Here is a 56,514-nt window from a genome sequence, read left to right on the forward strand (position 1 = left end):
ACCACCGCCCTGCGCTATGCCGGCCATCCCGGTCTTCGCCGCGCGGGTCTGTCCGTCACGGATTGGCTGACCCTCTATCGAGCCAATATCGAGGTTGAGAGCGCCTACCGGCAGGATGCGATTTCAAGTGCAGGTGCCATTGGCCTTGCCATCCAGAAACCCGCTACTGTCCACGATATGGGTGGACTTGGTGGTGAGGTAATCGAGCTGGTTTGCGAGCTGCAATTTGGTATGCGTGCCCCCGCCCCGGATCGCCTTGAAGACCGCCGGACGGTGCCCGGCTGCCGCGCGCATGAGCTGGGTCTGCTTGGCCGCGTGCAGCCCCTGCATCGAGCCCCGGACGCGGCTCCAGCCATCCCGAAAGACCTCGCCCGTGACGGCATGGACGGCATCATTCAGCCGCATGGGCAAACTCCCTCAGCGCGGCCGTGGCCTGCAGCTGCATTGCGTCGCGACGGCGGCGCAGGAGCAAATCGATCTCGTCAGCAGAATCCAGGATGAACCGCGCCAGCCCGCGCATCTGCGCAAGGCGCAATTCGGTGAACTCGGCACTCGTGCCCCCCGCGGCCCCCTGCCCCCGCCGGTTGGCCTGCGTCATCTGCTTGGCGATCTGCGCGACCCCATTGCCGACCTCGTGCAGAGAGGCGCGGTAGCGCGCCATCTCTGCTGCCATCTGCGCGTCCGGAACGAACACCCCGCCTGCCGCCTGAATGAGCCGCCGCAACCCCTCGGCACGGCTCTCGATCCCCGCCTTCGCCAGCACCGCGTCGAGCGCCGCCAACTCCGCAGCCGTGACCTTCACACTGACCGCTGAGACCGGAATTGCGGCATCCGTCTGGCGCTCGGCATCGGCTTTGAGCGTGTACTGGATCGCCCGCACCGACACGCCAAACCGTTCCGCCAGCATTGAAGTGGAAACGCCTTCTGCGGCTTCGCGAACGATCTCCATGCGGTCTGCATCTGTGAGACGTTTTGAGCGCGACATGCGAAGAAAGACCCCCTATTTCCTGCCACCTTCCACCAAGGCTGCCCCCGCCTTACGATATTATACCGAGCTGTCAATTATATACTTACGTCGCATTCAGGTTCAGGCAGCCTTGGTGTCCGCTTCACGCCGCGGCCCGCAGGGACGCGGCTCTGCCGCCCTCACCACCGGGCGACACCTGTCCTAGGGGCCCCGTCCGCCAGCCCCGCCCGAGGCTCTGGCCGAACACGCATGTGTTCGGACGGAACCGCGGGCGGGCGCAAACCCCACCGACAGGGCGGACAGGCAGGGTCAAGGAGGGCCAGATTTGGGTCCCCAAATCTCTGCCGCAAAAACCGGGAGGCCCTAGCCGATAGGTTTTTGTGGATGGCCCCCTTGAGGCTGACTGGCCGGTTTGTCGCGGACTGGTCATTCCGGGCGGAGTGCGTCCGTTGAACGCGCAAGGACCAGCATCCCTGGAACAGGGATCGGGCCGCCCCAAGATCGTCCTGGGGCGGCCCATCCTCGTCAGAGGATTCAGTCCTGGGGATCTTTCGCGCTCGGTGGGAACATCACCAGCTCCGAGACCGCGACCGGGAAGTCGAGCTTGAGGCTGAAGAACTCCGAGCCGTCCCCGTTGCGAGTGTTGCGGAACATCGCACCCACGCGCTGAAAACGGGTGCGCTCCTGGCCATCGGTATCGGTGAACTTGACGGGGACGGTGGCGACGTAGTGGTTGGTCATTTGGGTCTCTCCTTGTTGCGATGGGGATCACCCGGCACGGGGGCAAGAGGGCTGGTCGCAAGCGCAAATGCGGAGGGTCCGCGGCTAGCCGTGGAAGCCGTATTTGTGCTTGCCGAAGCGTGAGCTGAGGGCACGATTGGGCCGACCCCGTGCGATCCACATCTATGAGCAAAAAGGAGAGACCCGGATGACCCTTGCTATCACGCAGCCGCCACCATCCGCGTCCGCGTCCCACCGAGCCTGACCGGGGTGCTGACGGAGCCCGCCCGCGTGGATGCGATGTTCCGAAACACGCCCCGAAGGACGTGCAGGTCTTCAGCCTCATGTGCGACGTCTCGACCCCTCGCGTCTTGCGCTGCTGACGATGTGCGTGATGGGCTCACCATCCCCATCCCGTACCGATGCGGATGGGCCGCACTCTGACGGACTGGGTAGAGGGATAACGGTGCTGGACGCCGCAGACTGCCGATCGCGCATGACCGATCGCACGCGCCATGAGACATGACGAAAGGGCCGCGCCAAGCGCGACCCGCTCTCTTCAATCCTGCGCGGTCTTCTTCGCCGGGTCAGCAACCCGCATGACCGTCAGACCTTTCGCTTCCGCCTTCTGTCCGAGGTTCAGTGCAACCCCGTTGCCGCCGAAGAGTACAACCCCCGTCGCCGCGAACTTGTCGTCCAGCATTTCGTCGTTGCACTTGAACGTTGCCGCGCGCCCGTGTGCAGACCAGCGCGGATCGAACCGCGCCTGCGCGACCCCGCGCGCCCGCGCGCACCGGGCCGCGATCATCTCCGCCCCGTGCTTGCCACCCTTGTGGCAGAGGAAAATCTCCTGGTTGCGGTTCTGTTTGATCCGTTCGCGAACCTTGTCGAGCGTGTTGAAGATCACATCGACATCTGTCCAGTCGGTGGCTCCTGAGACGATCAGGGGCACCCCTGAGACTTTCGATTTCTCGGCAGTCTCGCGGTCGTGCTGCTCCAGCAGTTGCCGCGCCTCGAAGACCGCCCCGGTCTCTTGCGCCCGGACGCTTGCGCGCGACCCGGCTGCCGGGATGAAGGCGTGGCCCGTCTCGATCTCATAACATTCCGCCGCTGCCTCGCTCATCACCTCGATGGCGCTCACAATCTCGCGCAGCTGCAGAAAGCGCGCCTGCGCCTCTTCGAGCGCGGTCTCGGCGATCTCCGATCCGTCATGGGATTTCGCCAGCGCGCCGATCTTGTCAGCGGTGCGGTCGACCTCCTTGCCGAGTGCCACCTTGCGGCGCTGCAGGATCGTCGCGAGCCCATGGGCCAGCGGTTCGATTTCCGCTTCAAGCCCGGTCCCGCGCAGCTGCCCGAGCAATGCCTCGAAGCTCTCGCGGATGATGCGGTCGGTCAGGATGTGATCCTCGGGGATCGGCAGCTGCGCGTCCTTCTCGGTCAGTCCGAAAAGCTCGATGGTCTCGTAGGCGTTTGCGGTGTCGTAAGCCATGTCTGGTCTCCAGTGTTCGGTTGCAAGGCCACCACGTGAGTGTGGGGGCATGGCCGAATGCCTGGTTTCCGAATCTGCCCGGGTCAGGGACGGCGCAGCCGCCGGCTTGCCGGGCGCAAAAGTTTTCCGAGCGCGGCACCCGACACATGCGCGCCCTCACGCACGGGACCGCCCCAAGCCACAGGCCCCGTCCTCGCCGAAAAGTTTTGCGATCCTTGACGCGGGCTGATTTGGGGGCCATCCGGAGGATATGCTTCCGCACTCATGTGTGTGTGTTTTGACGGTAGGTTTGACCGACCCGAGCAGGCAAACGGCCCGATCGGACGCGGGAGACGGATGGAGCGGCGGGATCGTTTTGCCACGCAAAACAGACCAGAGCGCAATCCGGCGGAGCGGCCGGGGAGGGACGTGCTCGCGAGGCGGGCAAACCGGGATGCCAGGCGCGACGCCGCGGTGAGGCCGCATGGCCGAATGCGCGACGGACCGAAGGGCCGTTCTCCCCTGCGACACGCGAAGCCGAGCGGGGGAGGCCGCAAGGCAAGCATCCAAGTCGATGCTCGAGAGCACAAAACCGACACACTCTGCTTCCAAACAGCGCAAATTGTCTGGTCTGCTGAGGAGTTCGAATGTAGAAAAGACCTTAGTATCATTGAAAATGATCATTCAGAAAGAGCAACTCGACCTTGGCTTCCGCCCAACAACTCATCGGTCTCGTCAAGAGCCACGCAGAAGGGGACGCTGATCGTTTTTACGATCTGGCGATGCAACTCTCTGCGGCTGAAGAGCAGAAGGGACATACCCGTCTGGCTGAACAGTTGCGACAATGGGCCGAAGCGGGACAGAAGCCGCCTTCGAAGCGAACCCCTGCGATCACTCCTATCGCAACACCCCGCGGTGATCTGGCGGAGTTCCTTGCCGCGTCCTATCCGACCGAGCGCCTCGTCGATGTCATCTTGCCAGACAGGATTGAGAGCGAACTCGCGCATCTCGTTGTAGAGACACGAATGCGCGAAAAGCTCGAGGCGAAAGGGTTGAAGCCACGGCGGCGCGTTCTCCTCTCCGGTCCTCCCGGAACCGGCAAGACCCTGAGTGCTTCAGCGCTTGCCGGTGAGCTGCAGTACCCTCTCTTTTCGGTCATGCTCCACGGACTGATCACAAAATTCATGGGTGAAACAGCGCAGAAGCTGAAGATGATATTCGATGCCGTCAAGACGACGCGCGGTATCTATCTCTTCGACGAAATCGACGCTTTGGCCGCGGCCCGGGGCGGTGAGAACGATGTCGGTGAGGCCCGGCGGGTTCTGAACTCGTTCCTGCAATTCCTGGATGAGGATACCGGGCCTTCGATCGTCATTGCCACTACAAACCTGCCGGGAATTCTTGACCGCGCTGTGCTGCGCCGCTTTGATCTTGTTTTGCCATATGTCATGCCCGATGGCCCTGCCATTCGGCAGGCGCTCGAACGCCGTTTGATCGGCTTCTCACTCGCTCGCATGGGATGGAAACGGGTTATAGACGTTGCCACAGGCCTCTCAACGGCCGATGTTGTGGCAGCGGCGGAAGATGCCGCTCGACGTGCTGTTCTGAATGATACCGACAAGATTGCGACACAGGATTTGCTTGATGCCCTCGAACGCCGACGGTCGCTCCAAGAACTAGGGACCGATGACAATGGCACGAGACCTTCGGCACTTCCACCTTCGCAATCTCGGACAACCTCGCCCGTTCCAAGCAAAGGGCGGGGGCGGGTCCAAAAGACCAAGTGATGTCCCCAATCGCGCGGCGCACGCCCAAGCATTGCTTCAGGCCATCGACGCGCTGCCAGATATTCCAGCAGCCGAACTTCCCGGCGTCTATCTGGAAGTACGCTCGCGTATCGACGAGCGCCTGAAGAAAGGCAGCCTCGACGCTAGTGGCCTGACTCTCCTTCGCGTCGCCGAGACCCCTGATCCCGGTGGCACCGAAGAGCGCGCGACGGTGTTTGCGACAGCCAAGGGTATTGAAAAGCTGCGCAAGAAGGTCGAGCAGTTTCGGACGGAAGACACACCCGACCGGGAAAAGGATGGTGAATTCATCCCAGGCCGTCCGAAGAACGCGGATCTGGTGCAGAGCGTCGCTGCCATCACGGAAGCGGGATTGCGTGCCCTCTGGCGCAGCCCTTCAGCCAAATTTCCAGCAGCGGATGTTGCGACCATCTGGGAGGTTTGGCTCGAGCCTCAAATGACCGAAGGTTTCGTCGCGGCCGCACCAAACTATGGCGTTACCGTGGGAGCAGATCGGCTGGAGTTTCCCGAAGATATCGTTGTGATCGTAGAGGCCGATCGCAATCAGCTCGCCCAAGCCGTCCGCCGACTAGGCGGCGTGCGCGCCCTTGCTGCTCCCACCATCACAGCGGATTTCTTCGACGGCTTGCCGGTGGCAGAACAGGCGCAGTGGGTCGACGAACTCGCGGGTCGTACGACCTACACTGACAATCCCGATCCTAGCTACGTCACGCTTTTGGATACCGGTGTCAGTCGCGCGCATCCTCTCATTCAGCCGGCGCTCAGCGTGGATGACCGACATGCCGCCAACCCGGCCTGGGGGCTGGAGGATGTGAAGGGCCATGGCACGCAGATGGGAGGACTGGCGCTCTTTGGAGACCTGACGCCGAAACTGCACCAGGCGAATCCGGTTTCTGTCGTGAACCGTCTGGAATCCGTGAAGCTGCTGCCTGATGCAGGGATGAACCCGCATTATCTCCTCGGCGCGGTTACCAGGCAGGCGATCAATACAGTAGAACAGGTCGGCCCCCGGCGCCGGACCTTCACCATGACCACGACGACGGGTGAGGACACCCCGCATGACGGCGCGCCGACGTCCTGGTCGACGGAGGTCGATCAGCTCGCCGCCGGTGTTTCAGGTGAGGTGAAACAACAACGCTTGGTGCTTGTCTCCGCAGGGAATACCGACAACTTCACCTTTGGTGCCGGAAACTACCTGGACCGATGCGATCACGAAGACAACGAAATCGAGTCGCCTGCCCAAGCGTGGAATGTTCTGTCTGTTGGGGCCTTTACAGAGAAGACCGTACTGCCAGACGGAGAGCCGGCCCAGGCGCTTGCACCATTCGGCGATCTATCGCCAGCTTCGAGAACTGCATCGTGGTCGTCCCATTGGCCGAACAAGCCGGACGTCGTCCTTGAGGGTGGAAACTGGGCGCTAAGTGCCATGCCACCGCCAATGCGGCATGGATGGTTATCGCTGCTTTCGACTCACCACAATTACCCAGTCCGATCCTTCACATTCACCTTCGATACCAGCGCGGCGACCGCGCTTGCCGCGAAGGATGTAACGGAACTCTGGTCGGACTATCCGACGCTTTGGCCCGAGACAGTGCGTGGTCTCTACGTGTCGTCAGCGCGGTGGACGCAGCAGATGCGTGCGCATCTGCCGGCCCAGCCAAACAAGGGTCACTTCACGCCCCTTTTTCAGCGCTATGGGTATGGTGTGCCGGACATGGCGCGTGCCCGCCGCAGCGCGTCGAACGCGCTGACCCTCATCGTGGAAGATACGATTACGCCGTACGGGATTTCAGAGAAGACCGGCGGTGATGTCCACAATGAAATGAAGCTGTTCGCCCTTCCCTGGCCCGTTGAGGCTTTGCGCGCGCTCGGCAATGCCGATGTGACCTTGCGGGTGGCACTCAGTAGCTTTATCGCTCCGAACCCGTCCGAAGCCTCGCGCGGCGTTCGGTATCGCTACGCGTCCCACAACTTACGTTTCCAACTCAATCGCGCTGGCGAGAACGAAGCCCAATTTCTGGCCCGGATCAGCAAGGCGGCCGAACAGCCCGATGGTCCTGCAAGCGACGAAGATGATCTTTGGGACTTCGGTAGCAATCGGCGCCATGTCGGGTCGCTCCATATAGATCAGCTGACATGCAGGGCTTCAGATCTGGCGCGGCGCAACTTGCTGGCTGTTCACCCAGTCACCGGTTGGTGGAAGTCGAAAAAGCTTCTCGCTGAGAGTTTGCCTTCCGTACGCTACGCACTGATTGTGGAAATCGACGCAGCAGAGTTGGACACCGAGCTCTACGCCGAGGTTCAAGTTGCTGTTGACGCATTGATTGCCGCTCAAACAGTTGTACAAGTCTGACTTTAATCGAAACTCCGCGCGGCACTTCCGATCTAGCAGTCTCATCTACACCGGAACGCCATATGAAGTGGCAGTTCGATCGCTCTATTGAAGCAAGCACAGCAAAAGGGGAACCGTGAACCCACGGCTCCCCTTGCAGTTCAGATGTTCAAGCCTCGTACCAAGGTCACGCGACCAGCGAGAGCCCCGTGCCCGCGTCCTGCGGTTGCTCACCGCTGTCGATGAACGGGATGATCGAGAAAGTCTGGCCACCGCGCTGTTCTTCGTTCTGGACGGCGTTGACACGCAGGTCGCCATCGGGCGTGTTGATCAGCAGCGAAAGGTAGTCATTGCCCGTGCGGCTGCTCTTGGCCATCCACGCCGAGCCAACGCGGATCGGTGTGCCCCGGGGCGAGCTGACCTCGATGCGGTAGTCAGGGTGGGTCTCCTCGGTCTTGTAGCTGTTCTCGATCAGCATGAACTCCAGATCGAACATCATATTGGCGATGTAGCCGGTGAAGGCGTTGTCAGCGTCCATGGCGGTGAGCTCGCCCGAGATCGAGCCGGATTTCATCAGGCCGTTCGAGACCAGCGGGATGATCTCGAATTCGCCGCTCTGGGCCGCGCGCGCCTCTTTCGTCTGCACCGCGTTGACCCGGAACGGGCCGAGGCCGACATCGATCTGCATGGAGATGTAGGGGTTACCGCTGGTATTGCCGGTCTCGTTCCAGGCTGTGCCGATGCGCACCTTGCGGCCCGACTTGTTGACCGCGGTTACATCAAAATCCGGGCTGCGTTCGGACATCTTGGCCCGTGCCTCGAGCTGGATGGCAATGTCAAAGCGCGTCGAATGGATCATGCCGGTGTATTCGGCGGCTGCGGTCTCGACGTTGCGGGTGAGGGTTCCTGCGAACATGGGATGGTGCCTTTTGGATTGGCCGGTGCCTGACGTCCTTGCCAACGCATCCGGGATTGCTTTCTCGACCCCTTGAGGGATCACAAATCAGAAAGCCTGCTTTCCTTTCAGCCCCGCCCACGGGTCAAAGCTGCCGTCCGAGTGGGAATGCCCCCGCGCCTCCGGGTGCTACGCCCCTCCCCTGCCCGTCTGGTCTTGATTGGTTGCCCGGATTTTCTGCGGCGTCCTTCGATTGCGCGACGAAAAACTCCGTTTCTTTTCCGTTCAACCGGTGCCCGCCCCGGTCGGTCAGACCGATGCAGCTACCATTCGGCACATAGGTGATGAGGTACTGACCGAGCCGGTCCTTGTGGACGACGTAGCCGGTATTGGCCCAATGCACGGTCTGGCCCGCATCGACGGCCGCCTTGATATCATTGAGTGTCATGCGATCCTCCTCAAGAAGAATGGTGGGGAAACGACGCAAGAAGCCCGATCTTCCAACCGGGCTTCCATACAGTATTCGTTTGGCAAACGGCCGAGAGCTGTCAGGCGCTTTGCGTGGCCCGCGTCGCGCGCGCCGCCATCCAATCTTTCAGGCCAAGAACCGTTCGTCCGGCGGCGACCTCGGAGGCCCAGGCAACCCTTGGGTCGCCGCAGGGCTCATCGCCGGAATGCCGGTCGATGTGGCCATTGGCCATCCATGGCTCAGGCTGTATCCGTCGCAGCCAGTCCGCCATGCTCGGGATGCGGCCCTGGCAATCTTCACGGACATGCTGCTCACCGATCCAGCGCACGGGAATGTCCCGACCCGCGCTATTGGTCAGGGTCAGGCCGAAGACACGTTCGGATTCGAACAGGCCTTGGGAATGATGACGCAAGGCGCGGTGCGTGAAGAGCGCGAGGTGCTCTTTCGAGGCGTCGAACCAGTCGTGCACGGCCTGATAGTCAGACGGCACCCCGCCGAATTTCCGGGCAGAGCTTTCGGCATGATGAAGCGGATGGGCCATCTCACAGCCCCTCGTCATAGCTGTGCGAGCATTCGACATAGCGGTCCGCGTGATCGAGCGTGATGCTGTCTAGTGCTATGTCCCAGGTCAGCGTGCCGTAGCCGCCCTCGTTGTTTTCGAACCCCGGGTGATGGTGATAGGCGAGCGACCAGGCGAAGTCGCCAACCTCTGTGGCAAGCGGCTCAGGCAGTTGGACCTCTGCAGGCTGCACCGTCACATCCTCGACATTGCCGGAGTCGCCATAGCCTTCGTATTCGGCAGTGACCCCGCTGATGCCAAGCGCACGTAGTTGCGCGAGCAGCTCCGTGCGGGATGCCTTCAAGGTGGTTTCACGCTCTGCGCGCCACTGAGCCGCCATTGCGGCATAGTCGATCTGGGGATTGGTCATGGGTCTGTCCTCTCATCTGAAGTTGGGGGGCTGAGCGTGGCATTGGTCTGCCCGCGCCCCGAAAGCGCAGACCGGTGAAATCCAGATCCGCGACGCCCGACCGGAAGCCCGCTTTGACTTTTCAGGCGGCTTGTTCTGCCGCTCTAGCGGCTCGCTGGTCCACGATCCGGGCCAGAATGCTTCCCGTGTCGATCCCGTCCCCATGCGGCAGGAACACCCGCAGCTGGAAGGAGATGATCTCCGTGAAACACCCCATTGCCTTGAGGCCATCAATCATGCCCCGATCCGCACCACCCAGCTCGAGACGCATCTCGCCTGCGACCCGGCGACGGGTCAGGGTGAGACCCCGGCCCAGATCGACAGGCGCGGTGGTGCCGAGGGCGGCGGTCAACATCTCCTGCGGTGTTTGCGGGTTGGAAACGAGGAAGCGGGCGCGCAGCGCGGCCGCCCCTTCCTCGCTCAGCGTGCGCCCGATCATGGCGGTCGCCCCGTCGGGCGTGACCCTGTAGATGCGCTCATTGGTGGTCGGGATGTCCTTCCAGATCGGCAGCAGCAGCCCGGTCAACAGGTAGAGCTTGGTCGTGGTGGTTTTTGGCAGGGATGCGGCCTCGGCATCCCAAAGCCGTGCAAACTCGGGCCTGTCGATGTCTTCCCAGGCCGAGGACTCGAACCGTGCCTCTTCGAGATAGTTCGACCCGTTTGGCCGCACCGCCTTGCGCATGAGCGTGACTATATCCTCGTCATACATCTGCATAGGACGCGCCGAGATGAGCGCCGCGCGTCCCGAAGCACGGTTAACCATCGGTAGCTTGTCGGGATTGCGCGACATGGCCTCTTTGGCGTCCAGTACATGGACTGGGTCGGTCACCTCGAGCCCGATGATCCGCGTCACGGCGCCGGACTTTGGGCAGGTCCAGAGATCCTCTGTGGAGACCTGTTCGATCTTTTGGCCACGCAGGGTTTCCACGCCGAAATCGAGCGTGCCCGCCGCGCGCGCCCGTTCGGTCTGATCAGCGATCCGGCGCATGAACTCGGCAAAGAGCGCTTTCTGCATGTGGATGGGAAGGGCCAGAACCCGGTTGAGAAACCGCTGGATCGGGGGAAGCTCCTCAAGGAGCACCCCGTCCTTGTCGATCAGCCGCAGGGCCGTCCAGTCGGTGAAGCTCTCGTAGCTCATCGCCTCAGCGCGCCCGGCGGCAAGATCGGCGAAATACCCACGTAGTGCGGCCCGCGCGATCGGGCTTTCGAGATTGTCCTCCTCCCGGAACATGCCCTGCGAGCCGGTCTCGCGCTGACCCTTGGTCAAGGCCCCCAGCTGGTCGAGGCGCTTGGCTATAGTCGAGGTGAAGCGTTTCTCGCCATGCACATCGGAGGTGCAGACCCGGAAGAAGGGCGCGCTGACCTGGGCAGAGCGATGCGTGCGGCCGAGCCCCTGAATGGCCGCATCGGCGCGCCAGCCGGGCTCCAGTAGATAGTGCCGCCGCCGTTTCTGGTTCTTCGCCGTTTGGGCCGCATGGTAAGATCGGCCCGTGCCGCCTGCATCGGAGAAGATCAGGATATCCTTTTCGCCGTCCATGAAGGCTTGGGTCTCGGATGAATTGCTGCTGGCGGCGCGCTTTTCGATGAAGAGGTGGCCATCCTCGGCCTTCAAAGGGCGGATGGACCGACCCGTGACCTCTGCGACGGCCTCGTCGCCAAAAGCCCAGAGGATCTGATCGAGCGCCGAGGGGATCGGGGCGAGCGTCATCAACTCCATCATGGCCGCATCGCGCAGGGCGAGCGCCTCGCGCGAGACAACGAGCGCGCCGGTCTCATCCCGCAAAGGTTCCGCCACCATATTGCCGTCAATTTCCACAAGCTTTTGCGCATGAATCGGGAAGGCCTGTTCGAGGTATCCCAGGACGTAGTCGCGCGGCGTTAGCGCGCCCTCGACCAGCTCGTCCTCCGGGTCCATCGTCTCAAGCCGACGTTTCAGCAGGCTTTCGCCTGTAGAGACCACCTGGATGACGCAAGCCTTGCCCGCCGCCAGATCGTCCTTGATCGCGCGGATGATGGTCGGGGCTTTCATGCCCATCAGGAGATGGTTGAAGAAGCGCTGCTGCGTGCTCTCGAAGCGGGACTTGGCCGAGGCGCGAGCGGCCGAGGCATTGGTCTCTCCCGAAGCATCATTGACGCCGGTCGCGGTCAGTGCCGCCTCGAGATTTTGATGGATCGTGCGAAACGCACCCGCATAGGCGTCGTAGATCTCGATCTGGGCCGGGGTGAGCGCGTGTTCGAGCACGTCATACTCCACGCCGTCGAAGCTGAGGGCGCGGGCCGTGTAGAGCCCGAGCGTCTTGAGATCGCGGGCAACCACCTCCATGGCGGCGACACCGCCGGCTTCCATCGCCGAGACGAAACTCTCGCGGCTCGGGAAAGGGTATTCGGGGCCTTGCCCCCAGAGACCGAGACGCGCGGCATAGGCCAGGTTGTGCACGCTCGTGGCGCCCGTGGCCGAGATATAGAAGACGCGAGCGCGCGGCGCGGCCAGTTGCAGCCGGAGGCCAGCAAGGCCCTGCTGGGAGGGTTTGACCCCCCTGCCCTGCCCAGACCCTGCCGCGTTCTGCATGGCATGAGCTTCATCGAAAGCCAGCACGCCGTCGAACCCCTCGCCCATCCAGTCGAGGATCTGGCTCAATCGCGTGGTGCCGCATTTGCCCGCGGACCGCAGCGTGGCGTAGGTGACAAAAAGGATACCGTCGCCCATTGGGACGGGCTGGTCCGGTTTCCATTTGGAAAGCGGCTGAATGTCGGCAGGCGAGCCGCCGAGATCAGTCCAGTCGCGGATCGCGTCCTCGATGAGCGTGGCGGATTTGGAGACCCAGATCGCCTTCCTGCGCCCGGCCAGCCAGTTCACGAGAATGAGCCCCGCGCATTCGCGCCCCTTGCCGCAACCGGTGCCGTCGCCGAGGAAATACCCGAGGCGATAGGCCCGTGTGTCCGGATCATCATCGGCGCGCGTCAGCTTGGTCTGGTCATCATCGATGGTAAACCGACCGGGCAGGTCGCGCCCATGGGCGTCATGCGCCATGATGATGGTCTCGAGCTGCGCCTCGGAGAGATGTCCCTCCTCGATCAACCGTGCGGGCAGTCGCAAGTCATCACTGCCCGTGTTTGAGGGCATGGGCGGGGCAACCGAGGCCATGGCGATGCTTTCAACGAGCGGCGTGGGACGTTCCTGCGCACCCGCGATCTCGATCCGTTGCGGGCGGTAGCGCGCATAGATGTCCGAGACGGGCGTGTTGTCGCGCGGGACATCGAAGCTTGTGAAGCTGAGCGGGATGGCAGCATTGGCCCGGGGTTTGGAGGCGGCAACAGGCGCAGCGACGGTCTTGCGCGGGGCAGATGATGGAACGGTCGGCCGAGCATGAGGGATCGCTTCAGCCCGTTGGGCAAGGCGCATCTCGGGCCGGGTTGCGGCCACAGCGTCGACATATGCCAAGGCTTCATCCAGATCCCGCACAGGGACGCGGATCATCTCACCGTCTTCCTGCACCTTGTCGAAGACCATCAGCTGGGTTTCGACAGATGTTCCGAGCTTGCGGTAGACCTGCCCCGGCATCGTCAACGCCAAGCGCGGCGTCAGGAGACCGCAGGCGCGTGACCAATGCGCGGCATCGCGTTCGGGCGTGAACCCCGGCGGCATGATCGCCACCAGCCGCCCACCGGGCGCGAGACGCTTTGCAGCCGCGATGAGATGTTTGGCGGCGATGTGCTTGTCCCGCGACCGATCGACCGAGGAGGCGAAGGGCGGATTCATCACCACGACGTCGGGTAGAACCGGCGTCTGCAGCAGATCATCGATATGCTCGCCGTCATGGCCTGTGACCTCTCCGCCGAAAACCGCGCGTAGGAGGCGCTGGCGAAAGGGGTCGATCTCGTTGAGCAAAAGCGTGGCACCGGCCCGGGCGGCAAAAGCGGCCAGTGCACCGGTGCCAGCCGAGGGCTCCAGAACGGTCTCGCCCTTGCGGATCGCCGTGGCCTGCAAGACCAGCGCCGCAAATGGCAGCGGCGTGGAAAACTGCTGCAGCCGGATCTGCTGCTCGGAGCGGCGGGTTTCCGTAAGTAGACGTGAGGCGAGGAGTTTTGCGTTGGCGATGTCTGCTGTGGCACCGGCCCCACGCAGAAGCACCTGGATGGCCGCTGCCTGCATCATGTCATAGGCCATGCGCCAGTCCCAGGCGCCACCGGCATCGCTGCCATGAAACGTCTCGCGCATGATACGCGCGAGCGCTGAACTGCGCAGGGGCTGGTCATCGACCTCCGTGCCGATTTGCGCGAGGGCAGAGGCGAGATCGGCTTCGGAGATTGCGAGAGCCGGGTTGGCCGTTCTGGGTTTGGACATGGGGATTTTCCTTTGGATCAGGGTCTGAGTTCCAAAGGACAAAAAGCCCGCTTTCGCTTTTCAGGGTGACGGGGGTCAGACCGCGCTGCCCCCCAAGGCTTGGTCAGGACTTGGGTTCGACCTGCCGCTTCGCATCAATCAATGCCTGTGCGGCCTGCATCACCTGAACCTGAGATGTTCCCGAGCGTGCATCCTCCAGCGCGGCCTGCACCTGCGCGCAAAACCACGTGTCATAAGAATTCGCTTCAGCGGCCACGGAAATGCTCCTCGAGCCCGATATCCAGCAGCTTGCCGAGGTCATCGGGCATGTCTGCAACGCGCACAGCAATTGGGAAACGGTGCCCCGTCAGGTCAGGCGCGCATTGCTCCTCTAGCCCGAGGTGCTGCCTATCCTTTTCCGTCTCATTCATTGTGCTTTCTCCGACCGCATTATCAGCCGATGCTACATCTTCGAGCGTGGCGTCGTAAACGATAATGCCAAAGGGTCACAGCAAGCTGGCCCACTTACCGATCGGGCACCGCTTCAAGGGATTTCTCGAATCGCTTGCCTGCCGCTGCAGCTTCTTTCAAGAGCGCGTCGAAATTGTCAGGTGGGTTGCCATCTTCCAGCATCCCTTTGAACGTCGCATAGGCATCCGTCTTGCTGCCATAGGCGCGCAGGGTCTTGTCGTCGTTCACCCATGCCACCACGATGACCTTCGCATCGCTGTTGAACCGGTAGAACAGCCGATACTGCTGGAAGAATTTCGCCCGGAACCAGTGCTTGCGGTGATCGCCGAGTGTGCCGCCTTGCCGGAAGGCGGCGGCACCCGGATCTGCCGGTATGGCCTCGGTGACCAGCTTGAAGATGGCGGCCAGCCGTTTCGTCGGGTTTTTCTTGTGCCAGGTCTTGGGATCGCGTGCCTTACGCACCTCGACCTCCTCGACCAGCCCTTCGAGCTGGTCCAGAAAGAGTGGGTGCGCATAAATCGACCATCCATTCACGACAAGGGGCGCTTGGGCGGGCACGCTATCGCCGCTCATTCATCCTCGAGCGATAGCGGCGCATCGAGATCGACATCAACGTCTCCGACCAGTGCTGCAAGACGGTCATGCAAAGCCCCATCGAACGCCCGAATGCGGTCGGGATGCGCCTTGATATCGGCCTCGACAAAATCGAGAAAGGCTCCGAGCACGGGATCTTCCTCGTCGCTGCGCACGGGCTCGATATAGACCCTGCCACTCGGCTCGGTGCAGTAACGAATCTGGTCGCCCTTGCCCAGCTTGAGTTGCTTGCGAACACCCGCCGGCACGGTCGTCTGATACCGATCCGTGAGTTTCGAGACATCTTGTGCGAGCGCTGTCATGGCAGTCTCCTGAAAGAGAGGGATCTTTGCTGCCTGCGATAGGTAATGCATTTGCATTGCCTTGTCAAGACAAGCCGCAGCATCTGCTGTCGCCGGGCAGGTCGATGACCCGTCCGGCGCAGGACCTAATTTCGCCTCGCCAGGAACTCCGCCAGCACCGGGCTGGCAGCACCTTTCGCGGAGCTGAGTAGCTCCGAGCCCGCGAGCGAGGCTTTCGACAGGCGCACGAGCCCGCCGGTTTCCTCGATGCGGTAGCAGCGGCGTTTTTGCCGACCCCGCCTGTAGTGGGTCGCGGTGACGATCTGGCAGGTGCTGCCATCGGTGAGGAGCCGCGTGCGCCCTCCTCTTTGACGGTGTCCTCGGGGCGGACGAGGCCAACATGGAGCGTGATCTGCCCACCCTGCCACGAGGCGATCACCCCAGACCGTGCGAGGTCCTCGGCGCTGTAGGCCTCCTGCAGATCGCGGGCTTCCTCTTCCAACGTGTCCACGCGCTCGTAAAGGGCGTTGTAGGCACCGTCCTCGAGCCCCTCATCCTCCATCTCGAGCTGCAATTTCTCGAGCTCGGCGGTGATCTCGTCGATGCGCTTCTGGGCGGCTTCATCCGGCTCGATCGGGCCGGGATAGACGCGGCCGTAGTCAGCCATGGTCGCGTAATCATAGCGGACCATCGCATCGGCCCAGGCAAAGCCCAGCTTCATACGCGCCTCTTCGGCGGCGGCCCCGAGCTTCTCGAGCAGGATGGTCTCGACCAGTGCTACATCCTCGAGCACGGAATGTTCTTCCAGAAGATCAGCCGCGACAGCACCGCCACGCGCCTCGTAGTCTTCGCGCACGAAAGCCCCGATATCGTCGCTGACCTGCACCCCGCGGGATTTGAGCGCCTGACGGACGGTATAGGCCTGCAGATAGCCGCCGTCTTTCGTGAGCGCCTCGAAGACCTCGCGCTGCGCCTCCTGGCTCGGATGCTCAGCAAAGGCCTTCATCGTGTCGAGCGTGATCACCTTGCCCCGAGCCGCGGCGCGGATGTCGGGGTGGATCAGGCCATAGCGCAACCGGCCTTTCACGGCGGCCACCGTGGTGCCGAAGGTTTTTGCAATGGTCTCCGGCGTCTGGCCGTCGACCTCCATCATCCGGGCGAAGGCCTCGAACTCGTCGATCGCGTTCATGGGGGCTTCGCTCTTCCGTCCGTAGTCAGCCTCATAGCTGCCACTCTATGCCTGGTCCAAATCTGGTCCTGGGTGCCCATCTTTCCCGCGTATTCAGCATTTGCTGATAACTTGCGGGCCTTCGGCATCTCCAGGAACCTCGTCCCGGCAAGGGACCTCGACGTACCTGTCATGAGGCGCAGCTCAACCCTCCGCTCTGAATTGTCCTTGAAGCTTCCCGCTCATGCAGTCGCGCCGGAGTTCTGCGTGTAGCGGAACGGCGTGCCGTCTATCCACATGCGGTGCAAGACGACGCCAATGCGTCGAGCAAGTGCAATCATGGCCCTCTTCGCTCCACGCCTGTGCGCTACTTTAAGTGCCCAAGATTGCAGCCAGTTCGGGGCACCACGGTGCATCAGGATCATCGCTGCCTGATACAACGCGGTTCGAAGCCCGCGATCACCGGCTCGCGTGATTTGTCCAACGATGTCCATCTCTCCGGATTGCGTGCGCCTTGGCGTAAGCCCCGCCCACGGTCCGACATCCTTCGACCGCGCAAAGCGGGTCGGATCATCAATCGCAGATTTGACCGTCAGGGCGACGATCGGACCGACACCTGGCATCGTCATCATCAAACGGCAAACATCGTCGTGTTTTGCCAGACCCGCGATTTTGGCATCCAAGTCAGCCAACTCGGTGCGCAACTGGGAACGCGCGCGCAGAAGAGCCTCAGTCGACGCGGACAGGATCTCATTCTGCTCAACCAGTTCCCTCACCCGGGCCTCGTACCTAATCCGGGTGACATGCCCCAGCTTCATGCCAAAGTTTCGCAGAACACCCCGCATCGAAAGCTCAAGGTTGATGATGGCCTGCTGAACTGACTTGCGCGCCGTCAGCAACGCGCGGATTTCCTGGGAGGACACAGATTTGCGGTGCACGGGCCTGTACCATCCCATTTGAAGCAAGCGCGCAATGCCCTGGGCATCGCGCCTGTCGGTCTTGATCGGCATGGCTTTCAAGGCTGCCTTCACTAATCGTGTTTCCATCATGACCACGTCAAAGCCAGCTTCTTCCATTTCCTTGCTCAGCCATTGGGACAAAGGTCCGGCTTCAAGCCCGATCGCATCGATCGAATATGACAATGACGCTATTGCACGTACCAATGCCTCAGGCTCGCTCTCCGCCTGCAATTCTTCAACGATCCTCCCCTGTGGCCCCAGCACACAAATCGCCGTGCTTGCCAGAGATACATCCAATCCGATAAATACATTCATGTCGTTGCCCTTCTATTCTTAGGAATTGAGGCGCATGGAAACATACGACCTCGTAGACGCGCTGCAGGCGCATCAAGGGCAACGGCACTCCACATCATGCTGACAAACAAGCGAAACGTGCTCGATTCGCCGACAGCCCCATTACGGCATCTCTCCCTTTGAGGGGTCAGTGGGCCTTCATCGTCTCGGATGTCAGGGGGAGGCATCCCCTGCCCTTCTACCAGTCGCGCGCCAGCATGATGGTCAGCACGCGCATGGTGGTAGCAGGATTGTCCGGGGTCTCAGCCCCGTAGCGGAAGTCCGAATCCGCCTCATAGAGATCGATCTTCCAGAACACGGTCTCTCCCCGGATCTCGACCGCCCCGAAATCGTGCCATCCCTCGGGATCATTCTCGGGCTCGAATGCATCGAACGCTCCGGTGGCCTTGACTGCCTCGGCCATGAAGCCGTCACCAGCCTCCATGATCGAGCGCGTGACGTGCATGCGGCCCTGGATCGGCTGCTCAGGTGGCACTCCGAGGCAGACAAGCTTGCGAAACGCGTCGTTCTGCGCCGCGATCACACTCGGATCTCCTCGCGCGCATAGGACGTGTTGCCAAACTTCGAGAACCCGAAATCACGGTTCAGTCGATGTGGGGCTTTCGTGGCATGGGCCAGCTCATGGGCCCAGACCCCGTAGAAATTGCGCGGGTCCTGGAACCGCGTGATGGACGGCATGTAAACCTTGTCCACGGGGGGCAAATAGTACGCCTCCGTGCCCGTGAAGACGGTTGTGATGTCGATGGCATCGAAAAACGCCTGCATGTGCGGGATGGGCTCGGACGGCGGATGCTCGGGCACGGGCTCCGGGTCAGGGTAGAAGCTGTCGGGCAGGCCATCGATCTGGCAGGCATTGAACACGCGGTAGGATTTCTGGAAGCGGAAGATGCGGGCTTCCTCGGAGTGATCATCCCCGTCGCTGCGGTCGTCCTCGCCGCCCGCGTCTTTCCGGCTTTGACCGTAATAAACGACGACAGAGGACTTCTCGCCCTTGCGGACCTTTGCGTCCAAGGCATTGGCTTGCGGCAACGTCATCCAAAAGGGAGAGCTGTGGCCCGCCATCACGGTCCGCATCGTCAGCAGGAAGTTGTTCACCCCCTGGTAGGGTTCACCACCCACGCGCAGGGGACGAGAGCTGCCACCTGCGGTCTAGGGCTTGCGCCACGGCAGGACGCCGCGCTCGATGATGCGGATGATTTCGTTTGTGATGACCTCGGAGGCATCGAATTTGGGCGTGCGGGATCGGGCCATGGCTGGCCTCCTTTCGAGTTTTGGTGAGAGGAAATGGTGATCAGATTGACTGACGGGGCCGCGGATCGTTGACGATCCTCGCGCCGAGGACTTCGACCATGTCGATGTAGGTGGTCAGCGACACGGACCTGCCAGGACCACAAGGGTCAGAGTCGTCCGATCCGTCCCGTGCCACCCGCGGCAGGTTCGCGAAGGCGATGACATCGGTGACGGGTCGGATATCGATGAACGGGGTGCCACGTGAGACCGCAAGAGTGGCCAAGGGAAAGCGCTCGATCGGCGCGAAGGTTGAAACGGTGGTCCAACCGAGATGGATGAATGTCCCGCCCTCTCCGCAAATAACATGCGCGTTCGGCAATAACGCCGCCTGCTTCAGATAGCTGAGATCACACAGGACGGTCTCGCGCTCGCGCCGCTGTGCCTGCCCCGTCTGGCCGGATCGGCGTAGTTCCTTGTGTCGCCACCACGAGGCAGCGGTCGCGCGCAATACGCGCAAGACACCTGTTTGCATTAGAATGCCCTTCATCAGGAACGGCAGACCGGAATCCGGCCCGGACCCATCTGAGGGACCCCAAAGGCCCTCATCCGTCAGTCACAAAACCCGAAGGACACTTTCACTTTTCGTGGACCAAACCCATGAAACACCCAACCGCCACCGAACTGTACTGGTACGACGGGATCAGAACTTCCACAGGGCCCATCGGCTAGACCTGTGGCGGTTCCTTCTTCACGAGATAGCCCAGACCGCTCAATCGGCCCGCAACTGCCAACTTCTTCGTAGAGCGTGCTGATACTTTGGCTTCCCGTCGATGTAGCGGATCGGCACCCTGGAAAGGGAAACCATGTTGATGAAGGCTGTTATGGGCATGATTTCTCATCGCGAATACCAAAAAACGCAATAACCTATTGTTATTAAATCGTTTTCCTCCATCTGATGGATCAGATCATTCCGCAGCCAACATCAAAGCACTCTTTTGAATAGTTCGGGTGTCATGAAATCAAGAGATTGAGTTGCAACCGCTGTTCTGAGATGTCCTCGTCGTCCACTACGACCAAATCAGCGGAACGCGGGACCGCTGGCAACTAGCTGCTGCGCTTGAGGAGCCGATTGCCTCGCTGGCCATGTCGCCATTATCGAAGTGACTGAGAAGTTATGGGGTCCCCTTCCCAGCGCGCGGGAATTCGAGGATCGAACCCTTGGTCAAACGGTTTTGGTAACCATCGACCGTCTGCTCCTTGTGCGCTACGGCCCGTAGCCACGATATCATGCAACAGACATCCACAACCTACCTCTCAAGCATTAGCACCGATGAAGGCCAAGCGAATATCCGAGGCCAGGACCCAAATCGCCGTCAGCAGGCGCCGGATAGCGTAGAGCCAATTGTTGAGGGTATTCATCATCAGATCTCAGACATCGAAAAGGGCAGGGGCCGCGGAGGCGCGCAACTGCTAGGTTGGCTGCAGCGCAACACTCTGTATGTTCTTCGCTAGCCGCCTTTGCGCTACTAGCAGCGATGGTCACCAGCTGAGGTTTTATCATGATGATCGGGATGCCCTCGTCATCAGATCTTCGCCGCGACGAAGGCGAAAGCCACTTTCACGATCTCAAATATCGCCACACCTCAACCCCCTAACTTTTCTCTCTCGAACACCGTTTGTGTGCCGAGAGCCTACTTAACAGCTGTTAAGTTATGCCATGCCAGCCGCACGAGATCGGAGTTTAACAGCTGTTAAGCCGCGTTCCGCCGGCCAATCAATGCCATGACCATTGGGCCACAGGAAAACTCGCCTGCCGCAGCTTTGGTAGTCAGAGCTCGCAAGTATCCACCAGGCGATCTTATGTCGGCGAAGCGTTCCAGCATGGCAGCAACGACGATCGACGCTTGCTCCGGACCCATGAACCGCTGTGCTTCTTCCCATGCAGACGCACTGATCCCCATGGCTGGCCGCACATGGCACGCCGCATCGAAGAGCTGATGCCAATGCCGGATCTCACCTTGGTAGAAGGTCTTAAGCGAGGGACATGCCGCGATCACTAGGTGGAGCGGGATCTTTGGCAGGTGTCTTGTGTCCTGTTCATCAACGTCAGCCACCGGCTCATTCGTATCCACATCTGGCACACCCGCCGCCGCCCCGCCTTTTTTTAAAGCAGGTTCAAGATCTATAGATTCTTTATTTGAATTATGATGGTGACGCTCAGATTGGGCATCATTGGTGTTCATTTCTTCTGTTTCAGGGCCATCAATGATGTTGCGTGCCTGGTCAAGGAGAGCTTCAAGGTCGGCTCGATAGGCCGCAAGGTCCTCAATTGAAAGCTTGCGGCGAAGCGCGCGGGCTGTGAGGGCAGCCTTGTCGCGAAGCTGATCCCAGAAGCCTAGGCCTGGCTGCATCTCGTCTCCGAACTCTGCGAGGGCCGCGAGATCACGCCGCATGAGGCTTACGACCTCTCTCAGACGCCTGACGCGCTCCTTAGCCTCACGTACGGCCTCTGCCGCCCGTGCTATCTCCTCGGACTGGCAGTAGAGCGGGGAAAGATCGAAGCCAAAGGCGACGCGCTCTTCGCCGTGCTTGCGGACGTAGCGCTTTCCATTGGGGCTATCACGCCGCTGGAGCAAGCCAGCCTCGACAAGACGCGCGAGGTGACGACGCATAGTGGAGCAGGGCATACCATTCAGGCGCTCACAGATCGCCTTGTTCGAGGGGAAGACTACCATCTCGGCGTTCCCGCCAAGTGCATCGTCTGGAAAGAAGCTGAGGAGCCCCTGCAAAACAGTCAAATCACGTTCTGACACGCCAAAGGCCGCTTGCGCCTTGGAGAGCTCGCGCAGGAGTTCCCACTTGTTAACGGGTCTGGCCGGAACAGATGCCTCGGGTCGCTCGATGACGCGCAAATGGCCGTGCGAAATCGGCCGCATAAACGGCGAAATTGGTGTGTAATCCATGAAAATGTTCACGAAGACAAAAATTCTAGGGCCCGCGAATCGCTTTGCGCTTGCGGGGTAGGGGCCAGAACGCTACATTCAGAGGTGCGAAAACTGAGATTTTGTAGCGGGCTGATCCCGGTGCGAAACCTTACAAAGGTCTCGTGAAGCTAGCTTCTCGGGGCCTTTTTCTTTTTGCCTGTATCGTGCCTCCTTCTTGTTGGTTGCTCTTCCTCAGTCTTCTGAACGCTTCCAGCGCTCATGAAGCTCGGTAATCAGCTTTGGGGCATTGCCCTCCAACCAGCTGATAAAATCAGGTTCATCCGTCGTCAGATCGAGTTTAAGCTGCTTGCCTTGGCGGCCGGTCTTGACCGTCGCAGCTCCGACACCGGGGATCGCCAAAGCAGGCACGCCTTTTCTAGACGGGCTTGCTTTCTTCTCTGCGCTCTTCGCAGCTGCAAGAACTGCGAGAAACGCACGCTCAGAAACCTCATCGACCGAGCCGGAACTTTCGGACTTAGCTGCATGAGCTACGGCTTGCAGTTGGTCTCGATCGCCGTCGTAGGCACCCAAAGCCTTTTTGAGCTCTTCCCATCTCGGGCGACCAATCCCGGGAGCCGCACCAATTGCCTGGATGAGTTCTTCGCCGACCGTCCGAACGACACTCAAGAGTTGTGAAACCCCAGCTTCGTGGAGGTTAAGGACTTCGGCGACACCTCGATTGGTGCGCTCAGCCCCTTCCAAATGATCACCGTCCAGAAGTGCCGTCGCAACGAGCGCACGCTCAATAAAGCTCAGATCACGACGCTCTTGGTTCTCGAGAAGCTGATCTCGAAGCGCTTGATCACCCTCAACCTCTGTTACGATGGCTCGAACTTTGATACCGAGTTCGCGACATGCTTCTAAGCGTCTGCGGCCATAGATCAGGTTGTAGCGATCGCCTTCCAGTGGGCGGACCAAGACAGGCACACGCTGACCGTTCTTGGAAATAGAGTTCTTCAGGCCCTCAACTTCAATCTGAAGCCTGTCATCCAACCGTCCTTCGGTAACAATCTGCGCCGGATCGATCTCAAAAACACCGCCACGCAGTCGGCGCCCTTCAAGAGCGTCAGGAGCGTTGCGAAGGGTCTGCAGCGGCAGGCCAAGTTTAGGCTTTCTTGCCATTCCGCCCCCATGTGTTCTGGATGATTTCAGCGATCTCATCGTTCACTGCGTTCATAGATTCGATCGCACGATCAAACGTCTGACGCGTGAAGTCCCTCTTGTCAGCTTCGTAGAGCGTTTGCTTGGTCAAGCCGGCATCAGAAATTGCGGTCGATTCAACCATGTGATTGGTCAGGACCGACCTCCCAAACAGCCCGCGAATGAAGGCGATGACTTCGGTTTGTGGCGCGTCGCCGACTTTGTATCGCGTTGGCAAGAAGCGCAGCCAATCGAAGCGCAGATTTGCGCCTGCATCCCTGATTACTCCCAGGAGATCCGCCGTCATTCGCAGGAATTGGGACATCGACATAAGGTCAAGCATCTGCGGGTGAACCGTCACGAGGACGCCCGAGGACGCGGAAAGTGCTGACATCGTCAAGAAACCAAGCTGCGGCGGGCAGTCGATCACAACAACGTCGTAGTTCGCTTCAACACTATCGAGTGCGTCATGAACTCTCGCGAAGAACGCTTTCGCTCCGCCTCGCTGGATAGCAGCAGGCGTCTCGTGCTCGAACTCCATGAGTTCAAGGTTGCCTGGGATGAGATCAAGGCCGCGAATGTAAGTCTTGCGGATCACTTCGGAGATCGGAACCGGATCGTCGTAGCGAACGGCATCATAGAGGGTTCCGCCCTCCATGAGGTCGAGTTCTGGCTGGATTCCGTGAAGAGCCGAAAGAGATGCTTGGGGGTCGAGATCGATCGCAAGAACTCTGTACCCCTTGAGCGCCAAGCGCTGAGCGAGGTGAGCAGACGTCGTCGTTTTGCCGCTTCCGCCCTTGAAGTTCACCACTGAAATGACTTGAAGCTCGTCACCGTCGCGACGCCCAGGCACGTAAGTTCCAGACTTTTTTGCGTTTCCTTCAAGCGTCTGCCGGATTTCCCAGATATCGTCGAGCGTATAGCGGCGATGACTTCCCGCCGTCGTCTCGACGTCAACGATCTTTCCTTCTCGATGAAGCTTCCGAAGATAAGTATGGTCGACGCCAAGGAGCTCAGCAGCTTCGCCGCTGGTCAAAGTGCGCATCACCTTCTTTGCATCCGGTGGGAAGTGCGCAGCGCGCTGAGCATGCAGGTTCGACGCGAGAAGTTCCGCGTAGTGCCCGATGGCGATATCTAGATCCTGTTCTGCTTCGCTCATGTCTGCCCCGATCCGTGGGCGCGTTTTTTATGTGACCGCGCGTTATTTTTCGAGACTATTGCCCGACCAGCCAGATTCGTGCAAGCACTTTCTAGATTTAGTGGTAATCCGTTAGGCCAACACAAGTGTCGTGTTCACAGGAGCCCCAACTTTTTCGCACGCTCAAGCAGCATTTTGACCGAAGACGGCTGCCAGCTAGTGCGGCCTCGAGGGGTGCGCTCACGCATCGATTCTAGCCGGTCGCAGATCGCCTGCAGTGTGATTTCGGGGCCCGAGCCTTTGATGGCAGCCACGATAGTCGGCAGGCGGTCATCGGTTTCGCGGCGTCCGGCGCGGCCAAGGACTTCATCTGGTAGAAACCCGTCGCGGACATAGGCTTTCACAGCACGAAGTAGGCGGCTTTGGGTCCAGTGCCGGTCGTGGGGCAGGGGGCCATTAATGATTCGCAAAACATCTTCCCAGGCCATATCCGGCCGTAGGCGTCGCACGTGGGGCACCCAATCCTGCGCGGTTTCGTTCAGGCGCTCCATGTAGCCGTCCTGTCGTGCCAGCCGCACCTTGCGCAGCGCGTCGGGGTCTTTGGTGCGAAGCCCAGGATTGCCACCAACGCGCCCTTTGGCGCGCGCAGAGGCAAGCCCGGCCTTTGTGCGCTCACGTATCAGCGCGCGCTCGAACTCGGCCGCGGCGCCCAGAACCTGCAATGTGAATTTTCCTTGAGGGGATCCGGTGTCGATCGGGTCCTGAATGGAACGAAAGAACGCTCCCTTGGCCTCCAGACGTTCGATCACCTCCAGCAAATGCGACAGAGACCTCGCAAGCCGGTCGATCCGCACAACGACCAGCGTATCGCCGCTCTGAACGCGTTCGAGCAAACGCGCGAGTACAGGACGCGCGCGATTGCCGCCTGAGGCGTGCTCTTCAAAGATCTCGGCACAGCCCGCAGTTTGCAGGGCCTCAGACTGGGGCAGGGGGGTCTGATCCTCTGTCGATACGCGGGCGTAGCCTATCAGGGGCATGAAAATCGGCCGTTTGCAATTTCATATACCGTTACTAAACGACCATTTGTAAACGAATGCAAGGGCGTGCACTTTGGCGCTGTTCAGCAGGGAACCCTTAGTTTCCATACGCTGAACACGATCAGAGATCTCTCGCAGACCACCGCGCGCGCGTGCCATATAAGGAGTGTGGGCGCACCCAAATAAAACCCTTGGGTAAAATGCAAAAGTGCCATATTTTGCATATATGAAGCCTCAAGTCTCTATGAAAGATGAACGTTTTGACGATCCTCTAGTGGATACGGAGGGGCTTGAAGAGACGTCTGAAGACGACCTATGGTTCCTGCCTGGTCCGATGGAAGTGGAGCCCGATTATCTGCCTCCTGGGCCAAGGAGAAAGCCGCGTGAAACCGCAGTCCTCGACGATTGGCGGAAGGCAGAGGCGGGCAATGCCGCCCGTCTCGCCCGTGTGGCTGGCCGGATCGGCGCGCTGGACGACCGGCTGAAGCGTGGCCCGAAAGGATGGCGGCACAGACTGGCCCTGATCGAGGCGGCAGACCTCAGCTGGTTTGTGGGCGACCGGATTGGTCCAGATCGGTTGGCGCTCTGGATCTCCATGCGCCTTTCCGGAGTTCAGGACGACACCGCCGCACTCGCGCGTGTCGGTTGGGCGGTGCGCCGTCTGACAGGCGGTCCCGGCCCAGAGGTGGACCTGTCCGCCTTCCTCGATCGCCGTGACCCCGAAAACTTGGCTGATGAAGCCGAACCTTTTGCGGATCGCGCGGGCGGGTGGCTTGACCTGATGGCGCAAGCCGCCGACCTGCACCCGATCACGCGCGCCAGCATGGGATTTCACCTCTGGAGCCTCGCCGGCCTCGGGCAACAGGGCGACCGGATGGAAGCTGCGGTTACCGCCGCACGCGTTGCGGCCAGTGAGGGTAAGGGAGCAGTCTTTTCTCCGCTGGCAATGGGTGGTGTAGGAGGCCTGCGATCTGGGGGGCCGCCTGCCAATAGGCTGGCGCGCTGGCTCGACGGGATGGAGAGCGCATGCTTGATCGCAATGCGGCATCTGAATGACGTTGAGGACTGGACTGCACGAGCAAAAGCCGTGATGGTTCCGCTTTCAGGGAAAACGCCGCCGATTCTGCGAGCTGCGCTTACCGAATGGCCTCTCGTATCCGCTCCCATGGCTGAGGCTACGACCGGAGCCAGCCGCGCGGCCGTCCAACGCAACCTCGCTTGGATGGAAGCCCGAGATCTAATTCGCGAAGTAACTGGACAAGGACGATTTCGGATGTGGAGAATTGCAATCTAGGAGGATCGGTAGCCACTCTAATTCTGTTTTGATTTCAAGCGGTGAACTATGATCGACCTTTCGTGTGAGTCACCCTAGCGTCAGCACCATCTCGTCCGAGAGCGACAAGTCCGGAATATGCAGATTTTCAGGTGCCGGACCTTTGCGAATGCGCCCGGCCGCATCGTAATGCGAGCCATGACAAGGGCAGAACCAACCCCCGAAATCCCCCGCCCCATCGCCCAGAGGGACACAGCCCAAATGGGTACAGACACCGATCATCACCAGATAAGCCTCGTGACCCGCAATGGCTCGATTCTCATCGCTTGCCAGCGCATCGTCGGGCAGATTGGGGTTGCGCGCCTGGCTGTCTGGCAGGTCAGAGACCGCCTCTGCCCGAGCCTGAGCCATTTCTGCCTCCGTGCGATGACGGATAAAGACAGGTTTTCCGCGCCAGTTGACGGTCAATTGCGTTCCGGGCGCAAGATCGGAGATGTCGACGGTGATCTGTGCCAGAGCGCGGACATCGGCGGAAGGGTTCATCTGGTTCACCAGTGGCCAGAGCGCAGCCCCTGTGGCCACGACCCCCGCCCCGGCCGTTGCGTAATACAGGAAATCCCTGCGCGCGGTATCCTCTGACGCTTCCATCATCGGGCATGTGTCCGTGTCTCCAGCGCTGGAAGGTCAACACGCGAGATGTAACGTTTTGTCAGCGACCTCTCTTCGGATCAACAAACAAGCTGCATCAGCGCGTCAATGATGTGGGGCTGCGCCTTTTGCCATCATGAGGTGGTGCTCCTGGTGATGCGCCCCGATGGTCATCAGGCCAAAAAAGCCAAGCCCCTGGACTTGGATCTGAGCGGCGTCGCAATCGACAATCAGAGCCACCCCATCGTCCAGGTCCTCTGTCACAACATGCCAGCCGGTCTCGGCCGCGAGAAAGGGCGCATGGGCGGGCACCATGGCGCGGATGGCCTCGAGAACACGTGGGGTCCCCCGAATTTCGAACCGGGCCCCTTCGGGGCGCGGCATGCGGGTGACCACGACCTCCGTGGTCAGAAGATCCATATCGACAAGATGGCGGCGCAATCCGTCGATATCGACCCGCTCCCAATCCCTCTCGGGATCGGCCTGCAGGATCGCAACGATTTCCGCCATGGCGGCAAAGGCCGATTGCCCGGTTTGCTGTGGCCCTCGCACTGTGTGACCCGTCGCGGAATGCGCGTGCTGCGCGGCCATGGGTGCCGCCATCATTATGGCAAGGAGGAGGGGAATAAGACGCATGGACGGGTCCTTCGCTGGGCTACTGTTCATGTTTTCACTAGCAGGGGTGGACGCCTCGCAATATGGTTACAATCGTATGTTGCCAGACCCTTATGATCGTATTCCGGGCTCAGCGCTGCGTCCACTCTCGGGCGCGGTTGGCGATGTGGTGTTTCGCCAAGGTGGACCGACGCATGGTCTCTATGTCGTCACACGCGGGCGCGTGCATCTCGAGCGGGTCGGCCCGGATGGCGAGCGGTTCATCATCCACCGTGCCCAAGCCGGAACAAGCTTTGCCGAAGCTTCGGTGTTTTCGGAGGTCTATCATTGCGACGCAGTCATTGTTGAGGCCGGGGCGCTGATCCGGATCGACAAGGCTTCCGTATTGGCCGCTTTTGCCGACCCGGCATTTGCCCGCGCCTATGGCCGTCAGGCGGCTCAACAGATACAGGCGCAGCGACAGATGCTGGAGATCGTCGGCATTCGGCGCGCAGAGGACCGGGTGATGGCAGGGTTGATCGCAGGCTTGCTCGAAGGCTCCATCGTCGAATTTGCCGCTCGGTTACAATTGAGCCATGAGGCGACCTACAGGGCGCTGCGAAAGCTTGTGCAAGACGGACGGGTCATGAACCCGTCCCGCGGGATCTATCACCTGCACCCATGACCTGATCAGCTGTGGCTCGCGAAGACCGAGGTCGCGCCGTCGGAGCCAACAAGCAAGGTGTCAAAAGCGTCACCGGCCCCGGGACCGCCCATGCCGGGCGAACTCATCGGCATGCGGGGGACAGTCAAACCGCGCGCCATCGGTTGCTCTGCTAGCAGCCGCGTGATGTCCGCGGCAGGCACGTGGCCCTCGATAAAATAGTCGCCCACGACCGCCGTGTGACATCCAGCAAGTTCCGGTGCAATTTGAAGCCGATCTTTGAACGCATAAAGCGCATCCTGATCGACGTCCTGCGCCTCGACCGCGAAGCCCGCTTGCCGGACATGATCGACCCAAGCGGTGCAGCATCCGCAGGTGGGGGTTTTCAGGACTTTAATGACCGGTTCCGTGTTGGCCAGTGCTCGCAGGGGGAGTGTGGCAGCCGCTCCGGCCAGCAAGAACGTACGTCGTTTCATCATGTGTTCCTTTTTGAGTTACCCGAGACCCTAGAACTGTGTTTTCGAGAGTCCAGAGGCTGTTCCTGCTTGTCGGCGTGAGGGCGGATGTATCCAGGGCGTGTCCGCTTGCTGGCCCGCGAAGGGGCTGGATCAACATCCTGTCGACCCAGAGGTCGCGCGTCGTGCGAAACTGCTCGATACCGATCGTCATTCCCTCGTGGCCCTTCGCGGGCTGGGCTACGTAAGTACCCATGAGGCGGTCCCACCACGGCAGGTTGAAGCCGTAGTTTGAGTTGGTTTCGCGCGGATCGACAGAATGATGCACGCGGTGCATGTCGGGTGTGACGACGATCCATCTGAGCCACCGGTCGACCGGTCTCGGCAGGTTGATGTTGGCATGGTTGAAGAGGGCAGTGGCGTTGAGGATGATCTCGAACAACAAAACCGCGACGGCGGGCGGACCAAGCGCTGCCACCAGGGCGAGCTTGATCGCCATCGAGATGAGGATCTCAATCGGATGGAAGCGTAATCCAGTGGTTGCGTCGAAGTCGAGATCCGCATGGTGCATCCGGTGCAGGCGCCACAGGGCCGGGACGGCGTGGAACATGACATGTTGCAGATAGATCGCCAGATCGAGCAGCAGCATGGACAGGATCACAGCCAACCCGAAAGGAGCCTCGATAATGTTGAACAGGCCCCAGCCCCGCTCCTCGGCCAGGACCGCCAGACCGACGGCCAGGATTGGGAAAGACAACCGGAGGATCGCCGTATCGATCACGACAAGTGCCAGGTTGTTCGACCAACGGATGACACGCGGAATGTCACGCCGCCGACGCGGGGCGGCGAGTTCCCAAAGCGCTATGGCGGCCAGCACACTCAAAAACGCCGTCAGACGAATCTCCGGCTCTGCGGCTAGTATTATGTCCATCACAGTCTACGGCCCTTCTGTGTTAGGGCTTGGGTGCGGATGCGCATCTCGCACATCAGTCTTTTCTTGCGCAGCCTTTGCAGCCGCTATCTGGACTATATCAAGATCCCGCGCGTGGCGCTCGTCGAGACACTCTGTTTCGAGCTGCAGCGTGACCATGTGAAACCCATGCTGTTCCGTCAGCCGCCGATAGGCCCTGTTCAGCAAATCCGCGGCCTCGGCGGGTGACTGATGGCGGATATGGGCGGAAAACGCGTGTTTGCCGCTGGTCAGCGTCCAGGCATGCACATGGTGAACATCCAGAACCCCGTCCTGCCCGTTCAGGTCCGCTGTTACAGCGTCGAGATCCGTTCCCTCGGGCGTGCCTTCCATGAGAATGTGGACCGCTTCCTTGATTACGCCCACAGAGGCCCAGAGGAGAACCACCCCGAACGCCATGCCGAGAATCGGGTCAATCGCCAGAAAGCCGGTGAACTCGATCACAAGGGCGGTGACGATGATCAGGAGGCTGCCGACAAAGGTCTGGATGATGTGCCAGAGCGCGCCACGGGCATTCAGATCGTCCTTGCTCGATTGCCACATCAGCGCCAGAGAGACCACTTCCGTGACCAGGCCCCCGAAGGCGACCCAAAGCATGGGGCCTGTGGCCAGGTGGATCGGGTCTCCGAGCCGCATCGCGCCCATCCAGATCACCAGAAGCGCCATGCCGAGAAGAAAGCCGCCATTCACCAGCGCCCCGATGATTTCGGCGCGGTACCATCCGAAACTGCGCGTCGAATCCGCTGGACGGCGCGCAATCCGCTGCGCGGTGATGGCCACGAGAACGCCGCCAACCGCCGACAGGGTGTGAAACGCATCCGACAGGACGGCAATCGAGCCAGTCCAGAGCCCGACGGCCAGTTCAATCACGAAGTAGACGCCGGTGAGCCAGGCCGAAATCACAAGGGCCTTGCCGGAACTCGGCATGTGCCCGGCGTGAGAATGACTGGCCATATCAGCTCTCCTCCCCTTGTGTACCGGTCTTTCGCGTCGCGGCGAAGAGAACCGACAGGCCGGTAAAGCCACCGAGCGCAAGCGCGGTCCATGTGGCAGTGCGGGCATCTCCGTTCATCGCCTGGTTGCCCATGTGAGCGAGCAAAAAACTCGCTGGAATAATCCCGGCCATCGTGGCCAGCGCGAACCTCCAAAGATGCAGCTTGCTCAGACCTGCGGCGTAACTGATCATATCGAAGGACAGAAACGGCAGCAGGCGACTGCCGAAGACCAGGAAGGTCAGAGTGTTCTGGGACCCTAACAGGCCTGCGTTAATCTTCTGACCGAGATGACGCTCAACGAAGGGACGACCGAGACCGCGGGCCAGACCAAAGGCGGCAAGCGCACCGAGTTCCGCGCCAAGTACGACAAAGAGTGTCCCAAATGTGTGCCCATAAGCCGCTCCGGCGGCGAGTGCGATCGGCGCCGAGGGCAGGGGGCTTGCCACGATAGCGATTGTCATAAGCGCCACGATGACAATTGGCCCGGCAAGACCTGCCGCCTCGATCCAGCGGTCAATTTCCGCGCGATCCGGCAGGCGAATGTCAACGCCAAGGACGTCCGGGAAGGCCAATGCGACGACTCCCATCAGGATCACCGCAAGAAGAAGAATGCGCATCATCATGGTTCAAAACATGGCATAGAGCAGAACGAAGAACGTCGCTGCAAAGAGGTCAAAGGCCACGCAGAACGGAATATGCCAGTTCGGAATGCGCGATCGTCTTTGTTTTCGAAAATCTGTGCCATGGCTTGGTACCTAGGGATTCCAGCTACCGGAAGGTCAAGGACTATTCATCCACGCGCGCATCGCGGCGCTCACTCAACCTTTCCACGGTGAGGTCAAAGGACCGATATCAGGACGTATTTGACGCTGACGCCAAGCTCATGTCCGACGCGCGTGGCGATTTTCAGTCATCTTTCGCCTTCTGCCAGACTTGCTGGCAGGCTGAGTAAAGAAACGTCGCTGACCAGGTCAGCAACATGAAGCCCAAAAGCGATTGCAGCATCAGCAACAGTCGAAAGGGCCCGACCACCTCTATGGACGAATAGCCAAGGGTCGAGAACGAGATGCCCGTAACATAGAGAACATCCTGAAACATCGGCGGGCTGTTGCTGAACGATTGCGGCAGAACGCTTGCCACCACCATCGTGTTGAACACGGCGAGCGTCACAAGTTCCAATACGTGCAGCAACAGCAACGCGGAAAACGTCAGGATGATCCGAAAGCCGGAGCCATCCGACCGCTGCGGGGAAAACTTCAGAATGCCCGACAACGCATAATGATGGACAATTCCCATCATGATTGCCGCGCATATTCCGACAAACATAGCCATCAACTCGGTCATACACCCAAACCCGTCTTCCTGTTCAAACAGGTCAATTTGACCATACATCAGGCTTTTAGCACAACGGGACCAATTGATTCTTCACTGGTCAGGCCAACGCGGGGGGCAACCCGTTCAGGGCGACATCCACCGGAACGGTCGGCAAGTTCGATGCGATCCAGCCAGGCCCTTCGCCTGATCCCAACATCCCTTCCGATATATCGGCGTAGCCCGAATAACCAGCTTGTCTTAACGCCTGAATCAAGGTCGCAGAGCGTCCGCCTGTGGCGCAGATCAGTCCAACCATGCGATCACCGCTCAGTTCCTTCGCCCTGAACAAGCGGTCCGGAAAACCGGACGCGTGCATGCTTATCGGCCATACCCCGGCACCTACGCCGGTTTCTTGCCACTCTTCGCGCGCTCTGACATCGATGATCCGCGCCGTATCCGCCAGAATCGCGTCAAAGGCATTCTCTGCCGACCAGACAGTTCGGCTCTGCGCCAGCAGCGGTGTCGCCGTGACGGTCAGCGCCGTCATATGAGCACCCAGAACGAAACGGCGCCGGTTCAAATCAAGAGCCATATTCGAAAACCTCGTCGTTTGATCGGTTGCGATCCCAAAGGTCGCATGACTTGTCCGCGACGCTACCCGGGAGCACCACACGGTGCAGGCACAGATTTGTATCCATCTGTCGCAAGGGACTGACCTGATACAAACGGCTACAATTCTGCCCATGAAACATTATGCAACGATGATCTAGGAAGGACGCCATGGGACCGCCCCCTCATATTCTTGTCGTGGACGACCACGCTCAGATACGCGAAAGTGTCGCGCGCTTTCTGGAGAAGAGCGGAATGCGCACGACCGTCGCCAGGGATGCCGTGGAGATGGATGCCAAGCTGGCCACCGGTCACTTTGACCTCCTCGTGCTCGATGTCATGATGCCGGGGGAGGACGGTTTGTCGGTTTGCCGCAGACTTGCGCCAGAGGGTGATCTTCCGATCATCATGCTGACGGCGCTTGGTGAGGAAACGGATCGGATCGTGGGTCTCGAAATCGGCGCGGACGATTATCTCGCCAAGCCGTTCAATCCACGAGAACTGCTCGCCCGCATCAAGTCGGTTCTTCGGAGAAGCAACCGCGACGAACCCGTGGCCGGAAGCCTCGCTGGGAGGAAAGTCTCTTTTGCGCACTGGATACTGGATACCGACCGGCAGGTGCTGATTGACGAGTCCACCACCGAGACCCCATTGACGACCTCCGAGTTCAAATTGCTGGCGGTCCTGCTGGAACGCGCGAGGATGGTGCTCAGCCGTGACCAGTTGCTTGACCTGACCGCTGGTCGGACGGCAGGCCCGATGGATCGCACCATCGACAATCAGATCAGCCGTCTCCGCCGCAAGATCGAGCCGGATGTACTTAGGCCCAGTGTCATCAAGACCGTGCGGAACGGCGGATACTGTCTGGCTGCCGATGTCGAGGATGCGCCGTGATGCGCCGTGCGATGCGGTCTCTGAGCGGCCAATTGATCCTGCTTGTGGTCGCGGCGCTTGTCGTGGCCCAGGCGATCAGCCTGTTCCTGTTCGCCGACGAGCGCAGCCTTGCGATCCGTGCAGCTTTAGGATTCGAGGCCGCGGGTCGCGCAGCGAATGTCGCGCGGTTGATCGAAGAGGCCCCGCTGGATCTGCAGGACTCGATCCTTCGCGCGGCAAATTCGCCTTTGATCCGGTTCGATCTGTCGGACGCGCCGATTGTGGATCACACCGGGCACTCGTATCGCGGCATCGTGGAAGCGCGAATACGCGCTCTGATGGATGACAGCTACAGCCGCGATATTCGCGTAGAATTGCACGAGGTCGAGGGCGAGTTGCGGCCCCTTCCCAATCTCTCGGACGAGATGACGGAAATGCATCTCGCGATGATGCGCGGAGAGTTGACAGCGGTTGAAATGAACCTGTCCATCGCCATCAAGGGTTCGCGTTGGCTGAATGTCGGAACGCGGTTCGAGCGGCCGCCAATCCAGTGGCCATTTTACTCGATGCTGACCTTTGGGATTTCCGCCGGACTGCTTCTGGTGGCGATCTTCTGGTTTGTCATGACGCGCCTGACGCGTCCTCTTCGGAACCTGTCCAAAGCCGCGGACCATCTTGGCCGGGGCGAGGATGTGGGTGAATTGAATGTCACCGGGCCGACCGAAGTAAAGGATCTTACCGTCGCCTTCAACCGCATGCAGCGACGGCTGACCCGGTTTGTCAGCGATCGTACACTTATGCTCGCAGCCCTTGGCCACGATTTACGCTCGCCGTTGACTGCTATGCGTGTCCGCGCGGAGCTGGTTGACGAAGAAGAGACGCGGGACAGCCTCATCGCATCGGTCGAAGAGATGCAGAGCATGGTCGAAGCGACGCTCACCTTTGCACGGGGCCTTACCGGATCCGAAGGTGCCGAAGTGGTCGATCTGCGCAATTTTCTGGACAGCTTGTGCAGCGATATGGCGGCACACTGCACCTTTGCCCCGAGTGATGATGTTGCCGTGCGGCTTCGACCCAACGCGTTCCGAAGGGCGCTGAGGAACCTGCTTGAGAACGCCGTTCGCTACGGTGGTGCCGCAAAAGTCAGCTGGGCGACCCACGGTTCGAACCTCGTACTCAACATCGATGACAATGGGCCCGGCATTCCCGTCGACCAGTTGGAAAAGGTCTTCGATCCCTTCTATCGCCTCGAGCAATCGAGGTCTCTGGAAACGGGCGGTTATGGGCTTGGGCTCTCGATCGCGAGGACAATCGTCCAATCCCATGGCGGCGATATCCAGCTGGTCAACCATAACAGCGCGGGTTTGCGCGCTGTTGTCACCATCCCACTGGATGAAAGCGAACTAATCGAAGGAGAAACAGATGAAACTGAAAACGCTCATTCCAACGTTGCTGGCCAGCTTGCCCGCCAGCATGGCGCGAGCTGATGGTCCAGGCTCCTGAACAGGTCACATGTGGGGCGGAGGCTATGGCTTTATGGGCGGCTTCATGATGCTCGCCTTCTGGGGCGCCGTGATCGCATTGATCGTGTTTCTGGTGCTCAGGCTGCGGGACAATGGCACCCGTCCCCCGGACTCGGACGCGCAGGAAGCGCTCCGGCGCCGCTTTGCGAATGGGGAAATCGACGAAGAAGAGTTCCGTCGCCGCAAAGCAACGCTCGACGAATAGACCCCGCCGCGGACGCCAAAGCCGTCCGACGCGACGCCCACCGACACTGGATAGGAAAGAACGCCATGGTCCCGGAAATTGGTCACTTCGCACTGGCCCTCGCGCTTGCGCTTGCGCTTGTTCAAAGCGTTCTGCCGATTGCAGGTGCGTCGCGTGGAAACGCCGTCTGGATGAAATCCGCCCAGGCGACGGCAATAGGACAAGTGCTGTTTGTGGCCATAGCCTTCGCAGCGCTGATGCAGGCCTTCATCGTCAGCGACTTCACCGTCAGGAACGTCGTCGAGAATTCCCATTCGCTCAAGCCGATGCTCTACAAGGTGGCCGGGACCTGGGGCAGCCATGAGGGTTCGCTGCTGCTCTGGATTCTGATCCTCGCGGTGTTCGGCGCGGGCGTCGCCTGGTTCGGATCGAACATCCCCGCCGAGACCAAGGCGCGCACCTTGTCGGTGCAGGCGTGGATCAGTGTCGGCTTCCTGTCCTTCCTGCTGCTGACGTCGAACCCCTTCGAGCGGGTGTTTCCGCCGCCGCTCGACGGCAATGACCTGAACCCGTTGCTTCAGGACATGGGTCTCGCCATGCACCCGCCGCTCTTGTATTTCGGGTATGTCGGCTTCTCCATCGTGTTTTCCTTCGCCGTTGCGGCTCTTATAGAGGGTCGCGTCGATCCGGCCTGGGCCAGATGGGTCCGGCCATGGACATTGGCCGCTTGGATCAGCCTGACGGCGGGTATCGCCCTCGGGTCTTGGTGGGCCTATTATGAACTGGGCTGGGGCGGCTGGTGGTTCTGGGATCCGGTCGAGAATGTAAGCTTCATGCCTTGGCTTCTGGGCACAGCGCTGTTGCATTCGGCCATCGTCACGGAAAAGCGCGATGCGTTCAAAAGCTGGACCATCCTGCTTGCCATCCTGACTTTCTCGCTTTCACTTCTCGGGACGTTCATCGTCCGGTCAGGCCTGCTTACATCCGTACACGCGTTCGCCGTCGATCCAGAGCGCGGAGTTTACATTCTGGGTTTACTCGCGGTGTCCATCGGTGGGTCGCTGGCGCTCTACGCCTGGCGGGCGCCCGAAATGGAGCCGGGTGGTTTGTTTCGCCCGATCAGCCGCGAAGCCGGGCTGCTCGTGAACAACCTCATTCTGGCCGCCGCTACGGGAACCGTCCTGTTCGGGACGCTTTATCCGCTGATCCTGGAGGCTGTCACCGGGGACAAGATCTCGGTCGGTCCACCTTTCTTCAACGCGGCCTTCATTCCGATGATGCTGGCACTGGTCGTGTTCATGGGTCTTGGTCCATTCCTGTCGTGGAAGCGGGCTGATATCGCCGGTTTGCTCGATCGCATTCGGTTCGTGGCCGTGCTGGCGGTCATTGCAGCCTTGGCCGCATGGTATCTTCTGAACGGTGGGCCGATCATGGCCTATCTTGCCATCCTCGGCGCGGCGTGGCTGCTTTTTGCAACCCTACGAGAATGGGCGCTGCGCATCCGTCTGTTCGAGGTTTCCCTTGCAGAGGCCGCGAGACGCGCGCGCAACCTGCCACGTGCGTCACACGGCATGACGCTCGCCCATGCCGGCGTCGCTGTGTTGATGATGGGCATGATCGGCTCCAGCGCGTGGAAGAGCGAGGAGATCGTCTTTGCCGCGCCGGGGACAGAGGTCGCGATCGCCGGGTTCGACATCACCTTCGAAGGGGCCGCACAGGTTCAGGGGCCGAATTTCATCGCGGATCGCGGCACCCTTGTGGTCCGCCGGGATGGCGAATTGGTCACGACGCTTTTTCCGGAACGCCGGTACTATCCGGTCGCGGAAAGTCAGACAACGGAATCGGCCATCCGGTCCACTTTGGCGGGCGATCTCTATACCTCGATTGCGACGCCGGCCTCCGATCAAGTGAACAACGCCGGAGCATGGACCCTGCGGATTCTTTATGAGCCGCTCGTAAACCTGATCTGGATCGGGGCGATCCTGCTGGTGATCGGTGGCTGTTTGTCCTTGTCGGATCGCCGTTTGAGGGTCGGGGCACCGCGCCGTGCCAAACAGCCAGCCACCGATGCCGTTCCTGCCGAGTAGGAGAGAAGATGAAGCGTCTCATTTCCGGGCTGCCGCTTCTTGCAGCAGTCATATTCGGGGGGTTCTTTCTCTGGGGTCTCAATCCCGACCGGGATCCCAACGAAATTCCCTCCGTCCTCATCTCGCAGCCGGCCCCGGAGTTCGGCCTAGACCCCGTGCCGGGGTTGGAGACACCCGGCCTGTCCCAAAGCGATCTTGTCGGCAACGAACGACCGGTCGTCGTCAATGTCTTTGCGTCCTGGTGCGTGCCTTGCCGCGCGGAACATGCCGTGTTGACAAGATTTATGGAACGCGAGGGCATTCGACTGTTTGGCATCAATTACAAGGACAAGCCGGAGGATGCCGTGAAGTGGCTCAATGACCTCGGCAATCCTTACGAGCGGATCGGGTCCGACCTTTCAGGCCGGACAGGGATCGAATGGGGCCTTTCAGGCGTGCCGGAAACCTTCATCGTCGATGGCGATGGCACCGTTCTCTTCCGCTATGTCGGGCCGGTTGTCGGTCCGGACGCGGTCGAACGTTTCACCGAAGCCCTGACGCAGGCAGGCGCGCTGCCGAATGTAGCAGAATCATGAGACAGTTGATTTTCGCGTTTTGCATCGGGGTGCTTCCCTTTGCCGCCAATGCGGTCGAACCGGACGAAATGCTGACCGACCCGGTATTGGAACAGCGTGCGCGGGAGATTTCCAAGGATCTGCGCTGCGTCGTCTGTCAAAATCAGGACATCGACAGCTCGAACGCGGGTGTGGCGCGGGACTTGCGTCTGCTCGTACGCGAGCGACTGGTCACCGGAGACAGCGACGCGGAGGTGATCGCCTACATCCGGGCGCGGTACGGGGATTACGTGCTACTCAAACCGCCTCTGGAGCCTGCGACCTACGCGCTTTGGTTTGCGCCAATCGCTTTCGTCCTCATCGGGGTTTTCGTTGGTGGTGGAGTACTGATGAGTCGGCGAAAGCAAGAGGCTTTTGAAGATTTGGGCGCGGAGGATGAGAACACCGTGTCCGAAATTCTCAGACAAAACGAAGCGGGGGATGCGTCATGATCTGGGGTATTTTTGGTCTTCTGACGCTGGTCGCGATCGGAATAGTCCTCTACCCGCTGCTGCTGTCCAAATCGAACACTCTCACCAGAGGAAATGCGGTACCGGCCATCCTCGCCGATCAGATGCGGGAAATCCAACGAGACATGGACCGCGGTTTGATTTCTGAACATGAAGCTCAAGCAGCCAGACTCGAAATCAAGAAACGGATCCTCGCGACGACCCGCAATTCGGAAGAAAAAGCCGGATCGTCCCGTAGTGGTGGCAGAGTCACTCTCGTTGTCGCGGCGGTTCTCGCGCCGGTTATTGCCGCGGGCTACTATCTGACGATGGGATCGCCGGAGGTGCCTTCAATGGCCTTCGCTGCCCGTGCAGAGGAGCGCGCACAGACCGATGAAGTGACGGCGCTGGCAAAACAACTTCGCGAAAGGCTTGTATCCGATCCGACCGGCGGCCCTAGCGAAGGGTGGATGCTGTTGGGCCAGACCTATCAGCGCATGGGACGCGCGGCCGATGCCGTTGAGGCCTTCGAAGTCGTCGCCGAACGGGAAGACGCCACGTCCGCCACGTTCTCCATGCTGGCCGAGGCCGTCGCGGTCGCCAATGACGGCATTGTCATTCCAAGGGCCAAATCGGCCATTGATCGCGCTTTGGACCTTGACCCATCCAATCCTGCGGCAACCTACTTCGAGTCTCTGTATTACCTTCAGCAAGAAGAGACGCGTAAGGCCTACGATCTGCTTGTTTCACGACTGAATCAGGAAGAGGCTTACGTTCCTTGGATGGAGACCTATGCAGCGCAGATCAACCGGATTGCAGCGGCAGCTGACCTTCCGGTCGTCAATCTACCCAGCGGGCCGACGTCGCAACCAGGCCCGAGTGCCGCAGATGTCGCGGCGGCGTCGGAGATGAATGACGCGGATCGCGCGGAGTTCATCCGATCGATGGTCTCGCGGCTGGCCGAGCGTCTTGAGGATGAACCGGACGATCTGGATGGTTGGATGCGGCTGGCAAATGCCTATACCGTCCTTCAGGAGCCCGATCGCGCCGTTGAGGCCTACCGCAAGGCTGAAGCGCTGTTGGAGCAGCAGCCCGCCAGTGATCCTCGGCGTGCGGCGGTCCGTGCCGCGCTTGAGCGGCTCGGCGGCTGACTACTGCTCGGTGTCCCGGCCAAGCAGGTCACTCCTGTCCGGCAACCTTTGCGGAAACATCCCGACCACTGGCTTGCGCCAAGGCGTTCATCACGTCCTCGGTTTCTAGCAATTCGGACAGCACAATGCCGTTCGGTGCCGATGGTCCGTAGACGGCATTGAAGGGGATGCCGTATCTGCCGAAACTCTCAAGGTAGCGGGAAATGCGCGTGTCCGGGCGTGTCCAATCTGCCTGCATCGCCGTGACTCCAGGCGCTTCAAGCGCGCTCCGGACTGGCTCCCGATCGATGACAAGTGTCTTGTTCGCTTTGCAAGTCAGACACCAGTCAGCGGTCACATCGACAAAAACGACCTCTCCTGCGGACACGCGTTTCGCTATTTCCGAACGATCAAATGCGATCCAAGCCATTGCCAACTGCGGCGTCGAACGCGCAGGTGCTGATTGCTGCAAGAGAGGACCTGCGGCAATGGCCAGGACAAGGCTGGCTATGGCAATAGACCACCTGAATTGGGACTGCACATTCGGGAGAGATAGTATCAGAACGGCGAGACCGGACAACGCCGCGACCGCGATGACAGACGCAAGCCCGGCGACACCGTCGAGCACCCAGAACAGCCACACGGCGGTTGCAAGCAACAAAACCCCCATGACGCTTTTGATGATCAGCATCCATCGACCAGGCTTGGGCATGAATGCGACCAGACGCGGGAACGCGGCGATGACGAGATAGGGCAGGGCGAGGCCGAGCCCGAGGCTCGTAAAGACGATGAGGATGTCCACGCCACGCCCGGCCAAAGCAAAGGCCACCGCGGTGCCGAGGAACGGTGCCGAACAAGGCGTCGCCATGACGGCACCGAACATGCCAGTGAAAAAGTCGGCGGAATACCCGTTGCGTCCTCCGGCCCCTGCAAGCCGCGTCTGCATGCCGTGTGGAAGGGCGAACTCGAACGCTCCGAACAGATTTGCCGAAAAGACGAGCAGGACAGCGATCATCGCCGCAAGAAACAGCGGGCTTTGAAACTGCAAACCCCACCCGACGCTGAGGCCTGCCGTCTGGAGCGCCCAGAGGACGAGCGCCAGACCCCACATGAACGTCATGATGCCGGCGCTGGCAGCGACGAAACCGAACCGGACACGGGTTGTGTCGTGATCGGTGTGTTTGAGCACAGACGACACCTTGATGGACAGCACCGGCAGCACGCAGGGCATCACATTCAGGATCAATCCGCCCAGCAGCGCGATCGCGGCAATCCAGATCAGTTCCATCATGTCCGGTGTCCTGGTGGCCAGTTCGAAGGGCGGTGCCGTACGTCGCGCCACGCGATCCGCAATCACGGAGAAGGCCCGGTTCTCGCCATCGGTGACGGTAATCGACGGAGCCACTGTCACATCCGTATTCGACGAGAGGATCGGCAAGCGCGCCCAAAGCAAACGATCCTCTTCTCCCAAACGGATATCGGGTTTGCCAAGCGTAACACCCATACCCAGTTCGGGAAACACATCCGGCGACTGGAGTGGTTCATCGACCCGAAGGCTGACGATCAACTCCGTGAGGTCTTCGTCGATAAAGGCATTTGCCTCGCTGACTCCGCTCGTCTCGGCTCCTTCGGGGACGCGCTCGGAAAACGTACCGATCAGCCCAGCCGAAGTGCTGTCGATGACGTTGCCCCGTCCGAGGCGAAGTGAAAGGTCAAACTCTTCCGGGACACAGACATTGGAGCACACCAGTAGTTCGACCTGCGCGAAAAGAGTCACAGGTGCGCCGGGATCTTCGAGCGTCACGCGCAGCGGAAAGACGACGTCACCCGCATACCCAAAATTTTCGATGCCGAAGGCGGTGAAGCGTGTCGGGGCGGGCCACATGAATTCGACATCTGCGACGTTTTCGGAACCGGTCCATTCAACCGAAGGCGGTATTCCCACCTCTCCCGGCGACCGCCAATAGGTCTTCCAGTTTTCGTTCAGTTGAATATGAAGCCCGGCCGACAGAGTCTGTGTGTTCTCTGGAACGCCTTCCTGTGCACTAATGAGATGCGCGGTGAGTGGCGCGCTCTGGTATTCAGCAGAGGTTGCTGCCGCGACACTTCCAGAGACAAGGGCCAGGAGCACGAAGGGAATAAGCAAAACCCGTCGCAGGATCAAAAGGCAATCGATCAAGATACCTGCTTCCTTCCCTTATTTTTAACGCGGATTTCGCCAAGACGGCTGAGATCGCCTCAACGGACACCTACGGCAAAACCCTGACGACCATCCGCGCAGTCAACTCGCGCGACGCCAGTCGCAGAAGTTGAAAGATACCGACACCCATCCGGCAGAAGGTCTGACGCTTGCTTCGTGGAAACGATAGCGCCGCGATCCGGGCAGTCTTCAAGACTTCCTGCACATCCCCCAAGCAAGAAACCCGACAACAGCAACGCGCCTACGCGTACCTTCCCGCGCACATCACGGCCTGTCGCGGACCACGACTGGAATGGCGGAGGTCATGGGCTCGGTCGTTTCCTCGATAGTATCCTTTGCCTTGTCGGAATGGCACGATTTCCCCATGAATTTGTGCATCGCAAGATGCGCCCCAACGCACAGCAGGAGCGGGGCGAAAGCCGCTGCATTGCCCCACATGCCCGCCAATGTGCCGCCGGCAAGAAAAAACCCCGCAACGGGCAGCAGCATGACGACGCAACACGCCATCATACCGTAATGCATGAGCCTGTCCGTGATCGGCTTTTTTCTGTGGTTTTGGTGGTTCATGACACCCTCTTTGTCTCGTTCCCCGCGTCATTTGCGGCCCTCCAGCAGGGTAAGGTCAAGGATACAAATGGATACACTTCTCGCGGCCTTGTCAGGTTGCCTGATGCCGGGTCTCCCGTAAAAGACATGTACAAACGGAGGCTAGGAGTGTGTCATGACGACATCGCGAACCAACAAGATCAATCGACGAAGTCTATTGGGGTATGCGGCTGTCGCTTTGGTTGCACCAAGCGTGGTTCGAGCCGAAACCATTCGCCGCAACATTTCTTCTTTCCGAGTTCATGACTGGCAAGATCACTTCGACGCACTCGGGAATGGGATCATCATCTCAGACACCGTGACAATGGCGCTCCAGCATTGGACATCAGATGGCGAGATGCGGATCTACCCAACTTCCGTTCCGCTGACCGACGAACTCACCAAACGCGGTTACACCGAAGTGGTGGAAAAACGCAAAAACCCCAGTTGGGCGCCAACGCCCTCCATGCGGGAACGCAATCCGGAATGGCCGGCTCGTGTCGAGGGGGGTGATCCGGACAACCCCTTGGGCACCCGTGCACTGTACCTGTCGTGGCAGTACTACCGTATTCACGGGACACAGGATACGCGCAAGATCGGCCGTCGGTCGTCAAACGGCTGCATCGGTTTGTTCAACGAACAGATCGAGGAAGTCTACGAGCGAGCGCCTGTCGGCACTCAAGTCAAACTCATCTGACCCAACTGGCAAGGCGGTAGATACTGGCATGGACAAATTGACTGCGCTGATTGGTGCCGTTTTTGTTATCGGCGGGGGTTTTGCCGTTTGGCAGTTCGTTGGAGCGGAAGATACAGCGATTGGCCACTCCATGACGCCGCCTGACACAAGTGAGATCGCTGAAGGCGGCGCGATCGTTCAGGTCCAGCTGCCTTCTCATCTCTCGCAACAGGCGGCGCTTGGAAAGAGCATATTCGAGGCAAAGTGTTCTGAGTGTCACGGTGAAAATGCTGCCGGTCAAAACGGTGTTGCGCCGCCTCTTGTGCACAAGATCTACGAACCAAGCCACCATTCGGACATGGCCTTTGTTTTGGCCGCTCAAAATGGCGTGCGTGCGCATCACTGGAATTTCGGTAACATGCCACGGATCGAGGGATTGACCCAGGGAGACGTCAAGATGGTTGCCGCCTATGTCCGCGAACTACAGCGGGCCAACGGGATTGACTGATGCGTTGGTCGAAGACAAACAGATGGATCCTGTCGATCGTTTTTGGCCGGTTCCTTGTGGTTCTCGGTGTCCCTGAGGCACCAGCGTTCCATGATAGAGCGTCTTTGGCGCAAGAATCACACAGTCATGAAAATGTGGGGCCATCTACGAGCGAGACCTCTGGTCACTGTCATCCGGGACTCGACTGTTCTGTTCCGGCAGCGTTGTTGTTCCCAGCAACGGTGGTTTACGAGCCTCATTTTATGAACGCCGTCATGCAAGACGGCGCGACCCAACGAACCGAATTGCGCCCCGACAGCGATCCTCCACCCCCACGGAAGTGGGTCTGATTTCACACCCCTCTTAGAGCAGACCCATTAAAGGATCGAAGACATGAAAAAGACGACTATCGCAGCGGCAGTGTTGATTGCAGGAACCGCGGTCGCGGCATTTGCGCATAGCGGTGCCACGGGCATCGTAAAGGAACGCATGGATGCCATGGCCGCCATGGGAAAGGCAGTCAAAACCGTAGCCCCGATGATGCGGGGCGAAACGGCCTATGACGCAAAAATAGTGGGCGATGCAGCGCGCCTGTTCCAGCAGCACGCCGGTGAGAGCATGACAAAGCTGTTCCCAGAGGGCACAGGTGGCATGCCCTCGGAAGCCAAAGACGAAGTGTGGACCGATTGGGACCGCTTCGCAGCACTGGCAAATCAGCTGGAAGAATACTCTGAAGGCCTGAAACGCGCAGCCGACAATGGGCTAGGCGGCATGGGCGGCAATACCTCCACGGATGGCGCCTCGATGATGGGCGGCGGATCCATGATGGGAAGCGATACAACCATGATGGGCGGGAGCACGATGATGGGCAGCGGCGGCATGATGGATGCTGCCGCCATTGCCGAAATGCCCGCCGACGCGGCATTCGCGATGACGACACAGGTCTGTTCCGCATGCCATGAACGCTTCCGGGCGGAAGAAGACTAACCATGCGCCGGTTCTTGACACTCGTCAGCGGGGCCGCCGTGCTGGGCGCGGCCAGCCTCGGCGTCGTGATTGCATGGCCTGTCGGCAGTGCAGTGACTCCGATTGCAATAGAGGGCAATGTCGACCGGGGCGCATATCTGGCGCGCGCCAGTGGGTGCATTGCCTGTCATACCAATTTTGAAGCGGGCGGCGCACCACTTGCCGGAGGGGCGCCGCTCGAAACCCCGTTCGGAACGTTCTACCCGCCCAACCTGACGACAGACCCCGAACATGGCATGGGCGAATGGACGGCAGAACAGTTCGCAAAAGCCGTGCGGCAGGGTATCGGCCCCGATGGAACGCCCTACTATCCGTCTTTCCCATATACGTTCTATGCGGATTTTTCTGACCAGGATATCGCTGACCTCTGGGCGGCGTTTCAAACCGTGCAGCCCGTGGACGAGCCTGCACCAGAAAATGATGTCAGCTTCCCATTCGACCAACGATGGGGGCTGAAGCTCTGGCGAGCGGCGTTCTTCTACGATCCGGATACCGAACCGGTTGAAGGGCGAAGCGACGCATGGAATCGAGGACGGGAATTGGTGCGCGGTGCGGCACATTGCGGAGCCTGCCATACGCCGCGCAATCTTGCGGGAGGCCGCGATATCGGTGCTTCCTTTGCAGGCAACGCCCAGCTTCCCGGTGGCAGCAAGGCCCCCGCGATACGGCCAAAAGACCTGGTCAAAAATGACTGGACGGTTTCAAACCTCGCTTATGCGCTCCAGACCGGCATCACCCCTTCGGGCGATGCTTTCGGCGGCAGCATGGCGGAAGTGGTTCGCGAGGGAACTCGGTTTCTGACACCTGCCGATCGCGAAGCGATGGCGCTTTTCCTGCTGAACAAGGACACGGTCGAGGCGGAGAACCCCGCGTCGAACTAACACCACGCGGGGGCAACACGCCCCCGCTTTCTCGAGGATCGAAATGAGACAAACACGTCGGGATTTCTTGCGCCATGCAACACTGGCGGCCTGCGCGGCGGCCATCCCGCAGTCGGCTTTTGCCGCGACCCCGTTCGAGGACCTGATTGCCAAGGTTGCACGTCGACAGCTTCTTCCGGACACCTACCCGGAAACAGAGATCTGGGGCTATGACGGCCTCGTACCGGCCCCGGAAATCAGGGTCACACAAGGCGATCGGGTGCGTCGCAGGTTTCGCAACGAGGTACCCGATCCCAGTTCGGTTCACTGGCACGGAATCCGGATCGACAACGCGATGGATGGCGTTTCAGGGCTGACCCAAGAGGCCGTAGCGCCGGGTGGAACCTTTGACTACGACTTCGTCGTACCGGACGCGGGCACCTATTGGTATCACGCGCATAATCGCTCATACGAGCAAGTCGCGCGTGGTCTGCGCGGTGCCTTGATCGTCGAAGAGGTCGATGGACCGGACATCGACCGCGAGGAAGTCATCGTTCTGGAGGACTGGTTGCTCGACCCTGAGAGCGGGCAGCTGTTCGACAATTTCGAACAGCCCATGATGATGAGCCACGGTGGACGTACCGGCAACTTTATCACGACCAACGGGCGCTATGACCTGACCTTGCCCGCGCAGCGCAACGAGCGCATTCGCTTGCGGATCATCAACGCAGCAAGCGCTCGAATTTTCCCGCTGAGGCTCTCTGGATTCAGTGGCTGGACGGTGGCCGTGGATGGAATGCCAACCGGCCAACCCCAGTCGGTTGACGGCGAGTTGATCCTCGGCCCGGCACAGCGCGTCGACTTAATTGTGGATGTGACCGAAGACGAAGGCGGCACCGCCCAATTGCTTCGCATCGGCGATGATGATCAACTGACCCCGTTGGTGAGTTTTCTGGTCAACGGCACAGCCAGTTCAGTACCAAGAGGCAAGCCACTGCCGTTGCCGCCGAACCCCGCGGCACACGCCCCGGACCTTGCCGATGCGCGTGATTTGCGACTGGTCATGTCCGGCGGGGCAATGGGGCGAATGCAGTCCGCATTGCTTGGCGGGGAACGTCTTGGATTCCGTCAGCTTGCCCAAGCGGGCAAATTCTGGGCCCTGAATGATGTCGCCGAAATGACCGACACGCCACTGGCCGATCTATCCCTGAACGAGCCGGTGCGCCTGAAGATCGAGAACCAGACCGTTTTCCCACATGCGATGCACCTGCACGGGATGCATTTCCGCGAGCTGCGCCCCGACGGCGCGTTCGGGCCGATGCGGGACACGATCCTGTTGGCCGGCAACGAGTCCCGGGAGATCGCCTTTACGGCAGACAATCCCGGCAAGTGGCTGTTCCATTGCCACATGCTCAGCCACGCCGCATCTGGCATGACAACCTGGATACGGGTCACATGAGATATCTCGTTTGGTCCCTTCCGATCACTGTCGCAGCAGCCGCCTTCACGTATTGGCTCTCGACCAGTGCATCCTCGGATGTCGGCAGCGCGTCCAGGGCGGAGAGCTACGACATCGAAGAAGGCGCGTTGCTCTACGCAGAAAACTGTGCGTCTTGTCATGGCGCGGGTCTTGAAGGCCAGCCGGAATGGCGAACGCCCGGCGCGGATGGGCGCCTGCCAGCACCACCACATGATGAGACGGGTCACACCTGGCATCATCCTGACAGCCTGCTCTTCGATTACACAAAACTGGGGGGTGCAACGCTTCTGGCGCGTCAGGGCGTCGAATTCGACAGTGGCATGCCCGGTTTCGCAGACGTGCTGACCGACCAGCGAATTCACAACATCCTGGCCTTCATCCGGTCCACCTGGCCAGACCGCATCCGCGAAGTCCAGGCCGCGCGGACAGAAGCCGACGAACAACGGGGAGAGAACTAAAATGCGTTTCAGACAAGCCTTCACGACGGTCGCGATAGCTGCCTTGCTTCCGATACCGGCACTCGCGGACGAACTGTCAGAGTCCCGGGTCAAGGAACTTGTGCTCGAGGCAATCCGCGAGAACCCGGAGATTGTCATGGAGGCCGTGGCGATCCTCGAACAAAGGCAGGCGCAAGCGCAGGAGCTCAGTCAGGCCCAAGTTCTGAATGACCAGCGCGATCTGATCGAGAACGATCCGAATGCGCCGGTTCTCGGCAACCTGGAAGGGGACGTCACTGTTGTGGAATTTTTCGACTACAACTGTCCCTATTGTCGGCGGGTCAAACCCGAGGTGCGGGCTTTGATCGAAGACGATCCCAACATTCGCCTCGTCTATCGTGAATGGCCCATTCTCGGAGACGGATCGGTGTTTGCCGCGAAAGCGGCCTTGGCAGCGCGCAAGCAGGACAAATACGAAGAGTTTCACTGGGCAATGATGGGGCTGGAAGGCCGCGCGGAAGAGGCCTCCGTGCTGCGCGTGGCCGAGGAGATCGGCCTGGATATCGCGCAGTTGCGCAAGGACATGGAGGCCCCCGAGGTCGAAGAGCACATTGCGACCTCCATGCAACTGACCCAAGCTCTGGGCTTTAACGGCACGCCGTCTTTCGTGATCGGGGATGCGCTGGTCCCGGGCTTCGTCGAAAAGGCGCAGCTTGCCGACTTGGTCGAGGAAGCCCGCAAAGTCGAAGACTGAAATTCTGTGCCCGGACCACCCTTGGGTGGTCCAGGCACTGCATCAAGCGGCCGCAGGTTCCACGTTGTAGCCCGCATCCCGAATGATCGCTTGGACCTGATCGGCTGGTAACACGCTGTCGACATGCACCTGTCGGGCAGAAAGGTCACATTCTACGCCTGCATTCGGATCTGCGCTCTTCACCGCGCTTTCGATTGCTGCGGTGCAATGCCCACAGCTCATGTCCGGAACGCTGAACTTCATCGGAACCACTCCTTGATCTGATTTCTATCGGTGACATGGGGCTTCCCCCCGCTGGAAGGTCAAGTGAAGAAATTTATTTGGCGCCCTCCCATTGACCCTCCAGTAACTGGAAGCCTCATATTCCACTTCGAATGGAAAAACAGGTGACACATATGCCCGAACCCAAACAGATCAGCCTGCCGATCGAAGGCATGTCATGCGCGTCCTGCGTTGGCAGGGTCGATCGCGCATTGAATGCAATCGACGGCGTAGAGGATGTGTCGGTGAACCTTGCCTCGGAAACTGCTCGCATGAACGTGGACGCGCTCAAGCGCATTCCCGACATCATCGAATCCCTTCGCGAGCTGGGCTACCCCGCGCGGAAGGCCAGGGCCGAACTCACGATTGCAGCGATGTCCTGTGCCTCTTGCGTCGGGCGGGTCGATAAGGCGCTTGCCGCGGTGCCCGGGGTGGTCGAGGTGAACGTCAACCTCGCCTCAGAGACGGCGACGGTCGTTTACGTCGAAGGTCTTGTCACGACATCCGATCTGATCGAAGCAAGCGGCGCGGCAGGGTATCCAGCAACCGTGGCAACGGCCCAGGCCGGTGACGACAGAGTTGCGCGCAAGGAGGAAGAGGCTCAGGCGCTTGCCAAACGGGTCACCTTTGCGGCCATCCTCGCCTTGCCGGTCTTTTTGATCGAGATGGGTGGCCACGTCATTCCGGCCGTTCATATGCTGGTCGAGACTGCGATTGGTCAGCAGACGAGTTGGCTTCTTCAATTCGTTCTCACGACAATCGTTCTCTTCGGCCCGGGCCGAACTTTTTACGCCAAGGGTTTCCCGGCCCTATTCCGGGGTGCGCCTGACATGAACAGCCTCGTCGCGGTCGGCACCGGGGCGGCTTACCTCTATTCCGTAGTTGCGACATTCGTACCATCGGCCCTGCCTGACACGCTGCGCTCTGTCTACTTCGAGGCGGCAGCGGTCATCGTCGTCCTCATCTTGCTGGGGCGTTTTCTTGAAGCGCGCGCTAAGGGGAGAACAGGCGCGGCCATCCAGAAGCTGCTGGGCCTGCAGGCGCGAACGGCACGGGTGATGCGGGACGGTGAAAGCATCGAGATCGAGATCGATGCGCTGGTTCAGGGTGACGTCGTCGTCGTGCGCCCCGGCGAACGCATCGCGGTCGATGGCGAGGTCATCGAAGGCAACAGCCGCGTCGACGAAAGCATGCTGACAGGCGAGCCGATCCCCGCTGAAAAGGGTGCCGGAGATCCGGTGACCGGCGGGACGGTCAACGGCGCCGGAAGTCTGCAATTCCGCGCCACCCGGGTCGGCGCCGACACGACCCTGGCGCAGATCATTCGCATGGTCGAAGAGGCCCAGGGCGCCAAGCTGCCGATCCAGGGATTGGTCGACCGGATCACGCTTTGGTTCGTGCCTGCCGTCATGGCGATCGCGGCGGCGACCGTGCTGGTCTGGTTGGTTTTCGGGCCTGATCCGGCCCTGACAATGGCGCTTGTCGCCGGTGTGTCGGTGCTCATCATCGCGTGTCCCTGCGCGATGGGACTTGCGACGCCGACCTCGATCATGGTCGGGACGGGACGTGCTGCCGAAATGGGCGTCCTGTTCCGTAAAGGCGACGCCTTGCAGCAACTTGATTCCGTTGATGTGATCGCCCTCGACAAAACAGGCACGGTGACCGAGGGGCGACCCGCACTGACTGACCTTGTGCTGGCGGAAGGGTTCGATCGTCCAACAACGCTCTCGAAGATCGCTGCCGTGGAGTCGCTCTCCGAGCATCCTGTCGCGGACGCCATCGTGCGGGCCGCGCGGGCCGAGGGCGCACCTCTTGTGGGGGCCGAAGGCTTTCAATCGGTCACAGGTTACGGCGTGCGCGCCGTGGTCGAAGACGTGGAGGTTTTGGTTGGGGCCGACCGCTACATGGCGCGCGAAGGCATTGACGTCTCGGCATTGGCTCCAGAGGAAACGAAGATCGCAAGCAAGGGTCGCACGGCGCTTTACGCTGCCATAGATGGACGTGTCGCCGCCGTGATCGGCGTTGCCGACCCGGTCAAACCGGCAAGCCGCGCGGCCATCGCAGCGCTGCACGAAAAGGGTCTTGCGGTTGCGATGATCACAGGGGACAAACGCGAAACCGCCGAAGCCATCGCCCGCGAAACCGGCATTGATCACGTCGTCGCGGGCGTTCTGCCAGACGGCAAGGTCGCGGCGCTCGATACGTTGCGTAAGGGCGGCAAGCGCATCGCCTTTGTCGGCGACGGGATCAATGACGCCCCGGCGCTGGCGCATGCCGATGTGGGTATCGCCATTGGCACCGGCACCGATGTGGCCATCGAGTCCGCGGATGTCGTCCTGATGTCCGGCGATTTGCGCGGCGTGGTGAATGCCTTCGAGGTGTCCCGCCGGACCATGCGCAACATCCGGCAGAACCTGTTCTGGGCCTTTGCCTACAATGTCGCGCTGATTCCGGTCGCCGCCGGGGTGCTTTATCCCGCCTTTGGGCTGCTCCTGTCACCAATCCTTGCGGCGGGCGCGATGGCTTTGTCCTCGGTGTTCGTTCTGACCAATGCCCTTCGCCTGCGAGGCATCGCGCCGGCGATGGACGAGCAGCGCGCAATCCCGGCAGAGATGGCAGCCGCCACTCCTGCTCCAGCAGAATAACGGAGGTCCGACATGAACATCGGAGACGTTGCCCGACAATCGGGTGTGCCCCCAAAAACAATCCGCTACTACGAGGACATCGGGCTGATCCGCCCGAACCGTAGCGAGAACGGCTATCGCGCGTTCACCGAGAACCACGTTCACAAGCTGGCGTTTCTGGGTCGCGCACGGGCCTTGGGGTTCACCATCGAAGATTGCAGGACGCTCCTGTCGCTCTACGAGGATGAAAACCGCGAAAGCATGCAGGTGAAGGCGGTGGCAGAAGAGCATCTTCGCCAGATTGAGGAGAAGATAGAGAAGCTGCAATCCATGAGAACGACGCTTACCGATCTTGTGGAGAAATGTGCCGGGGATCATCGTCCGGATTGCCCGATCCTCGCAGATCTCTCACCTGTACAATTGTCCGAATAAACGGGGCCAGTTCGGCGCGTTTCAGAACCAGATTGCGCGGACCGGCATCCAGATACCCATGAAGATCATCATCAGGTTTTCGGTCAGCGAGATGAATCCCAGCGGCACGGAACTGTCCCCGCCGACGCAGGCGCATTTCAACTCTCGTTTTTCAATGTAGACAGCCTTGAACACGCTGACAGCGCCGACCGTGCCGATGAACAAGGCGACTGGCGCCGAGAGCCACAGCAGCGCACCGGCAGTCATCAGGATACCTGCCCACGCTTCGCCGAACGGGTAGACCTTGCCGTAACGCACCCATTTGCGCGCCAGCAGATCGTAGTTGAGGAACATCGTCGAAAACCCTTCGACATCCTGCAATTTCTGGATCGCGAGAATGGTCATGGACAGCGAAATGAACCATTCGAACCCGCGCAAGGTAAAGACCGACCCGTACTGGTGCCAAGACAGGCCCAGTGCCAATAGCGCGGCGACGGAAAAGATCGCGATGACCGGCTGGTAGGTCGTGTCGCTTTGCTCTTCCTTGGGCGGGTCAATGTCGAAAAACACCCTGAGATCATCGTAGCCGCCGATCCGTTCGCCGCCGATGAAGGTCTGCGGCGTCGTCTCGACGCCATGCTTCTTCATGAAGGCATCGGTGTTTTCGCGGCTCTCAAGCGGATGGTCTTCCACCTCGAAGCCCTGCCGTTCCAGCAGGTCTTTCGATTTCAGACCGAACGGGCAGAGATGGCCCGGCATGACCATACGATAGAGTTGCGCGGATTTGTTGTCTGTGTCGCGGGGCATGTCCTTTCCTCCTTATCCGCTGCACGTAAATTGACCACGGAACCCGGCTTCGTAGTCGGTTCCCGCGCTGACGATCAGATCGGTCAGGTCACCATCTGTCTCTGCGATGCGGGCCGACAGCGGGCCTTCAGAAAATGCATTTTCGCCCTGCGCATTCAGGCGCACCAGATCACCGCTGATCTTCATTGCGGCGGCAGACCCTTCGCCGGTTTCACCAGTCACCAGTACAGCCGGACTGTCCGAGGTGTAAGCAAAGCGGCAATTTCCGCCATTCGGGAACACCGCAGCGATTTCGTCTTCCGTCAGAAACTCAGGATCGACCTTCGACACGACCTCCGTTTGAAGCGCCTGTTGCGCATCCACAACCTGCGTCGGCGTTTCGCTTCGCGTGGCCGATGCTTCGCCGTTTGCTCCAATGTCAGCAATAAGGTAGCGCATTTCGGCGATTTCCTTGTCCTGCGCATAGATAATGTCGTCTGCGAGCCCCCGGACGCGCGGGTCGGTGATCTCGGCACGAGTCGACGTCATGATGGCGATCGAATGGTGCGGGATCATGGCGCGCATGTAGGACCTGTCCTGCACCGTGAATTGCCCGCGTACCAGCCAGAGGCTCGCCGCGAAAAGGACTATTGCGCCAACGAAAATCGCGACGTTGGCTTTGGTGTTCTGATACATGGACAACATGTACGCCAACATGATCACGGCCATGGTCGCCCCCATCAGGATGGCCATGTAAAGGCGTGTCTCCGAAAAGAAGATATGGCCCCAAAGATAGGTGTTCAGGTACATCAGAACGAACATGACCACGGTCGATGTTCCGATCATCATAAAGAATCGTGAGTAGTGCATTTCCAGTCACCTCCTTGCAGTTCTCTGTAAAACAACAACATTCCAGCGCTGGAGAGTTCCAAAAGCACGAATTTTCGTAGTTTCAAGGCAACAAAGGCGCGTCGTTTGCCCCGGTTCACGGCTTCTTTTCTTTGCCCCTGACGCGCACTGAATTTTCATGGGTCCGAGGAGATCGCGCCATGCAGAATTTCACGAGACGAGAATTGATTTGTGCCGGAGCGATGGGTTGCTTTCTGCCCACAACTGCCTGGGCCCACAAAGTCAAATTGCCCGAACGGTTCGAACCACAATTGGTAAACACCCGTCGTGGTGACTGGGTTAAAGGCGATGTCCACGTCGTTCCCGACGATTTTTTCCTTTATTTCATGCTCGAGGACGGGATGGCGATCCGCTACGGGGTCGGGGTAGGGCGCAAAGGTTTGTACGAACCCGGAGAGTTCACGGTAGCGCGCAAGGCCAAATGGCCATGGTGGCGGCCAACGAACGCCATGATCCGGCGCGAGCCACGCAAATACGCAAAGTACAAGGATGGACTGAAAGGCGGGCCAAACAACCCGCTCGGGGCCCGCGCGCTCTATCTCTACGATGCCGAGGGACGCGATACCTATCTTCGCATTCATGGAACGAACGCCCCGGAGACAATTGGGTCTGCCGTGTCGAATGGATGCGCGCGGTTGACGAATGAACATGTGAAGGATCTGTACGAACGCGTTGAAATCGGCGCCCGCGTCTTCCTGTATCCCAAAGTGACAACGGCGTGAGGAGTGTTCTGTCGCCTTGAAGTTCCTCTTCCGGAAATGGCACAAGTGCGGCAGTTGGCGAAAGCCAGTCTATCATTCATGAGGTGACGGAATTGTCTTTGAGCCGGAGGTCTTTCCTTGGCGGGATGACCGTTGCGCTGACTGGTACCCGCTTGCCAGCAGCGACACACGAGTTGATCCTCGCGCCCCAATCGATCAAGGCGCACCTTGCTGGGTACGACGTGTCGATGTTGGGCTTCAACGGTGGTCTGCCGGGCCCAGAAGTCAGAATGCGACAAGGACAAACCGCCCGCATTACCCTCGATAACCGATTGGAGGAGGGCGCTCTCGTTCACTGGCATGGGTTGCGGGTTCCAAATCGGATGGATGGTGTCAACGTCCTCACTCAGGATGTGGTCATTCCGGGCGACTCGTATCGTTATCAATTCGGCGTCCCGGATGCCGGCACGTATTGGTATCACTCGCATTACCTGTCTTACGATCAGGTCAGCCGCGGTCTTTTCGGCGCCTTCATCGTCGAGGAGCAAAATGCGCCGGCTGTCGACCATGACATCGTTGTTCAGTTCTTCGATGTCTTGTTGGATCAGTCCGGACAGTACGACGAAGGGTTCAACCCGGCTCATTTCGCGACCGAGGGCCGTATCGGCAATACGGTCACGGCGCTTGTTTCCAATGGAACCAGCAAGAATGTGAGACAAGGCGACCGCCTGCGCTTGCGCCTGATAAATCCCTCTATCGACAGGGTTTACCGTGTCGGGCTGGACGGTCTGGCAGGCAAGATCGTTGCACTGGATGGTATGCCCCTGGCGCAGCCACAGACACTCGAACCCATCCTCCTAGCTCCGGGGCAAAGATGCGATGTGATTGGTGATGCGACCGGGCCTATTAGATTTGACGACAGCTTTGGAGAGCGGACGTTGAGCCTTGGCGAAATCGCTGTTTCCGGCTCTCGTGAGCCTGCGAAAGCGCCCATCACCGCGTTGCCCGCCAACCGAATGCCCGCCCCGCAAGACCCCGGCCAAACCGCGGAGCTGGTGCTTCAGGGAGGTGCGGGAAGCGCGTCCCACAACGGCACAGGGACGTGGGCGCTCAATGACGTATCGGGCCTGCCTCGAACCCCTTTCCTATCCGTCGCGCAGGAGACGACCGCGCGCATTTCGATCCGCAACGAAACCGGGTTTCCACACGTCATGCATCTGCATGGCCACCATTTCTGGGAACTCGATGCGGCGGGGAAAGCCGGTCCATACCGGGACTCGACCTATCTGGATATCGGCGGGACGCGGGATATTCTCGTCGTCCTGGACAATCCGGGATCGTGGATGCTGCATTGCCACATGTTGAGCCACCAAGCCGACGGTATGGCAACGTGGATCAGAGTCGGCTGAGGGTCGAGCCGGATACATACTGTTACAAATCTCTGAATGATAACAGGCCTTTCGCCGTCTACGTAACCTGACAAGCGAGAAACAGGTCCATCGACTGCCAATGGGAGCGTTCATTGACCCTGACACCAAAATCTCTGGGTATGCTTGCGGCGGCAGGATCAGCTGCCTTGCTGCTTGGGGCCCTCGTTTTCCAGGCTCTTGGCTACGCGCCGTGCGCAATGTGCATCTGGCAACGCTACCCACACGCAATCGCCATTGGAATGGGCGCTATGTTGCTCTTTGCTCTGCCGATCCTGCCAATCCTGATAATCGGTGCCCTGTCGGCACTCAGCACATCCGCGTTGGGAGTGTTTCATACCGGTGTCGAGCGCGGCTGGTGGGAGGGACCGACTTCTTGCACGGGATCCGGCCTCGATGTTTCCCAAATGTCGGTATCGGAATTGCTGCCCTCTGCCAGTTCAAATGCGTCCAATCTTGTTCTGTGCAGTGAGGTTGTCTGGGAATTTCTGACGTTGTCCATGGCGAGTTGGAACGCGATCCTAAGCGGTGTCCTTGCTTGCCTCTGGTTGGTCGCGATCGCAAGACATCAAAAGGTTCGGTGGCATGGGGTCGCGGACGTTTCTTGAATCGTCCCGCATTCATCGAAAACAAACAAAGGGCTTCGCTTCATGGTTACAAGACGACACTTCCTTGCACTTTCCGGCTCGCTGTTTTCAGCTTCTCTGAGTTCGCCAGCATTCGCTAAGACCTGGCCGTCAACAGCCGAAAAAGCAGCTTGGGATGCGCAGATCACGCCCGCCAACTATGACCCGGCAACAACCAACCCATGGGGGCTGCATCCCAGGCTGCTGCCGCAACGCGTTTTGGCGAATGACGGTTTGCGCCCGGGTGACATTCACGTCGATGCGATCGCGCGCTATCTGTACCATATCGAGGAAGGTGGCACCGCGATGCGATACGGGGTGGCGATTGCCAAGGGCGATCTCTATGAACCCGGCACCTATACGATCCGCCGAAAGGTCGAATGGCCGCACTGGACGCCAACGCAGTCAATGATCGAACGCGATCCGGAGGCTTACGAGCGGTTTGCCGACGGTATGGAGCCCGGCCCCAACAATGCCTTGGGCAGCAGGGCTTTGTATCTATTCGTCGGAGATCGGGATACGTACCTTCGAATTCACGGAACGCCGAGCCCTCGCAGCATTGGCGGCCGGGCCAGTTCGGGATGCGTGCGCATGGTGAT

Annotated in this window: 56 protein-coding genes and 5 pseudogenes (1 of these 61 only partly in view); 25 read left to right on the forward strand and 36 right to left on the reverse strand. The window is 60.1% G+C overall.

Translation table 11 applies throughout. From position 1 onward, the window contains the following. A pseudogene (locus DU478_RS23440) lies at positions 1-183 on the forward strand (lytic transglycosylase domain-containing protein); the annotation flags it as partial. Here the strand turns inward: DU478_RS23440 and DU478_RS20010 are convergent. The 4 genes and pseudogenes from DU478_RS20010 to DU478_RS20030 all read right to left on the reverse strand — a co-directional run. After that, positions 145-405 (reverse strand): annotated as a pseudogene (locus tag DU478_RS20010) (endonuclease); the annotation flags it as partial. The pseudogenes DU478_RS23440 and DU478_RS20010 overlap by 39 nt on opposite strands. Continuing rightward, positions 392-985 (reverse strand): helix-turn-helix domain-containing protein, encoded by a 594-nt coding sequence (locus tag DU478_RS20015; RefSeq protein ID WP_114512661.1) that lies wholly within the window; start codon positions 983-985, stop codon positions 392-394. The pseudogene DU478_RS20010 and the gene DU478_RS20015, both read right to left, overlap by 14 nt. A gap of 516 nt (positions 986-1,501) precedes the next feature. Beyond that, positions 1,502-1,708, reverse strand: a complete 207-nt coding sequence (locus DU478_RS20020) for a hypothetical protein (protein ID WP_007120662.1) — start codon at positions 1,706-1,708, stop codon at positions 1,502-1,504. 538 nt (positions 1,709-2,246) lie between these two features. Then, on the reverse strand, positions 2,247-3,176 hold the full coding sequence (locus DU478_RS20030; RefSeq protein WP_114512663.1) for a DUF2493 domain-containing protein: 930 nt from the start codon (positions 3,174-3,176) through the stop codon (positions 2,247-2,249). Between the two features lie 683 nt (positions 3,177-3,859). Here DU478_RS20030 and DU478_RS20035 point away from each other — a divergent pair. Together DU478_RS20035 and DU478_RS20040 are read left to right on the forward strand one after the other, a co-directional pair. Then, positions 3,860-4,942, forward strand: coding sequence for an AAA family ATPase (locus DU478_RS20035; RefSeq protein WP_081536350.1), 1,083 nt, complete (start codon positions 3,860-3,862; stop codon positions 4,940-4,942). Next, entirely contained in the window at positions 4,848-7,313 is a 2,466-nt protein-coding gene (locus DU478_RS20040; RefSeq protein WP_114512664.1) for a S8 family peptidase, read from the forward strand. Before DU478_RS20035 ends, DU478_RS20040 begins: the two co-directional genes overlap by 95 nt. A 166-nt stretch (positions 7,314-7,479) precedes the next feature. On the opposite strand, the gene DU478_RS20045 is transcribed toward DU478_RS20040, so the two are convergent. From DU478_RS20045 to DU478_RS20130, 19 genes and pseudogenes are all read right to left on the reverse strand, one after another. Then, on the reverse strand, positions 7,480-8,208 hold the full coding sequence (locus DU478_RS20045) for a DUF736 family protein (protein ID WP_114512665.1): 729 nt from the start codon (positions 8,206-8,208) through the stop codon (positions 7,480-7,482). A 124-nt stretch (positions 8,209-8,332) separates the two neighbouring features. Next, complete coding sequence (locus DU478_RS20050; protein WP_090525091.1) at positions 8,333-8,635, reverse strand: hypothetical protein; 303 nt, start codon at positions 8,633-8,635, stop codon at positions 8,333-8,335. Positions 8,636-8,735: 100 nt separating this feature from the next. Then, positions 8,736-9,197, reverse strand: a complete 462-nt coding sequence (locus DU478_RS20055) for a DUF6915 family protein (RefSeq protein WP_114512666.1) — start codon at positions 9,195-9,197, stop codon at positions 8,736-8,738. Position 9,198: 1 nt separating this feature from the next. Then, positions 9,199-9,585 carry a DUF6878 family protein gene (locus DU478_RS20060; protein WP_114512667.1) on the reverse strand — a complete coding sequence of 129 codons (387 nt, stop codon included), beginning with the start codon at positions 9,583-9,585 and terminating at the stop codon, positions 9,199-9,201. Between the two features lie 121 nt (positions 9,586-9,706). Beyond that, positions 9,707-13,969 carry a strawberry notch family protein gene (locus tag DU478_RS20065; RefSeq protein WP_114512668.1) on the reverse strand — a complete coding sequence of 1,421 codons (4,263 nt, stop codon included), beginning with the start codon at positions 13,967-13,969 and terminating at the stop codon, positions 9,707-9,709. Between the two features lie 103 nt (positions 13,970-14,072). Continuing rightward, the gene (locus DU478_RS20070) at positions 14,073-14,225 is read right to left on the reverse strand and encodes an antitoxin PaaA2 family protein (protein WP_043754116.1); all 153 of its coding nucleotides are present in this window, start codon (positions 14,223-14,225) and stop codon (positions 14,073-14,075) included. After that, positions 14,215-14,379, reverse strand: coding sequence for a hypothetical protein (locus DU478_RS23220; RefSeq protein WP_009819683.1), 165 nt, complete (start codon positions 14,377-14,379; stop codon positions 14,215-14,217). The genes DU478_RS20070 and DU478_RS23220 overlap by 11 nt, the downstream gene beginning before the upstream one ends. 94 nt (positions 14,380-14,473) lie before the next feature. Beyond that, positions 14,474-14,992, reverse strand: coding sequence for a type II toxin-antitoxin system YhaV family toxin (locus DU478_RS20075; RefSeq protein ID WP_114512669.1), 519 nt, complete (start codon positions 14,990-14,992; stop codon positions 14,474-14,476). After that, complete coding sequence (locus tag DU478_RS20080) at positions 14,989-15,315, reverse strand: type II toxin-antitoxin system PrlF family antitoxin (protein ID WP_005668772.1); 327 nt, start codon at positions 15,313-15,315, stop codon at positions 14,989-14,991. The genes DU478_RS20075 and DU478_RS20080 overlap by 4 nt, the downstream gene beginning before the upstream one ends. A gap of 125 nt (positions 15,316-15,440) precedes the next feature. After that, positions 15,441-15,644: pseudogene (locus DU478_RS23445) on the reverse strand (DUF6927 domain-containing protein); the annotation flags it as partial. Further along, a pseudogene (locus DU478_RS20090) lies at positions 15,638-16,495 on the reverse strand (ParB/RepB/Spo0J family partition protein); the annotation flags it as partial. The pseudogenes DU478_RS20090 and DU478_RS23445, both read right to left, overlap by 7 nt. Positions 16,496-16,704: 209 nt before the next feature. Beyond that, entirely contained in the window at positions 16,705-17,736 is a 1,032-nt protein-coding gene (locus DU478_RS20095; RefSeq protein WP_114512670.1) for an IS110 family RNA-guided transposase, read from the reverse strand. Between the two features lie 217 nt (positions 17,737-17,953). Continuing rightward, complete coding sequence (locus tag DU478_RS20100) at positions 17,954-18,298, reverse strand: DUF3768 domain-containing protein (RefSeq protein WP_114512671.1); 345 nt, start codon at positions 18,296-18,298, stop codon at positions 17,954-17,956. A 5-nt stretch (positions 18,299-18,303) separates the two neighbouring features. Then, a pseudogene (locus DU478_RS20105) lies at positions 18,304-19,026 on the reverse strand (ArdC family protein); the annotation flags it as partial. A 40-nt stretch (positions 19,027-19,066) separates the two neighbouring features. Further along, on the reverse strand, positions 19,067-19,537 hold the full coding sequence (locus tag DU478_RS20110; protein WP_233501470.1) for a hypothetical protein: 471 nt from the start codon (positions 19,535-19,537) through the stop codon (positions 19,067-19,069). Positions 19,538-20,756: 1,219 nt separating this feature from the next. Beyond that, positions 20,757-21,968, reverse strand: a complete 1,212-nt coding sequence (gene repC, locus DU478_RS20115; RefSeq protein WP_114512704.1) for a plasmid replication protein RepC — start codon at positions 21,966-21,968, stop codon at positions 20,757-20,759. A 213-nt stretch (positions 21,969-22,181) separates the two neighbouring features. Continuing rightward, positions 22,182-23,111, reverse strand: a complete 930-nt coding sequence (gene repB / locus DU478_RS20120) for a plasmid partitioning protein RepB (RefSeq protein ID WP_102888752.1) — start codon at positions 23,109-23,111, stop codon at positions 22,182-22,184. Further along, positions 23,095-24,288 carry a plasmid partitioning protein RepA gene (gene repA / locus DU478_RS20125; RefSeq protein ID WP_048535388.1) on the reverse strand — a complete coding sequence of 398 codons (1,194 nt, stop codon included), beginning with the start codon at positions 24,286-24,288 and terminating at the stop codon, positions 23,095-23,097. The genes repB and repA overlap by 17 nt, the downstream gene beginning before the upstream one ends. Before the next feature lie 134 nt (positions 24,289-24,422). Further along, positions 24,423-25,304: a recombinase family protein gene (locus DU478_RS20130; RefSeq protein WP_114512673.1), complete on the reverse strand. Its 882-nt coding sequence runs from the start codon at positions 25,302-25,304 to the stop codon at positions 24,423-24,425. A gap of 226 nt (positions 25,305-25,530) precedes the next feature. On the opposite strand from DU478_RS20130, the gene DU478_RS20135 reads away from it, so the two are divergent. Then, the gene (locus DU478_RS20135; protein ID WP_407703177.1) at positions 25,531-26,598 is read left to right on the forward strand and encodes a hypothetical protein; all 1,068 of its coding nucleotides are present in this window, start codon (positions 25,531-25,533) and stop codon (positions 26,596-26,598) included. A gap of 69 nt (positions 26,599-26,667) precedes the next feature. Here the strand turns inward: DU478_RS20135 and petA are convergent, their stop codons facing one another. Further along, positions 26,668-27,225, reverse strand: coding sequence for a ubiquinol-cytochrome c reductase iron-sulfur subunit (petA, locus tag DU478_RS20140; RefSeq protein ID WP_114512706.1), 558 nt, complete (start codon positions 27,223-27,225; stop codon positions 26,668-26,670). 105 nt (positions 27,226-27,330) lie between these two features. Beyond that, a complete protein-coding gene (locus DU478_RS20145) occupies positions 27,331-27,861 on the reverse strand; it encodes a hypothetical protein (RefSeq protein WP_114512674.1) in 531 nt (176 codons plus the stop codon). On the opposite strand from DU478_RS20145, the gene DU478_RS20150 reads away from it, so the two are divergent. Beyond that, on the forward strand, positions 27,860-28,504 hold the full coding sequence (locus DU478_RS20150; protein WP_233501471.1) for a Crp/Fnr family transcriptional regulator: 645 nt from the start codon (positions 27,860-27,862) through the stop codon (positions 28,502-28,504). The genes DU478_RS20145 and DU478_RS20150 overlap by 2 nt on opposite strands. Before the next feature lie 5 nt (positions 28,505-28,509). On the opposite strand, the gene DU478_RS20155 is transcribed toward DU478_RS20150, so the two are convergent. The 6 genes from DU478_RS20155 to DU478_RS20180 all read right to left on the reverse strand — a co-directional run bounded on the left by DU478_RS20155 (position 28,510) and on the right by DU478_RS20180 (position 32,809). After that, positions 28,510-28,962: a DUF411 domain-containing protein gene (locus DU478_RS20155; protein WP_012187045.1), complete on the reverse strand. Its 453-nt coding sequence runs from the start codon at positions 28,960-28,962 to the stop codon at positions 28,510-28,512. Further along, positions 28,877-29,869: a sterol desaturase family protein gene (locus tag DU478_RS20160; protein WP_114512675.1), complete on the reverse strand. Its 993-nt coding sequence runs from the start codon at positions 29,867-29,869 to the stop codon at positions 28,877-28,879. Before DU478_RS20160 ends, DU478_RS20155 begins: the two co-directional genes overlap by 86 nt. A gap of 6 nt (positions 29,870-29,875) precedes the next feature. Then, the gene (locus DU478_RS20165; protein ID WP_012187043.1) at positions 29,876-30,862 is read right to left on the reverse strand and encodes a cation diffusion facilitator family transporter; all 987 of its coding nucleotides are present in this window, start codon (positions 30,860-30,862) and stop codon (positions 29,876-29,878) included. A gap of 1 nt (position 30,863) precedes the next feature. Beyond that, positions 30,864-31,526, reverse strand: a complete 663-nt coding sequence (locus DU478_RS20170) for a TVP38/TMEM64 family protein (RefSeq protein WP_114512676.1) — start codon at positions 31,524-31,526, stop codon at positions 30,864-30,866. A gap of 283 nt (positions 31,527-31,809) precedes the next feature. Then, a complete protein-coding gene (locus tag DU478_RS20175; RefSeq protein ID WP_233501473.1) occupies positions 31,810-32,247 on the reverse strand; it encodes an ion channel in 438 nt (145 codons plus the stop codon). 88 nt (positions 32,248-32,335) lie between these two features. Further along, positions 32,336-32,809 carry a rhodanese-like domain-containing protein gene (locus DU478_RS20180; protein WP_114512678.1) on the reverse strand — a complete coding sequence of 158 codons (474 nt, stop codon included), beginning with the start codon at positions 32,807-32,809 and terminating at the stop codon, positions 32,336-32,338. Positions 32,810-32,997: 188 nt separating this feature from the next. Between DU478_RS20180 and DU478_RS20185 the strand changes: the two genes are divergently transcribed. From DU478_RS20185 to ccmI, 7 genes are all read left to right on the forward strand, one after another. After that, positions 32,998-33,720 carry a response regulator gene (locus tag DU478_RS20185; protein ID WP_114512679.1) on the forward strand — a complete coding sequence of 241 codons (723 nt, stop codon included), beginning with the start codon at positions 32,998-33,000 and terminating at the stop codon, positions 33,718-33,720. Continuing rightward, complete coding sequence (locus DU478_RS20190; RefSeq protein ID WP_114512680.1) at positions 33,720-35,186, forward strand: ATP-binding protein; 1,467 nt, start codon at positions 33,720-33,722, stop codon at positions 35,184-35,186. Before DU478_RS20185 ends, DU478_RS20190 begins: the two co-directional genes overlap by 1 nt. 61 nt (positions 35,187-35,247) lie before the next feature. Beyond that, complete coding sequence (locus tag DU478_RS20195) at positions 35,248-35,427, forward strand: SHOCT domain-containing protein (RefSeq protein WP_233501475.1); 180 nt, start codon at positions 35,248-35,250, stop codon at positions 35,425-35,427. Between the two features lie 65 nt (positions 35,428-35,492). Beyond that, positions 35,493-37,493, forward strand: a complete 2,001-nt coding sequence (locus tag DU478_RS20200; protein ID WP_114512681.1) for a heme lyase CcmF/NrfE family subunit — start codon at positions 35,493-35,495, stop codon at positions 37,491-37,493. Positions 37,494-37,501: 8 nt separating this feature from the next. After that, positions 37,502-38,068, forward strand: coding sequence for a DsbE family thiol:disulfide interchange protein (locus DU478_RS20205; RefSeq protein ID WP_114512682.1), 567 nt, complete (start codon positions 37,502-37,504; stop codon positions 38,066-38,068). After that, a complete protein-coding gene (locus DU478_RS20210; RefSeq protein ID WP_114512683.1) occupies positions 38,065-38,538 on the forward strand; it encodes a cytochrome c-type biogenesis protein in 474 nt (157 codons plus the stop codon). Before DU478_RS20205 ends, DU478_RS20210 begins: the two co-directional genes overlap by 4 nt. After that, the gene (ccmI, locus tag DU478_RS20215) at positions 38,535-39,686 is read left to right on the forward strand and encodes a c-type cytochrome biogenesis protein CcmI (protein ID WP_114512684.1); all 1,152 of its coding nucleotides are present in this window, start codon (positions 38,535-38,537) and stop codon (positions 39,684-39,686) included. The genes DU478_RS20210 and ccmI overlap by 4 nt, the downstream gene beginning before the upstream one ends. 28 nt (positions 39,687-39,714) lie before the next feature. Here the strand turns inward: ccmI and DU478_RS20220 are convergent, their stop codons facing one another. Both DU478_RS20220 and DU478_RS20225 read right to left on the reverse strand, forming a co-directional pair. Further along, positions 39,715-41,844 (reverse strand): protein-disulfide reductase DsbD family protein, encoded by a 2,130-nt coding sequence (locus tag DU478_RS20220; protein ID WP_114512685.1) that lies wholly within the window; start codon positions 41,842-41,844, stop codon positions 39,715-39,717. 285 nt (positions 41,845-42,129) lie between these two features. Next, positions 42,130-42,432 (reverse strand): DUF2933 domain-containing protein, encoded by a 303-nt coding sequence (locus DU478_RS20225; protein ID WP_114512686.1) that lies wholly within the window; start codon positions 42,430-42,432, stop codon positions 42,130-42,132. Between the two features lie 154 nt (positions 42,433-42,586). On the opposite strand from DU478_RS20225, the gene DU478_RS20230 reads away from it, so the two are divergent. From DU478_RS20230 to DU478_RS20260, 7 genes are all read left to right on the forward strand, one after another. Then, a complete protein-coding gene (locus DU478_RS20230) occupies positions 42,587-43,147 on the forward strand; it encodes a L,D-transpeptidase (RefSeq protein ID WP_114512687.1) in 561 nt (186 codons plus the stop codon). 28 nt (positions 43,148-43,175) lie between these two features. Beyond that, a complete protein-coding gene (locus DU478_RS20235) occupies positions 43,176-43,634 on the forward strand; it encodes a c-type cytochrome (RefSeq protein ID WP_114512688.1) in 459 nt (152 codons plus the stop codon). A gap of 372 nt (positions 43,635-44,006) precedes the next feature. Beyond that, positions 44,007-44,600 carry a c-type cytochrome gene (locus tag DU478_RS20240; protein ID WP_114512689.1) on the forward strand — a complete coding sequence of 198 codons (594 nt, stop codon included), beginning with the start codon at positions 44,007-44,009 and terminating at the stop codon, positions 44,598-44,600. 2 nt (positions 44,601-44,602) lie between these two features. Next, positions 44,603-45,520: a c-type cytochrome gene (locus DU478_RS20245; protein ID WP_114512690.1), complete on the forward strand. Its 918-nt coding sequence runs from the start codon at positions 44,603-44,605 to the stop codon at positions 45,518-45,520. A 43-nt stretch (positions 45,521-45,563) separates the two neighbouring features. Further along, complete coding sequence (locus tag DU478_RS20250; protein ID WP_106165398.1) at positions 45,564-46,958, forward strand: multicopper oxidase family protein; 1,395 nt, start codon at positions 45,564-45,566, stop codon at positions 46,956-46,958. After that, positions 46,955-47,437, forward strand: a complete 483-nt coding sequence (locus DU478_RS20255; protein ID WP_114512691.1) for a c-type cytochrome — start codon at positions 46,955-46,957, stop codon at positions 47,435-47,437. Before DU478_RS20250 ends, DU478_RS20255 begins: the two co-directional genes overlap by 4 nt. A 1-nt stretch (position 47,438) precedes the next feature. Next, positions 47,439-48,170, forward strand: coding sequence for a DsbA family protein (locus tag DU478_RS20260; protein WP_009807488.1), 732 nt, complete (start codon positions 47,439-47,441; stop codon positions 48,168-48,170). A 42-nt stretch (positions 48,171-48,212) separates the two neighbouring features. Here DU478_RS20260 and DU478_RS20265 read toward each other — a convergent pair whose 3' ends face one another. Continuing rightward, complete coding sequence (locus DU478_RS20265; RefSeq protein WP_007803412.1) at positions 48,213-48,413, reverse strand: heavy-metal-associated domain-containing protein; 201 nt, start codon at positions 48,411-48,413, stop codon at positions 48,213-48,215. Between the two features lie 152 nt (positions 48,414-48,565). Between DU478_RS20265 and DU478_RS20270 the strand changes: the two genes are divergently transcribed. Together DU478_RS20270 and cueR are read left to right on the forward strand one after the other, a co-directional pair. Further along, positions 48,566-51,076, forward strand: a complete 2,511-nt coding sequence (locus DU478_RS20270) for a heavy metal translocating P-type ATPase (RefSeq protein ID WP_114512708.1) — start codon at positions 48,566-48,568, stop codon at positions 51,074-51,076. A 12-nt stretch (positions 51,077-51,088) separates the two neighbouring features. Then, positions 51,089-51,487: a Cu(I)-responsive transcriptional regulator gene (gene cueR, locus DU478_RS20275; RefSeq protein ID WP_114512692.1), complete on the forward strand. Its 399-nt coding sequence runs from the start codon at positions 51,089-51,091 to the stop codon at positions 51,485-51,487. A gap of 21 nt (positions 51,488-51,508) precedes the next feature. Here cueR and DU478_RS20280 read toward each other — a convergent pair whose 3' ends face one another. Beyond that, positions 51,509-52,273 carry a MauE/DoxX family redox-associated membrane protein gene (locus DU478_RS20280; RefSeq protein ID WP_199488388.1) on the reverse strand — a complete coding sequence of 255 codons (765 nt, stop codon included), beginning with the start codon at positions 52,271-52,273 and terminating at the stop codon, positions 51,509-51,511. A gap of 12 nt (positions 52,274-52,285) precedes the next feature. Then, complete coding sequence (locus tag DU478_RS20285) at positions 52,286-53,122, reverse strand: DUF305 domain-containing protein (protein WP_199488389.1); 837 nt, start codon at positions 53,120-53,122, stop codon at positions 52,286-52,288. 179 nt (positions 53,123-53,301) lie between these two features. Here DU478_RS20285 and DU478_RS23595 point away from each other — a divergent pair, with 179 nt between their 5' ends. From DU478_RS23595 to DU478_RS20305, 4 genes are all read left to right on the forward strand, one after another. Beyond that, positions 53,302-53,883, forward strand: a complete 582-nt coding sequence (locus DU478_RS23595) for a L,D-transpeptidase (protein WP_012187183.1) — start codon at positions 53,302-53,304, stop codon at positions 53,881-53,883. 125 nt (positions 53,884-54,008) lie between these two features. Then, complete coding sequence (locus DU478_RS20295; RefSeq protein WP_114512694.1) at positions 54,009-55,271, forward strand: multicopper oxidase family protein; 1,263 nt, start codon at positions 54,009-54,011, stop codon at positions 55,269-55,271. Between the two features lie 113 nt (positions 55,272-55,384). Further along, positions 55,385-55,897: a disulfide bond formation protein B gene (locus tag DU478_RS20300; protein WP_456119795.1), complete on the forward strand. Its 513-nt coding sequence runs from the start codon at positions 55,385-55,387 to the stop codon at positions 55,895-55,897. A 42-nt stretch (positions 55,898-55,939) separates the two neighbouring features. Then, on the forward strand, positions 55,940-56,514 hold the 5' portion of the coding sequence (locus DU478_RS20305; protein ID WP_012187180.1) for a L,D-transpeptidase. 91 nt of this gene lie beyond the right edge of the window; only the first 575 of its 666 coding nucleotides appear in the window; its start codon is at positions 55,940-55,942; its stop codon lies off the right edge, out of view.

Source organism: Thalassococcus profundi, from assembly GCF_003344785.1.
Taxonomy (GTDB): domain Bacteria; phylum Pseudomonadota; class Alphaproteobacteria; order Rhodobacterales; family Rhodobacteraceae; genus Puniceibacterium; species Puniceibacterium profundi.

Coding starts and splice junctions, on each gene's coding strand:
- DU478_RS20015 (WP_114512661.1), bottom strand. CDS start 985: ATGTCGCGCTCAAAACGTCTCACAGATGCAGACCGCATGGAGATCGTT.
- DU478_RS20020 (WP_007120662.1), bottom strand. CDS start 1,708: ATGACCAACCACTACGTCGCCACCGTCCCCGTCAAGTTCACCGATACC.
- DU478_RS20030 (WP_114512663.1), bottom strand. CDS start 3,176: ATGGCTTACGACACCGCAAACGCCTACGAGACCATCGAGCTTTTCGGA.
- DU478_RS20040 (WP_114512664.1), top strand. CDS start 4,848: ATGGCACGAGACCTTCGGCACTTCCACCTTCGCAATCTCGGACAACCT.
- DU478_RS20045 (WP_114512665.1), bottom strand. CDS start 8,208: ATGTTCGCAGGAACCCTCACCCGCAACGTCGAGACCGCAGCCGCCGAA.
- DU478_RS20050 (WP_090525091.1), bottom strand. CDS start 8,635: ATGACACTCAATGATATCAAGGCGGCCGTCGATGCGGGCCAGACCGTG.
- DU478_RS20055 (WP_114512666.1), bottom strand. CDS start 9,197: ATGGCCCATCCGCTTCATCATGCCGAAAGCTCTGCCCGGAAATTCGGC.
- DU478_RS20060 (WP_114512667.1), bottom strand. CDS start 9,585: ATGACCAATCCCCAGATCGACTATGCCGCAATGGCGGCTCAGTGGCGC.
- DU478_RS20065 (WP_114512668.1), bottom strand. CDS start 13,969: ATGTCCAAACCCAGAACGGCCAACCCGGCTCTCGCAATCTCCGAAGCC.
- DU478_RS23220 (WP_009819683.1), bottom strand. CDS start 14,379: ATGAATGAGACGGAAAAGGATAGGCAGCACCTCGGGCTAGAGGAGCAA.
- DU478_RS20075 (WP_114512669.1), bottom strand. CDS start 14,992: ATGAGCGGCGATAGCGTGCCCGCCCAAGCGCCCCTTGTCGTGAATGGA.
- DU478_RS20080 (WP_005668772.1), bottom strand. CDS start 15,315: ATGACAGCGCTCGCACAAGATGTCTCGAAACTCACGGATCGGTATCAG.
- DU478_RS20095 (WP_114512670.1), bottom strand. CDS start 17,736: ATGAATGTATTTATCGGATTGGATGTATCTCTGGCAAGCACGGCGATT.
- DU478_RS20110 (WP_233501470.1), bottom strand. CDS start 19,537: ATGCAAACAGGTGTCTTGCGCGTATTGCGCGCGACCGCTGCCTCGTGG.
- repC (WP_114512704.1), bottom strand. CDS start 21,968: ATGGATTACACACCAATTTCGCCGTTTATGCGGCCGATTTCGCACGGC.
- repB (WP_102888752.1), bottom strand. CDS start 23,111: ATGGCAAGAAAGCCTAAACTTGGCCTGCCGCTGCAGACCCTTCGCAAC.
- repA (WP_048535388.1), bottom strand. CDS start 24,288: ATGAGCGAAGCAGAACAGGATCTAGATATCGCCATCGGGCACTACGCG.
- DU478_RS20130 (WP_114512673.1), bottom strand. CDS start 25,304: ATGCCCCTGATAGGCTACGCCCGCGTATCGACAGAGGATCAGACCCCC.
- DU478_RS20135 (WP_407703177.1), top strand. CDS start 25,531: ATGAAGCCTCAAGTCTCTATGAAAGATGAACGTTTTGACGATCCTCTA.
- petA (WP_114512706.1), bottom strand. CDS start 27,225: ATGGAAGCGTCAGAGGATACCGCGCGCAGGGATTTCCTGTATTACGCA.
- DU478_RS20150 (WP_233501471.1), top strand. CDS start 27,860: ATGGACGGGTCCTTCGCTGGGCTACTGTTCATGTTTTCACTAGCAGGG.
- DU478_RS20145 (WP_114512674.1), bottom strand. CDS start 27,861: ATGCGTCTTATTCCCCTCCTCCTTGCCATAATGATGGCGGCACCCATG.
- DU478_RS20155 (WP_012187045.1), bottom strand. CDS start 28,962: ATGATGAAACGACGTACGTTCTTGCTGGCCGGAGCGGCTGCCACACTC.
- DU478_RS20160 (WP_114512675.1), bottom strand. CDS start 29,869: ATGGACATAATACTAGCCGCAGAGCCGGAGATTCGTCTGACGGCGTTT.
- DU478_RS20165 (WP_012187043.1), bottom strand. CDS start 30,862: ATGGCCAGTCATTCTCACGCCGGGCACATGCCGAGTTCCGGCAAGGCC.
- DU478_RS20170 (WP_114512676.1), bottom strand. CDS start 31,526: ATGATGATGCGCATTCTTCTTCTTGCGGTGATCCTGATGGGAGTCGTC.
- DU478_RS20175 (WP_233501473.1), bottom strand. CDS start 32,247: ATGACCGAGTTGATGGCTATGTTTGTCGGAATATGCGCGGCAATCATG.
- DU478_RS20180 (WP_114512678.1), bottom strand. CDS start 32,809: ATGGCTCTTGATTTGAACCGGCGCCGTTTCGTTCTGGGTGCTCATATG.
- DU478_RS20185 (WP_114512679.1), top strand. CDS start 32,998: ATGGGACCGCCCCCTCATATTCTTGTCGTGGACGACCACGCTCAGATA.
- DU478_RS20190 (WP_114512680.1), top strand. CDS start 33,720: ATGCGCCGTGCGATGCGGTCTCTGAGCGGCCAATTGATCCTGCTTGTG.
- DU478_RS20195 (WP_233501475.1), top strand. CDS start 35,248: ATGATGCTCGCCTTCTGGGGCGCCGTGATCGCATTGATCGTGTTTCTG.
- DU478_RS20200 (WP_114512681.1), top strand. CDS start 35,493: ATGGTCCCGGAAATTGGTCACTTCGCACTGGCCCTCGCGCTTGCGCTT.
- DU478_RS20205 (WP_114512682.1), top strand. CDS start 37,502: ATGAAGCGTCTCATTTCCGGGCTGCCGCTTCTTGCAGCAGTCATATTC.
- DU478_RS20210 (WP_114512683.1), top strand. CDS start 38,065: ATGAGACAGTTGATTTTCGCGTTTTGCATCGGGGTGCTTCCCTTTGCC.
- ccmI (WP_114512684.1), top strand. CDS start 38,535: ATGATCTGGGGTATTTTTGGTCTTCTGACGCTGGTCGCGATCGGAATA.
- DU478_RS20225 (WP_114512686.1), bottom strand. CDS start 42,432: ATGAACCACCAAAACCACAGAAAAAAGCCGATCACGGACAGGCTCATG.
- DU478_RS20230 (WP_114512687.1), top strand. CDS start 42,587: ATGACGACATCGCGAACCAACAAGATCAATCGACGAAGTCTATTGGGG.
- DU478_RS20235 (WP_114512688.1), top strand. CDS start 43,176: ATGGACAAATTGACTGCGCTGATTGGTGCCGTTTTTGTTATCGGCGGG.
- DU478_RS20240 (WP_114512689.1), top strand. CDS start 44,007: ATGAAAAAGACGACTATCGCAGCGGCAGTGTTGATTGCAGGAACCGCG.
- DU478_RS20245 (WP_114512690.1), top strand. CDS start 44,603: ATGCGCCGGTTCTTGACACTCGTCAGCGGGGCCGCCGTGCTGGGCGCG.
- DU478_RS20250 (WP_106165398.1), top strand. CDS start 45,564: ATGAGACAAACACGTCGGGATTTCTTGCGCCATGCAACACTGGCGGCC.
- DU478_RS20255 (WP_114512691.1), top strand. CDS start 46,955: ATGAGATATCTCGTTTGGTCCCTTCCGATCACTGTCGCAGCAGCCGCC.
- DU478_RS20260 (WP_009807488.1), top strand. CDS start 47,439: ATGCGTTTCAGACAAGCCTTCACGACGGTCGCGATAGCTGCCTTGCTT.
- DU478_RS20265 (WP_007803412.1), bottom strand. CDS start 48,413: ATGAAGTTCAGCGTTCCGGACATGAGCTGTGGGCATTGCACCGCAGCA.
- DU478_RS20270 (WP_114512708.1), top strand. CDS start 48,566: ATGCCCGAACCCAAACAGATCAGCCTGCCGATCGAAGGCATGTCATGC.
- cueR (WP_114512692.1), top strand. CDS start 51,089: ATGAACATCGGAGACGTTGCCCGACAATCGGGTGTGCCCCCAAAAACA.
- DU478_RS20280 (WP_199488388.1), bottom strand. CDS start 52,273: ATGCCCCGCGACACAGACAACAAATCCGCGCAACTCTATCGTATGGTC.
- DU478_RS20285 (WP_199488389.1), bottom strand. CDS start 53,122: ATGCACTACTCACGATTCTTTATGATGATCGGAACATCGACCGTGGTC.
- DU478_RS23595 (WP_012187183.1), top strand. CDS start 53,302: ATGCAGAATTTCACGAGACGAGAATTGATTTGTGCCGGAGCGATGGGT.
- DU478_RS20295 (WP_114512694.1), top strand. CDS start 54,009: ATGACCGTTGCGCTGACTGGTACCCGCTTGCCAGCAGCGACACACGAG.